This window comes from Streptococcus sp. AM28-20 (genome assembly GCF_003603595.1).
GTDB lineage: Bacteria > Bacillota > Bacilli > Lactobacillales > Streptococcaceae > Streptococcus > Streptococcus ilei.
Map to the genome: position 1 here is coordinate 56,891 of NZ_QTNK01000001.1, position 55,058 is coordinate 111,948.

A 55,058-nucleotide genomic window follows, 5' to 3' on the forward strand; every position below is an offset into this window, starting at 1 on the left:
CCTGCGGGGATCATGGAAATGTTCCGGGAATACGATATCGATGTTGAGGGGAAAAGTGCAGTCGTTATTGGTCGCTCCAATATCGTTGGAAAACCCATGGCCCAGCTTCTATTAGCTAAGAATGCGACGGTGACCTTGACCCATTCACGGACCCATCATTTAGCAAAAATTGCAAGAAAAGCGGATATCCTAGTGGTGGCTATCGGCCGTGCCAAATTTGTTACAGCTGACTTTGTCAAAGAGGGAGCAGTCGTCATTGATGTGGGGATGAACCGTGACGAAAATGGGAAGCTCTGTGGAGATGTGGACTATGAACAGGTAGCTCCTCTAGCGAGCTACATCACTCCAGTACCAGGTGGCGTTGGTCCTATGACTATTACCATGCTCATGTCTCAGACCTATGAGGCAGCTGTTCGGGCCTTGAAAAAATAAACCAGCTTGGATGAAGTCGGGACAGTGTTTGTAGCTGTAGAATGATTAGAAAAATTTTGAAGGTTGGAACTTGCTTTCCTGCCTTTTTTTAGTCTAAACGTGATAAAATAAAGAGAGAAAGAAGGAAAGCTTATGTTAAGAGTTGACCAAACATTGCTACAACAAGTTATTGTTAGTCGTCCGTCAGACTCCTACAAGGGAGACTATGGTCGTCTTCTCTTGATGGGAGGGACCTACCCTTACGGAGGAGCTATTATAATGTCTGCTTTGGCAGCTGTGGAGACTGGAGCGGGCCTCGTCACGGTTGCGACAGAACGGGAGAATATCCCTGCCCTTCATAGTCAGCTACCCGAAGCCATGGCATTTGCTGTGACTGACCAAGAGTTATTGACTGAGCAAATCGCAAAAGCAGGCGTTATTTTGTTGGGGCCGGGTCTCATGGACAATGAGCTAGGGGCACACCTTGTAGAGCTAGTTTTTGATAAGGTTCAGCCTCATCAAGTGCTCATTCTAGACGGTGGAGCCATTAGCCTCTATACGCGCTTAGCTTTGCCTCTTCCCCAAGCTCAGCTCGTCTTTACTCCTCATCAAAAAGAATGGGAGGCCATGTCAGGTCTAGCGATTGGAGACCAAGGAGAAGAAGCAACAAGGCTGGCTCTATCCCAACTTCCTCCAGCAAGTATTCTGGTCCAAAAGGGAGCCCAGACTAAGATTTGGCAACAAGGGCAAGCAGATTATTACCAACTAACAGTTGGTGGTCCTTACCAGGCAACTGGAGGAATGGGCGATACTTTGGCAGGGATGATTGCAGGCTTTGCGGGACAATTTCCACAGGTTGGACTCTATGAGCGCGTGGCAGTCGCGACCTACCTTCATTCAGCTATTGCTGAAGACTTGAGCAAGGAGGCTTATATAGTTTTACCGACAAGCATTAGCAAAGAAATCCCAAAATGGATGAAGAAGTGGAGTGACAATTTAAACGAAAATGTTGAAAATGAAACGTTTTCATGGTAGTATGGATGAAAGGAGGTGAAAAAATGAATGAGCAAAAAAAAGTCGATTACCATGAAGGATGTTGCAGCAGAAGCTGGAGTTAGTGTTGGGACAGTCTCTCGTGTCATCAATAATGAAAAAGGCATTAAAGAGGTGACCTTAAAAAAAGTTCAACAAGCAATTGAAAAACTTTCTTATGTCCCAGATGAATATGCGAGAGGATTAAAAACGAATCGTAGTAATATTATTGCTTTACTCATTCCAACTATATGGCATCCTTTCTTTTCTGAATTTGCTTATCATGTTGAAAAAGAACTATTAAAAAATCAATATAAATTATTAATTTGTAATGCTGATAAAGATTCTAAAAATGAGATAGAATACATAAAATTACTTGAGAAAAATAAAGTAGATGGAATTATAGGGATCACCTATTCAGATATTGATAAGTATGTTTCATCAAATTTACCTTTTGTCAGTATTGACCGTCATTTTTCTGAAAATGTCTATTACGTAACTTCTGAAAATTTTCATGGTGGTCAACTAGCTTGCCGCGAATTAGTCAAACGCGATTGTCAAAATCTAGCTTACATTAGTGGTGTGAACAAACATTTGAATGAAACAACGGAACGGGGGAGAGGTTTCAAAGCGGAGGCTAAACAGAAAAATACGAACCTTTATTGTCTTGAAATGCCGGAACCACTGAATCAAGCAGAAGAGCAAATAAGAACCTTTTTTGAAAAGCATCCTCAGATTGATGGGATTTTCACAGTAAATGATTTTATGGCCCTTCGTGTGATAAAAGTTTTAGGGGAGATGGGAAAAACTCCTGTAGAAGATTATCAGATTATTGGTTTTGATGGATTAAGACCAGCTTTTGATCAACCTTACTTACTTTCTACGATTGTTCAACAAATAGCTCAGATGGCTCAAGCAGCAGTTGAACTATTGCTTAAATTAATTCGTGAAGAAAAAATAGATCAGAATGTAATTAGTTTACCGGTACTTTTTTTTGAAGGAAACACAACAAAAAAATTATAAAAAGTGCTTGACAAATTATGAAAGCGCTGTTATAATTTAGCTATAAAATGAAACGTTTCAAAAAACTCAACTATTTTAGCTTGAGTTAAAAAAACAAATAAAAAATGAAACGTTTCAAAAAGGAGGACGCTATGCGTAAAGGTATTAAGTTATCTGTAGTTGCAGCACTATCATTAGGATTGCTTGCAGGATGTGGTGGGGGATCAAAATCCAAAACTGCAAGTTCTTCGGACGAAATAAAAGTCTGGGTTCAATTCTCAGATGAAACAGCTGAGGGAAAAGCTTGGCAACAAGTTGTTGATAATTTCAACAAGTCAAAGAAAACCAAATACAAGGTTGTGACAGAGTATATTCCACGTAGTGGTAGCGGTGGAGGATATGAAGATAAGGTAAACGCTGCTATTACGACAAATAGTTTACCAGATGTTATTACGCTAGATGGACCAAATACTGCTGCCTATGCAAAATCAAAAGTGATTGCTCCCTTGGATGATTATCTAAAGGACAATGACATGGATGATGTACTGGACAGTATTAAGCAACAGGGAACTTATGATGGTAAATTCTATGCGTTTGGTTTTTCTGAATCAAATGTAGGTGTTTACTATAACAAAAAGATGTTTAAGGAAGCAGGAATTGATGAAGCGAGTTTGCCAACCCTTGAAAAACCATGGACATGGTCTGAGTTTAATGCTATTGCTAAAAAATTAAAAGATCATTTTAATAAACCAGCAATAGATTTCCGTTTGAATTCAAATGATGAGATGTTACCATATGCTTATATGCCACTTATTTGGTCAAATGGTGGGTCTGTAGTAAATTCTAAAGGGACAAAAGCTGAAGGTTACTTCAACAGTAAGGAAAGTGTTGAAGCTGTTCAATTTATTCAAAATCTAGTAAAAGAGGATTACACTACAGTTAGTCCTGTTGAAAAAGGATTTGAAACAGGTGAGTATCCGATGGTTCTAAGCGGGTCTTGGACGATTGGGGATCTACAAACAAATTACAAAGATATTGATTTTGGTATTCTTCCTTATCCAGTTTCAGATAAAACGAAGAAATTGGTCTCACCTTCAGGTAGTTGGCAATTAGCTGTTACGACAAAATCTGATAAAAAAGAAGCTGCTGCTGAATTTGTTAAGTTTGCAACAAATACAGAATCTAGTGAAATTATAAGCTTGGGGAACAGTGTTCTTCCAATCAGAAAATCAACAATTAAAAATATTAAGGATAAAGTATCTGAACCATTGCGCTTCTTGATGGAACAAAATGCTGCATCAGCTCATCCTCGTCCAGTTGTAGTAGCTTATCCACAAGTTTCACGCGCTTTCCAACAAGCGATGCAAGATATCAGCTATTATAAAGATAATCCAGATGTACAAAAAGTATTAGATGCTCGTACGAAAGAAATGCAAACAGCAATCGACCAATCTTTAAATAAATAGTTGATATTCAAAAGGTGGAAGGAAAGTTATGAAATGTACCTTCCACCTTATTTTATTTAATGATTTCATCTTAGGAGACGAACAATGAGCGAAACAAAGAAAGTCGAAACAAAAAAGAAAGAACGTCTTAAAGAAAATATTATGGGCTATAGCTTTTTAGCTCCAGCCTTAGTATTACTTTTTATTTTTTTAGTGATACCTGTTGGTATGGTCATCTATTATGCCTTTACAGATTATTACCTATTGACCCCAGAGGACAGAAAATTTGTAGGGCTACAAAATTTTATGCGCTTAGCACAAGATCCAATCTTTATAAAAAGTTTCTTGAATACCTTGAAATTTGTAGTTTGGATTATTCCAGTGCAACTTGGAGCGGCTCTCGGTATGGCCTTAATTGTTAATAAGAAACGTAAAGGAAATATGTTCTTTAAGGTAGCATTTTTTGCTCCTGTTGTGATGTCTCTTGTCGTTATATCTATCCTCTGGTTATACTTGTTAAATCCAAATAATGGTTTGCTCAATGCTCTACTGAATAAAATTGGTATTTCTTCACAACCATTTTTGACAAGTCCAAAACAGGCCATGTATGCCATTGTATTTGTTTCTGCATGGCAAGGTGCAGGGTATCAAATGTTGTTATTCCTTGGAGGAATGCAAAATATTCCACAAGATATTTATGAGGCGGCAGAGTTGGATGGATTTTCAAAATGGGCTCAATTTAGATATATCACAATGCCTTTATTAAAACCAACGGCCTTGTTTGTCCTATTGACAACGTTGATTTCAGCCTTTAAATTGATTGTGCAGCCAATGGTCATGACTCAAGGTGGACCTCTGAACTCGACAATCACTATGGTATATTATATTTACCAACAAGGTTTCACAGACCGTCTCGTTGGTTATTCAAGTTCTATTGCCCTAGTATTTACAACATTGATTGGTATGATTAGTCTTGTACAACGGCGAGTTTTGAAGGAGGACGATTAGGATGAAACGTTTAAAACCGACTACTATTTTAGAATATATTTTATTAATTCTATTAGCAGGCCTCTTTCTATTTCCTATGATCTGGATGGTGGTTTCAGCTATGAAACCAGAAGCAGATGTGTACAAGAATTTAACAAGTTGGAAAGCATTCTTACCTAGTTTAAATCCAGCTGATTGGTTTAAACCATACCAAGAAGTTCTTTCGCGTTTTAGTATTCTAACATACCTGGGGAACAGTATTTTTTATGCAGGAACATTTGCACTTGGTTCTATTATTGTTAATGCCTTAGCGGGATTTGCATTTGCAAAAATTAATTTTACAGGTAAAAAAATTCTGTTTGGATTTTTATTAGCCTTGTTAATTATTCCGATTGAAACAGTTTTGATTCCTCAATTTACAATTATTAATTCACTTGGCTTAGTCAATAATCGTTTAGCGGTTATTATCCCTGGATTAGCTAGTGTCTTTAATATCTATCTTTTCCGAAACTTCTTTATTGCCATTCCAGAAGAAATTATCGAATCTGCAAAAATAGATGGTGCAAGTATCTTGCGGATCTTTTTCAAGATTATGTTGCCTATGTCGAAACCAGCAGTTGCCACAGTCGGTGTTCTTTCCTTTATTTCTAGTTGGAATGATTATATCTGGCCATTGATGGTGTTAACCGATTCTTCAAAATTTTCAATGCAGGTTGCGATTACAACCATTAATACAACTCAACCAGTTTATATTAATCAAGTGATGGCTGTTTTGACAATTTCTACAATTCCACTTATTCTAGTATATATCGTAGCACAAAAATATATTATTCAAGGTTTAGGTGGGTCTGGAACAGGTATTAAGTAGGTGATAAGTATGAGGGAAACTATTCGAAAAGCGAATCAGTATATCGATGAAAACAGGGAGAAGGTTGACCAGCAATATAGAGGATCCTTTCACTTACTACCTCCAATTGGCTGGATGAACGATCCTAATGGCTTTGTTTATTTCCGTGGGGAATACCATTTGTTTTACCAATTCTATCCCTATGATAGTGTTTGGGGACCTATGCATTGGGGGCATGCTAAGTCAAAAGATCTCCTCCATTGGGAAGAATTACCAGTAGCTTTAGCACCAAGTGAAAACTATGATAAGGATGGTTGTTTCTCAGGAAGTGCTATTGTGAAAGATGACAAGCTCTATTTGCTTTATACTGGTCATATAGATGATGAGGAGAAGCGAGAAGAGACCCAGTGTCTTGCAGTTTCAACGGATGGAGTTACTTTCGCAAAATTGCCAGCCAACCCAGTGATCCATGTGCAGCATATTGAGGGTATCGCAGATATTGCTGATTTTCGTGATCCCAAAGTCTTTGAATACCAAGGAATCTATTATACTGTAGTTGCTTCCAAAACAGTAGATGATCGAGGGCAAATTCTCTTGTTTGCGTCAAGTAATCTAGAGGACTGGAGCTTTAAATCAGTCTTACTGGAAGGTGAAAAAGGGCAAGGTATCATGTGGGAATGTCCGGATTTCTTTCCCTTAGATGGTAAATGGGTCTTGATTCTGTCTCCCATTGAAATGGAAAGACAGCAAGAAAAATACTGGAATTTAAATTCGACTGTTGCCTTTATCGGTGACATGAATTGGGAAACGGGTCAGTTTTTTGTCGATACATATGATGAAATTGATGGTGGCTTGGATTTCTATGCTCCTCAAACTTGTCAAGGACCAAATGGCGAACGATACATGGTTGCTTGGATGCAAATGTGGCAACGTTCCATCCCTAGTCATGACTTAGGTCATGGTTGGGCAGGAAGCATGACGATTCCTAGAAAATTAGGCTTGAAAGACGGAAGATTGGTTCAGGAGCTACCTGAGTCTGTGAAAAATCACTTTCTTGTAGAGAATGCACCAGAAACCATTGTTAAGGGCAATCAGATCATTATCCCGGCTAGAGGGAAACAAACCTTATTTGAGATAGATTCCAAATCAGGTCGCTCCTTTATCCTAAAATATGGGGATGAATCCGATGTTGATAGTGCCTTGCAATTGATTTACGATGCCTCCAATAAACGCTTTAGCTTGAGTCGAGACCAATTTGGACATCTCATTTCTGGAAAAGAAAGCCCAGAATTTCAATCAAGATGGATTCAGTTGAATGGTGAAAAGGATTATCATTTCTCGATTCTTCGAGATACCAACTCAATTGAAGTATTCGTGGATGGTAAAACTCTATCAATGACCTTTTATGAAACGACTGAGAACCCTGTTTATACCTTCAAAGCAGATGAAGGGGTCGATTTAGTTGTAAAAGCCTATCAAAAATAGGTATATAAAAATCTCCTAAAGAAGACAAGTCCTGAGACTTGTCTTTTTGTTGTATCCTAAATAGGTTTTGAGTTTCATCGAAGAAAATTTAGGAATTGGCCTCATGACCGTTCTGACTCTTTTTCCAGAATATCCAAATCTTGTCAAAATTCCCCTGGTTGAAGAGGAAAAAACAGTCTTCTATATTAGTTATGCCTATCCAAATGAAGGGGAGCCCCAAGCACTTCTTAGCTCCTTTATTGAACGATTAGAGAAGTGTGACAAATAGGGAAGCTGGTTTAAAATAGACTAGTAGAAAATGACTTGAATAAAATGAGGATTGTAGAGAAAGGAAATTCATGATTTCGTTTGTCTACCAGCCTTTTTTGGTGTTTTTTGGTATAATTAAACTTGATCATATTCTGCAGAAAGGAGTTCCTATGTCCAACTATTTATCGGTATCCAGTCTGACCAAATACCTCAAGTTGAAATTTGATAAGGACCCCTATCTGGAGCGGGTCTATTTGACGGGTCAGGTTTCGAATTTTCGGAAGCGTCCCAATCACCAGTATTTCTCTCTAAAGGATGAAAAGGCTGTGATTCAGGCGACTGTCTGGGCTGGAATTTATAAGAGTTTTGGTTTTGAGCTAGAAGAAGGCATGAAGATCAATGTTATTGGTCGGATCCAACTTTATGAGCCAAGTGGTAGTTATTCCATTGTCATCGAAAAGGCGGAGCCAGATGGTGTGGGCGCTTTAGCTATTCAGTTTGAGCAGTTGAAAAAGAAACTCCAGGAAGAAGGTCTTTTTCAAGAGAAGTTCAAACAGGCCATTCCCCAGTTCTCCAATAAAATTGGGGTTATTACCAGTCAGAGTGGAGCTGTTATTCGCGATATTATTACGACTGTCACTCGGCGTTTTCCTGGCGTGGAGATTCTCCTTTTTCCAACCAAGGTACAAGGAGAGGGGGCAGCTCAAGAAATTGTCGCCAATATCCAGAAGGCTAATGCTCGGACGGACCTAGATGTCTTGATCATCGGTCGTGGTGGTGGGTCCATCGAGGACCTATGGGCCTTTAATGAAGAGCCAGTTGTGCGTGCTATTTTTGAGTCTAGAATTCCCATTATTTCCAGTGTGGGACATGAGACAGACACCACTCTGGCAGACTTTGTAGCAGATCGGCGGGCAGCCACTCCTACAGCTGCGGCTGAGCTAGCGACGCCTGTGACCAAGTTGGACCTACTCAATCATTTGCAGAAGCAGGAAGGGCGGATGGCAACCGCTATGCGCAACCGCCTAGTATATAATCGGGAGCGACTGCAAAAACTAAGCCAATCGGTCATCTTCCGTCAACCAGAGCGGCTGTATGATTCTTATCTGCAAAAAATAGATCAGATTCAGTTGCGAATGAAACAGGCTGTGTCAGAGTCAGTTACCAGAAATAGCCACCAGTTACAAGAACTCTGCCATCGATTGGCTTCTCAAGCGCCCCAGCATCAACTTGAGCGCTATCGAGACCAGATTCTCCAAATGGAGCGATTGATGACCTTGAAAATCAAGGAGCTCTACCAGACAAAAGCAGCAGATGCCAAGCGCCTATCAGAAGCTCTCTTGATGTTGGATACCAGTCGTATCGTGGCTAGAGGCTACGCCTTGGTGCAGGCTGGAGATCATGTTCTGGATAGTGTAGATACAATCAAAGAAAAGGATGCCTTGACGCTAGTCATGCGGGATGGGCAAGTAGAAGTAGAGGTAAAGCATGTCGAAAGAAAAGAAATTTGAAGAAAATTTAGCTGATTTGGAAGCTATTGTCCAAAAATTGGAAAGTGGGCAAGTGCCCCTTGAAGAGGCCATCTCAGAGTTTCAGAAAGGAATGAAGCTATCAAAAAACTTGCAAGAAACGCTTGATCAGGCTGAAAAGACCTTGGTCAAGGTTATGCAAGCAGATGGCTCAGAAACGGAACTGGTATGATTTTAGAAGAAAAACTGCAAGGGGTTGAAAGAGCGATTGAAGGTTTCTACGAGACCAAACAAATCGCTCCCCGCTTGGTAGAATCCATCCTTTATTCAGTCCATGCAGGGGGCAAACGGATTCGGCCTTTGCTCTTATTGGAATTACTAGAGGCCTTTCATGCTCCAATCCTTGAGGCTCATTTTCAGGTAGCAGCCGCTCTTGAAATGATCCATACGGGAAGCTTGATCCATGATGATCTACCAGCGATGGATAATGATGATTATCGTCGTGGTCAATTGACCAACCACAAAAAATTTGGTGAAGACTTAGCCATCTTAGCAGGAGACTCGCTCTTCTTGGATGCCTTTGGCTGTGTGGCAGAGGCGGATCTTCCAGCTTCTATCCGGGTGCAACTGATCGCCTTATTATCGGATGCTTCAGGGACAGCTGGGATGGTGGCAGGCCAAGTCTTGGATATGGAAGGGGAAGGAGCGAGCCTGACCTTGGACCAGTTGCAAGTCATCCATGCCAATAAGACGGGACGACTGCTAGCATATCCTTTCCAAGCTGCGGGGATCCTTTTAGAGCTTGAGACAACTGTTGCGACTCTCTTAGAGGAAATTGGCCTCCATTTAGGGTTGGCCTTCCAGATTCGGGATGATATTTTGGATGTGACAGCCGATTTTGCCTCTTTAGGAAAAACCCCTCAGAAGGACCTGCAGGCTGAAAAATCAACCTATCCAGCACTACTTGGTCTAGATGGAGCGCAGGCTTATTTGGATCGGGAGTTGGATGCCTGTGAGGACTTGCTCGATCGCATTTCTAATCAAGTTTCCTTTGAAGGGACTGGAATCAAGAAGATAATAGAAAGACTGAGAATTCATGGTCAAGGAAAGAGTTGACGTACTGGCCTACAAGCAGGGACTATTTGAAACCCGGGAGCAGGCCAAACGCGGTGTGATGGCTGGTTTGGTCGTTGCGGTCCATAATGGCGAGCGCTTCGATAAACCAGGTGAAAAAATTGATGAAGCGACTGAATTAAAACTCAAGGGTGAAAAACTCAAATATGTCAGTCGCGGTGGTCTCAAGTTAGAAAAGGCCTTGGCCCGTTTTGAGATTAACTTGCAGGACAAGGTCACGCTAGATATTGGTGCCTCAACAGGGGGCTTTACGGATGTTATGCTCCAAAATGGAGCAGCCTTGGTCTATGCAGTGGATGTAGGGACCAATCAGTTGGCTTGGAAACTCCGTCAGGATCCTCGTGTCATCTCGATGGAGCAGTTCAACTTCCGCTATGCGACGTCTGAGGATTTTGAGCAAAGACCAAGTTTTGCTAGCATTGATGTTAGTTTTATTTCCCTCAACCTTATCTTGCCTGCTCTTCATGGGATTTTGCAAGAAGGAGGCCAGGTGGTCGCTCTAGTCAAACCCCAGTTTGAAGCTGGTCGGGAGCAGATTGGAAAAAATGGGATTATCAAGGATGCCAAGGTCCATCTGTCCGTCTTGGAACAGGTTCAAGGCTTCGCGATAGAACATGGCTTCTCCGTTTTGGGAGTGGATTATTCTCCGATTCAAGGGGGCCATGGCAATATTGAATTTTTACTTTATTTAGAAAAAAATACCGGGCAAAATCGTCTCGCTCAGCAAGAGTTTGTAGCTGTCGTCGACAAAGCCCACACTGATTTTAAACATGAATAGTAAACAAAACCGATTAGAAAAAATACGACGCTTTATCCGAGAAAATAAAGTCGGCACTCAGGATGCAATTGTCGAACATCTGAGGGAAGCGGGAATTTCTGCGACACAAGCGACTGTTTCCCGTGATATTAAAGAGTTGGGCATTATTAAAACGCCATTAAAAGGTTCAGCCTATGTCTATGAATTGCCACGTGTCCAACATAGTGGAAAATTAGCAGAAAATAATCTTCAATCTTTTGAACGCATGGGGAGTTTTCTAACCCTCAAGCTAGTCCCAGGGACAGCCTATTTAGTCAAGCGGCATCTGCAGGAAGATTTCGATGACATCATCTTTAGTATGATTTCAGATGACAATAGTATTTTTATTGTGGCCCGCTCGGAAGAAAAGGCTCAGTTTATCGAACAACGATTGATGGAATGGTAGGAGAGAGATGCTATTAGAAATTTCAATTAAGAACTTTGCCATCATTGAAGAAATCGCTCTGAATTTTGAAACGGGGATGACGGTTTTAACCGGTGAAACTGGTGCAGGAAAATCCATCATTATCGATGCCATGAATATGATGCTAGGCAGCCGGGCAACGACAGATGTGATCCGCCACGGGGCTCCTAAGGCTGAGATTGAAGGCCTCTTTGCGATTGACGAAAACCGTGCTCTTCAGCAGTTATTTGAGGAGCAGGGCTTAGAATGGGCAGATGAGTTGATTATTCGCAGAGAAATTTTCCAGAATGGTCGGAGTGTCAGTCGGATCAATGGGCAGATGGTCAACCTCTCTGTCCTCAAGGCCGTTGGTCAGCATTTGGTAGATATTCATGGTCAGCACGATCAGGAAGAACTGATGCGGGCTCCATTGCATATCGCTATGCTGGATAGCTTTGGGGAGGATGCTTTTTTTGCGACCAAGAAGGCCTACAGAGAGACCTTTGAGAATTATAAGTCCTTGCGCAAGCAGGTCTTGCAAATCCAAAAAAATAACCAGGAAAACCAAGCTCGCATCGAAATGCTGGAATACCAAATTTCGGAAATCGAGGCGGCCGCCTTGTCCCTGGATGAAGATGTCCAGTTAGAGCAAGAACGGCAACGCCTGCTCAATCATAAGATGATAGCAGATACCCTAAGCAATGCCTACGCTATGCTGGATGCAGAAGACTTCTCCAGTCTTAGCAATGTTCGATCGGCCATGAATGATCTGCAAAGTATCGAAGAGTATGATCCGGACTACAAGACCTTGTCTGATCAAATGGCTGAGACCTACTATACTCTGGAAGATCTGACCAAACGCTTGGAGGATCTGGTAGATGGCTTGGACTTTGACGGCAACCGTTTGATGCAGGTAGAAGCTCGATTAGACCTGATCCACTCAATTACGCGTAAGTACGGCGGTCAGGTAAAAGATGTCCTTGATTATTTGGAGCAAATCAGTAAGGAATATAGCCTGTTAACAGGAGGTGGAACCTCTTCTGAAGACTTAGAGAAAGAACTCAAGTCTATGGAAGGCCAGCTGGTTGCCCTGGCCAAGGAACTGAGTCAAGGGCGCCATGCCTTAGCTCAAGAGCTGGAAGCAGAAATTCAGCAGGAATTGGCGGATCTCTACATGGAAAAAGCCCGTTTCCAAGTGCGTTTTACTCCATCTAAGTTTAATCGGGAAGGAAACGAAACAGTTGAATTTTATATTTCGACCAACCCTGGAGAGGACTTTAAGCCTTTGGTAAAAGTAGCCTCAGGTGGTGAATTGTCCCGTCTTATGTTGGCCATCAAGTCCGCCTTTTCTCGAAAAGAAGGCAAGACCAGTATCGTCTTTGACGAGGTGGATACAGGGGTATCTGGTCGGGTCGCTCAAGCTATTGCTTCTAAGATCTATAAAATTGGACGTTTTGGTCAGGTGCTAGCCATCTCTCATTTGCCTCAGGTAATTGCAGTAGCCGATTACCAATTCTTTATCGAAAAGGTGAGTGATGAATTTTCAACGGTTTCGACCGTTCGCTTGCTCAGTCATGAAGAACGGGTAGAAGAAGTAGCCAAGATGCTTGCTGGTGAAGATGTGACAGAAGCAGCCCGCCTGCAGGCGGAGCAATTGCTAAAACGGCCAAGCTAAGAAGAAAGGAACCGATATGGGAAGCTATTTCGTAGTGGGAGATATTCATGGAAAAGCAGGCATGTTGGAGGAACTGATGACCCATTGGGATGGTCAGTCTCGGCTGGTTTTTCTCGGAGATTTGATAGACCGTGGGGAAGATAGTCGTAGAGTGATCGAACTGGTCAAAGATTTTGTCGACCATCAAGGGGCAATCTGCCTCTCTGGTAACCACGAATACATGTTTTTAGCCTGGATCGATAACCCGATCGAACGCTATGACCATTACCGACGAAATGGTGGTGATACCACGATCAACTCTCTGCTTGGTCGTCCCCTAACGGCTCCAGTAGATGGAGTAGAGGATGCTCGTCGCGTGCAAGAGACTTGTGGGGACCTCGTCGCTTTCATCCGTTCGCTTCCTTTTGTTTATGAAACAGAACACTATATTTTCGTGCATGCTGGGATTGACTTGACTCTAACGGACTGGCATGAAACGACGGATTACCAAAAAGTCTGGATTCGCCAGCCCTTCCATGAAGCAACCAATCAGACAGGAAAGACCATTGTTTTTGGCCATACCCCTGTCCACTATCTCTTGGATCAAAAGATTGGAACCAAAGAACTCTGGGTGACCGAAGATGGGAAGATTGGCATGGATGGTGGGGCTGTTTATGGTGGTGTCCTCCATGGTATTCTCTTTGATGAAAATGGAATGAGGGCCGATGTTGCTTTGGTTAATGATGGATTTGCAGCAATCGATGATTAAGCAAAAAGGACTTTGTCCCACAAAAGCCTAGAAAATTTGATATAATAGAATGGATATATCTAAGAAAAGATTGTAGGAATGTTATGTCACAAGTAAAAATTGTTACAGACTCATCCGTAACGATTGAGCCTGAAGTTGTTGAAAAATACGGAATTACCATTGTTCCCCTCTCTGTTATGGTGGACGGTGTTCTCTACTCAGATGCGGAATTAACTGAAGGAGAATTCCTTCAGTTGATGAAATCCAGTAAAAACCTTCCAAAGACTAGCCAACCTCCAGTAGGTGTGTTTGCGGAAATCTTCGAAGGATTGGCTGAAGAAGGGGCGCAAATTATTGCAATCCATATGTCTCATGCCTTATCTGGTACAGTGGAAGCTGCACGTCAAGGAGCTACCTTAGCCAATGCAGATGTAACAGTTATCGATAGTAGCTTTACGGACCAGGCCATGAAGTTCCAAGTGGTCGAAGCAGCGAAACTGGCTCAAGAAGGTGCTAGCGTGGAGGAAATTGTAGCTCGCATTGAAGAGGTCAAGCAAAATTCTAGACTCTATATTGGGGTTTCTACTTTGGAAAACCTGGTTAAAGGAGGCCGGATTGGACGCGTAACTGGTTTATTGAGTTCACTTTTGAATATTCGGGTCGTCATGGAAATGAAGAACGATGAACTGCAACCGATTGTCAAAGGACGCGGACAGAAAACCTTTAAAAAATGGTTGGACGAGTTGATGCAAGACTTATCAGGTAAAGAAATCGCTGAGATAGGAATTTCCTATGCCGGTGGACCTGACTTTGCTAACGAAATGAAGGCGCAATTACAGCCTTTGGTTGCAACCCCAATCTCTGTTTTGGAAACAGGTTCGATCATTCAAACCCACACTGGTGAAGATGCTTGGGCAGTTCTTGTCCGATTTGCATAGAAGCCCGTCAATAAAGGAATTTATTCCTACATAAAAGTTTATAAAAACAGGTTTAGTACTTGACCTAAAAGCATTTTTTAGATATGATAGAGATGTTAAGGGTAAAACCTAAAAAAATTTGGAGGATTTGTTAAATGGCTAACAAACAAGATTTGATCGCAAAAGTGGCAGAAGCTACAGAATTGACTAAAAAAGACTCAGCAGCAGCAGTTGACGCTGTATTTGCAGCTGTTTCAGAATACCTTTCAAAAGGTGAAAAAGTTCAATTGATCGGTTTCGGTAACTTCGAAGTTCGTGAACGTGCAGCTCGTAAAGGTCGCAACCCACAAACTGGTAAAGAAATCAAAATCGCTGCTTCTAAAGTTCCAGCATTCAAAGCTGGTAAAGCTCTTAAAGACGCAGTTAAATAATTGTGATTACGAAGGTTCCTTCTAGCTTGCTAGAAGGAACTTTTTGTATTGGAGTCCTTTCTAGACAGGGCCTATAAATAGGAGTATAATAGAAAAAAGTGAGAAATGGAGGGTGGGCCATGAGATGGATTTTTGGAATCTTTGTTCTACTCATGATTAAGCCAATTATTTATCTATTGAAAGGTCTCTGGTTTATTGCGGAACTCTTCTTTATGTTCCTTTTTGTCAAAGTTTTACTAGGAACCATGAGATGGATCCTTAATTGGGGAAGTTAAGAATAGAAAACAAAAGAGAGAGGGACAGAAATCGGTCATTCGTTAGAATTCGATTTCGTCGTCCCACCTCCGTACAGTTGAGTAGGACTGTAAAAGCTGATGAAATCAGCGTAGTAGAGCCCGCTCAACCACTGCGTCTTGCTTAACAATCCAAAGATAATTGAGAGGCTAGGACTTTTGTCCCAGCCTCTTTTCTTATTTACAAACATTCTAATTAGGCAAAATTTGGCATTCGTGATATAATAGTTTTAAAGAAGAGACAGAAAGGGGGAAGACCATGCTAGCTTGTTTAACACTTGATTCCGTTCAACAACAAAAAGTAGAAGATGTATTGCAACACTTGCGTGAAAAATCTGTACGGATTACAGAGACGCGTCGAGCGGTCCTTTCCTATCTTGTCAAAAGCCAGGAACATCCAAGTGCGGATGCCATCTACCAAGATTTAAAACCAGCCTTTCCCAATATGAGCCTGGCAACCGTTTATAACAATCTCAAGGTCCTCATTGATGAAGGCTTTGTTTCTGAGATAAAAGTACGCAATGATACCACGACCTACTTTGACTTTATGGGACACGATCATTTGAATCTGATTTGCGAGTCTTGTGGGAAGATTGACGATGTTGACATCGAAGTTCCAGACGTGAGAGCAGAAGCGAGAGAAAAAAGTGGCTACGTCATTACCAAGTGTCAAACCACCGTTTATGGAATCTGTCCTGAGTGTCAGAAAAAGCAATTATAAGCAAACCTCTTGTTAGAGGTTTTTTTGTTTGGTATGGTTTGCGGAAAAAGATAGAGAGGAAAGATTTAGAAGCTGATGAGTGAAAAATGTAAATGTCCATGAAAAAGAATTGATATAATTTCACTAAATCTCCGTTCAGACTTTTTTTGTGAGAAATTGCACTTTTCTATGGTCGCCACTAGATTTTTTACTGAAAATCTAGTAGAATAAAATAGATAAACGGGGGAAACCTCGGAGAATAAAAAGGAGATCCATCTAATGGTAAAATTGGTTTTTGCTCGCCACGGTGAGTCTGAATGGAACAAAGCTAACCTTTTCACTGGTTGGGCTGATGTTGATTTGTCTGAAAAAGGTACACAACAAGCGATCGACGCTGGTAAATTGATCAAAGAAGCTGGTATCGAATTTGACCAAGCTTATACTTCAGTATTGAAACGTGCGATCAAAACAACTAACTTGGCTCTTGAAGCTTCTGACCAATTGTGGGTTCCAGTTGAAAAATCATGGCGCTTGAACGAACGTCACTACGGTGGATTGACTGGTAAAAACAAAGCTGAAGCTGCTGAACAATTTGGTGATGAACAAGTTCACATCTGGCGTCGTTCATACGATGTATTGCCTCCTGCAATGGATCGTGATGATGAGCACTCAGCTCACACTGACCGTCGTTATGCTTCACTTGACGATTCAGTAATTCCAGACGCTGAAAACTTGAAAGTGACTTTGGAACGCGCGCTTCCATTCTGGGAAGATAAAATCGCTCCAGCTCTTAAAGATGGTAAAAACGTATTCGTAGGAGCACACGGTAACTCAATCCGTGCCCTTGTAAAACACATCAAACAATTGTCAGACGATGAAATCATGGACGTGGAAATCCCTAACTTCCCACCATTGGTATTCGAATTTGACGAAAAATTGAACGTAGTTTCTGAATACTATCTTGGTAAATAAAAAGGTCCGGGGGACCTTTTTATCCCGAGCCTAGAAATGCCAAAGCGAGGTAGGTCCGGGGGACCTTTTTATCCCGAGCCTAGAAATGCCAAAGCGAGGTAGGTCCAGTGGACCTTTTTATCCCGAGCCTAGAAATGCCAAAGCGAGGCAAGTCTAGCAGGATTCGTTATCAACAATAGAAAGCTGACTTCGGTCAGCTTTTTTGTTTATCTTGTCTAGTCCCCTAGCGCTTTTTTGGTTTTCAGGGCCTCCTAAAAATGATATAATGAAGTGTTAGTACATAAGGTTTCATTAGCCTTGAAAGGAAAAGAAAATGACAAAATCATTCTACATCACAACCCCTATCTATTACCCATCTGGTAAATTGCATATTGGTTCAGCTTATACAACCATTGCCTGTGACGTCTTGGCGCGTTACAAACGCATGATGAACTACGATGTTTTCTACCTGACTGGTCTCGATGAGCACGGGCAAAAGATCCAGCAAAAAGCAGAGGAAGCTGGGATTACGCCACAAGCTTATGTAGATGGGATGGCGGTTGGAGTGAAAGAACTCTGGCAATTACTCGATATCTCATATGATAAATTCATCCGTACGACTGACGATTACCATGAAAAAGTGGTGGCCCAAGTCTTCGAACGCTTACTGGCTCAAGATGACATCTACCTGGGTGAATACTCTGGTTGGTATTCAGTCTCTGATGAAGAGTTCTTTACAGAAAGCCAATTGGCTGAGGTCTACCGTGATGAGAATGGAAAGGTCATCGGTGGGGTAGCCCCATCAGGCCACGAAGTAGAATGGGTTTCTGAAGAATCTTATTTCCTTCGTCTCAGCAAATACCAAGACCGCTTGGTTGAGTTTTTCAAATCCCAACCAGACTTCATCACGCCAGATGGCCGTCTCAATGAAATGTTGAAAAATTTCATCGAGCCAGGTTTGGAAGACTTGGCGGTATCTCGGACTACCTTTACCTGGGGAGTACAAGTTCCATCCAATCCTAGACACGTTGTCTACGTTTGGTTTGATGCTCTGCTTAACTATGTGACAGCTCTTGGTTATGGCCAAGAAGATCATGAAAACTTTGACAAATTCTGGAACGGAACCGTCTTCCACATGGTCGGAAAAGACATCCTTCGTTTCCACTCCATCTACTGGCCAATCCTTCTTATGATGCTCGATATCAAATTGCCAGAACGTTTGATTGGCCATGGTTGGTTTGTCATGAAAGACGGTAAGATGTCTAAGTCTAAAGGGAATGTCATCTACCCAGAAATGTTGGTGGAACGCTTCGGCTTGGATCCGCTTCGTTACTACCTCATGCGCAGTTTGCCAGTTGGTTCGGATGGTACCTTTACACCAGAAGACTACGTGGCTCGTATCAACTATGAATTGGCCAATGACCTTGGAAACCTCCTCAACCGGACAGTAGCCATGATCAATAAATACTTTGGTGGTCAAGTTCCGGCTTATGTCGAAAATGTCACAGCATTTGATGTAGATTTGGCTAAGGTAGTTGAAGAAAACATCGCTGAATACCACAAGCAAATGAACGCGGTTGATTACCCACGCGCTTTAGAAGCGGTATGGAATATTATCTCTCGGACTAACAAGTACATCGATGAGACTGCTCCATGGGTCCTCGCTAAAGAAGATGGTGACAAGGAACAATTGGCAGCAGTGATGGCTCACTTGGCAGCTAGCCTTCGTGTTGTGGCTCACTTGATCCAACCATTCATGATGAACACCTCAAATGCTATCATGGAACAACTTGGCTTGGGCTTGGACTTCGATCTTGAAAACTTGACCCTAGCAGGCTTCCCTGAAAATGTCACAGTGGTTGCCAAAGGAACTCCAATCTTCCCACGTCTGGATATGGATGAAGAAATTGCCTACATCCAATCTCAAATGACTGCTGGTAAACCACAAGAAAAAGAATGGATTCCAGAAGAAGTGGAACTTAAGTCTGAAAAAGACGAGATTAAATTTGAAGACTTTGACAAGGTCGAAATCCGTGTAGCAGAGGTCAAAGAAGTTGAACGCGTCGAAGGATCTGACAAATTGCTTCGCTTCCGCCTAGATGCAGGAGATGGCGAAGACCGTCAAATCCTCTCTGGTATCGCAAAATTCTATCCAAATGAACAAGAATTGGTCGGCAAGAAAGTCCAAATCGTGGCCAACCTCAAACCACGTAAGATGATGAAGAAATATGTCAGCCAAGGCATGATTCTTTCTGCAGAACACGGGGATCAATTAACGGTCTTGACCGTTGATTCATCTGTTCCAAATGGAAGCATCATTGGCTAAACGATAGATTGAATATGAAAAGCACTCTCGCTGGAGTGCTTTTGTTGTATCGCTATAGTTTTCATCATTGAGTATTACAAGGATGTTAGATGCGTCCTATTAGTCATGAATGTTATTGGAGACTTCCGCAGTGAGAAAAGAGTCTGAAACAGTTTCGTTTCAGACTCTCGGAAGATTTGAGACAGTAGGCTCAAATCTTAGGTATGGAATCCCAGAGGGATTCGCTACCGTCCGTCCTCACCTGAGGAAAGTCTCCAATTACTTTTCTTAAGATATTTCCTATTCATCTGGCCTGTATTCCAGAATATCTCCTGGTTGGCAGTCCAGTTCTTTGCAGATGGCCTCAAGGGTAGTGAAGCGGATGGCTTTGGCCTTTCCTGTCTTGAGGATGGAGAGGTTGGCGGTAGTGATGCCTATTTTGTCAGCTAGCTCATTGGATTTCATCTTTCGCTTGGCCAGCATGACATCTAGATTGACGATAATCATGGTCCCCTCCTTAAATGGTCAGCTCATTTTCTTCGGCGATCGCAATTCCTCTCTCTAAAATCTTGCCAAGGACCCAGACAATTGGGACAGCGAGGAGGAGTCCCGTATTAAAGGTCAATTGGAAGGTAAAGGGAAGGAGATAAACGTCGCCACTGGTTTCAAGTGTACCAGACATAAAGGACAAGACCAATAAGATCTTCCAAGCTCGGTTGCAAAGATCAATGTTGGAGTGAGAAAAGATCTTTTCTTGGTAGAGATTTTGGAGGAAGCTACGAATGGTGATGAGAAGAAGAATATAAATAGCACTTGAGGCTAGTGGGAAGAGCAACTGCCATAGGGGTTGCAGATGTTTTGGGAAAAGCTGGATGCCATTCACCTCAAAGGACAAGCGCCCAGATTGAACGAGATCCTTAAACACACCCATCCGTGAAAGCAGGTGGATGACCAGTGCTGCCACGGTCATAAAGCCACAGAAGTAAATGAAAGCCGTTAAGACTTCAATAACATTTTTTAAGGTTTTTGAGTTTTTCATCGCAAGCCTCCTTAAAGTTTATTTATTATTTACTTATAGTATACTCCTTATAAAAAATAAGTCAATAAAAAAGTATCGAAAAACGATAAAAAATTTATGAGATTCGGCCAAAGTTTGCTTTAAATAGAATTTGAGGTATACTAATAGGTAACTACCATTCCAAGGAGGTATTGAAATGATCAAAAAGTTAGATAAGAAATATCTTTGGATGATCATCGCTTTTGTGAGTGCAGTGGTTCTAATTGGTGGAGTCTATCTCTACTCTAGCTCCAATATCCAACCGGATCATCAAAAAGAGTTCAATCAGACCTCGAAGACCTCGGCTTCCTCTAAGGAAAAAGCCATCGATCTGTCTGGTGAATATGTCTCTAGCGCGCGTGATAAGGCCAAGATTCAAAAAGATGGAAAGTCTTGGAAGATTGATTATGAGACAGAAGATGGTCCTGTATCAGCAACTTTCTCAACGAATTTCAAAGTAGAAGGAGCCAATAAAGTTTCTACCAGTCAGATGAAAAAATCAGATGGAAATACTGATTTTACCGTCACTGTGCGTATCTTTAAATACCAATCCGATAAAGATCCTCTCATTACGGTCACCATGTCAGATAAAGATCCCAATCACGAAATGGTCTTTGCCAATCGGAAGGATTTCTTCAAGTCGACAAATCCAGATGATGCGGTACTAGATGGCGATTTGACAACCTTTGCGGGAAGTTATTCCAATGAATTTATTGAAAAGCAGATTGCAGATTCTGGCTTTAAATTGTATGGCTATAGTCCAGAAGATTATTACAATCACCGTACTACTGTCTTTCCGTCTATCTACTCTGATAAGGACAATGGATGGAGCTTCTGGAGTGGTGCCACCAATGTTCAATTTGTCCTCAATAAAGATAAGAAACCTAAGAAAGCAGGCGCGACCTACCAGGTTTACTTTGTCCAAGCAGGAACAACGGGAGCAAGTCCTGGTCAAGAATTGGTTGTCACCTTGATTCCTGAAAATGTTCAAGGTCCTGATGGCATCGTTTCACCGTTGAGACGTATCTTCTACCATCAAGCCTCCTTCCAAGCCTATCAGGACAAGTGGTGGGAAGCTTACCCAGAGCCGAAGAAGGAAGCAGACCTCGATATTGCGGCCATCAATAATGGAGATTTCTCAAGTCTGGCAGGGACATGGCGCAATGCCAAAGGACAAGAGATGGTCATCCAAGAAGATGGAACTGTGAAAGGCCAAGGAAGATTAAAAGCAGTCCCGAACTCTGATAAGACAAGTAAAGTCCCTTATGTGGATCTACGTGTGGGAGAAACAGGAGTAGCTGTTGGCCTCTTTAAGATTGGTTTTGAAAATCCTGATGGAGACCAGTCAGATAAGAGCAAACCTCGCTTAGTAGTAACGCAATCAGCTGGAAACTATCCAGCGGATCAATACTTCTATCGTCAATAAGAAGCGAAAAACCCAAGAAATACAATTTCTTGGGTTTAAGATTGAAGAAATAGTTTTCTTTAAAACTTTCCTTAGGTGAGTACGGACGTCAGCGAACTTCTACGAAGTTCCAAGACTAATTATTGAGCCTAAGGTCTCAATAATTCCTAGTGCCTGAAACAACTGTGTTTCAGGCACTTTTCTCACTGTGGAAAGTTTTAATTCTACTTAAATAAATTTAAAAATAGAAGTCATCCTTTTGAAGAATCATTTAGCTATTTTATGTAAAAAAGTAGTTTGTCTACATTCAAAACCCAGGAACTATGATTTCCTGGGTTTTGTTTTACTTCAATTCATTCTCTTTCTATAAAAAATCGTTTACACCTTTTGATCTAAACGATATTGTTCCATTTCATAAAATAGAGTTGAAATGGTCACTCTTTGTGCTCAAGAAGCAGAGGTGAGGAAGACTCGACGGCTTTTTTTCGTTTGAAAAATGTAGTCATTTGAACTAGGATACGGGGAACGGTCTGCCATTTTTTCCAAGCTTGAACACGGGTGTCGAGGAGTTGCTTTGCTAGACGTTCTAGCATTTCCCTTTTTGTAGGATCTAGGTCTTGAGCATTTTGAAAGATCTCTTTGATCTTGGAGAAATTTTTCAAGTTCCTCAAATCATTGATTGAAGTGATGCCTGCGTCCAGAAAAATGCCAAAAAAGGTATCAAAGAACTTCTTGCGCTCATCCGCCGATGTTTCGCGAACCCATTGCTTCAGAGTCTGGTCGGTTTGTTGGCTATCGTGACTGGTTTGATCCAGGGTCACAAATCCATCCTTTTCAACCATCCACGTAAAGGCGTCATGCTGGGAAAAGCCACCAAAGGCTCGACTTTTAACAATTGTAGCAGGCTCAGGAACTTCCAGCATCATGCCAACGATGGATCCTTGTGGGACAAAGCGGTGAATTTTAGGTGATGTACGCTGGTAGCCTTCTGTTTCAATAATGGCCTTGTTGAGACCAGGAGCATCGTAGCTGTAAATAGCGTCGACTCGTTCAAATAGGTAATCTGGAAGATAAGAGCAGGCGTAGGCTGCGAGATTGCCCCCTTTGGAGTGACCTGCCACCAGGAAGCGCCCTTTGGGAAATTCCTTCATGACATGTTGTAGGTAGCTGGCTGCACGCCTCTGAGATGGGACATGGTCCATATAGGTCATGTGGAAGTCTTCCTTCCAGCCGATCAAGGTATCATCCGTCCCCCTGAAGACAACTAAATAAACATCCATGGTAAGACGATAGGTCATCGCCGCAAACTGCTTCTGAACATCGGGGTCATATTCGTCGACATAGTTGAGCAGTTTGAGATTCTTAAAGCGTTTGGAAGTGGCTAGGACATCGACTAATTGCAGGTGTTGATCTGTCACGATGAAATCTGTGGTTCGATCGACTAGCGCTGCTGCATCAGATAAGCGGACTTCAATATTGGTCGTATCTCCTTGGGGAACGATTCGATTAAAAGGGAGATAGGTCAACTCCGTTAGTGCCAAGACATCCAATTCCTTAAAGGGGCGATCGTAGATGGAATCATAGGCGACATAGTCTAGATAATCAAAAATCGTGGACATGAGATTCTCCTTTGTATCTGTATGTTCAGTATAGCATAAAATACCTGAAAAGCCCCTCTGTAAAAATAGGTAATTGACGAAAGGGAGTAGCCTGTCAGTCGATATACCGAAAAAAATGTATGCTTCTTGGATAATTTGATATAATGAAAGGGTAATACTCTAGTAAGAAAGAGCAGGAAAGAGCATGCATAAAATTCTTCTTGTCGAAGATGATGAAACCATTCGCCAACAGGTAAAGAAAATCATGGAACAGTGGGGCTTTGAGGTCATTGCAGTTGATGATTTTATGGATGTATTGGGCACCTTCGTCCAAACTAATCCTCATCTGATACTGATGGATATCGGCCTTCCTCTTTATAATGGTTATCATTGGTGCCAGGAAATTCGTAAGGTGTCTAAAGTCCCGATCATGTTTTTATCCTCACGCGATCAAGCTATGGACATCGTCATGGCCATCAATATGGGAGGAGATGACTATGTAACCAAGCCATTTGATCCCAATGTCCTCCTGGCAAAAATCCAGGGGCTTCTTCGTCGTTCTTATGAGTTTGGAACTGATCAAGATTTGTTAGAACACCGGGGGGCCATCCTCAATCTCAAATCCATGGATCTGGTCTACGAGGGAGAAGTAGTTAATCTGACCAAAAATGAATTTCAAATCCTTCGCATCCTTTTTGAAAAAGCTGGAAGTGTAGTGGCTCGGGATGATCTGATGAAGGAACTATGGAACAGTGACTTCTTTATTGATGACAACACCCTCTCGGTCAATGTAGCTAGACTTCGCAAGAAACTCGAAGAAGCAGGACTGGAGAATTTTATCGAAACGAAAAAAGGGATAGGATATGGATTGAGCAATGGGTAATCGATTCTTATTTGTCAAACACTATCTGATTTCTCATCGCCGCTATCTCTATTTGATCGGTTTACTCCTTTCTTCTCTTGTTTTGTTTGCCTATATATTCGAAGGCTACCGCAATTTTCTTCTCTACCTGACTGGCATTTTGGCTTTTTTGAGCCTTCTTCTCATTATGTGGGATGTAGCCGCTGGCTATCAGGCCTATCGGAAGGAAGTGCTCTATGGGGAGGGAGTAGCTGAGACCCCTCTAGAAAAGGTTTTGAGTCAGAAGCTAGCAAGCAGTCAGCAAGCCCAGCGTGAGCAAACCACGGTGAGTCTAGAGGCCTATAATGACCTGATGGATTACTATACTCTTTGGGTCCACCAGATTAAGACACCGATTGCGGCCAGCCAACTCCTGGTTCAAAATATAGAAGACAGCGACCTGAGAAAACAAATGGAGCAGGAGCTCTTTAAGATTGACTCCTATGCTAATCTGGTCCTCCAATATCTGAGACTCGAAAGCTTTCACGATGATTTGGTGCTTAAGCGTGTTCCACTCGAAGAGCTAGTAAAAGAAGTGGTGCGAAAGTATGCCATCTTCTTTATCCAGAAGGGATTGACGGTGGATCTGCATGACTTAGATGTCGCTGTCATTACCGATCGCAAGTGGCTCTTGGTCATCATCGAGCAATTGCTGTCTAATAGCCTCAAGTATACCAGTGCTGGCGGGATTGAGATCTATTTCGATGACCAGACCCTATATATCAAAGATAGTGGGATTGGAATTAAGGATAGCGATATACTCCGTGTCTTTGAGAGGGGATTTTCTGGCTACAATGGGCATTTGACTCAGCAATCTTCAGGACTAGGCCTCTACCTAACTAAAAAGATTGCCGATCAGCTAGGACACCAGATTCATATGACGTCTCAGGTTGGTCAAGGGACGACTGTTGCCATTCACTTTGAAGAGAAGAAGTTGGTTATAGATTAGGGGAAATCGTCGATACATGATGTTTTTCTCCCTAAAATTCTCTTTTATTTGAAAATGACAAAAATGTAAGATTTAATTTTAAAAATGAAAGGTTAGGTTATGGTGACCACCTTTTATTTTTTATACAATAGTCTCATCAAATGAAGGAGGTCAAGAAAATGAAACTCTTGAAATGGATGAAAGAACCCAAAAAGATTAAGAAACCAAATAAGAAAACCGATTTGGAAAAGGCGGAATTTGGTCGCCAAGTCCTACAACAAACTCAAGAATTTTTCTTGATCTACTAGTAAAAGGAGAAAAGTATGTCATTGCTAGACGTTCAACATATCAAAAAAATTTACAAAACCCGCTTTCAAGGAACGCAGGTCGAAGCCCTAAAGGACATTCACTTCACTGTTGAAAAAGGGGAGTATGTCGCCATCATGGGGGAGTCAGGATCTGGGAAATCGACCCTCCTCAATATCCTAGCCATGCTGGACCAGCCGACGGAAGGACGGGTCTACCTCAATGGCACTGATACCTCGACCATCAAGAACAAGGACGCGTCGAGCTTCCGTCGCAAAAAGTTAGGCTTTGTCTTTCAAGACTTTAACCTGCTCGACACCTTATCCGTCAAGGATAATATCCTCCTTCCTCTAGTCCTCTCTCGCAGACCCGTCAAGGAAATGATGAGCAAGGTAGATAGCGTGAGTCGAGAGTTGGGGATCCATCAGCTCTTAGAAAAATACCCTTACGAAATATCTGGTGGGCAAAAACAACGGGTGGCTGTAGCACGGGCTATTATCACCTCACCTGAAATCCTCCTTGCTGATGAGCCAACAGGGGCGCTGGATTCCAAGTCTTCGGCTGCTCTGCTCGACGTCTTTGAAGATATCAATACCATGGGCCAAACCATCCTCATGGTGACCCATTCAACCGCAGCAGCAGCTCGGGCCAAGCGCGTGCTCTTTATCAAGGACGGGATCCTTTACAACCAGATCTTCCGTGGGGAAAAGACAGAGCGTCAGATGTTCCAAGAAATCTCAGATACTCTAACTGTCATGGCAAGTGAGGTGGAGTAGATGTTTCGGTTAACTACTAAATTAGCTTGCTCCAATCTCATCAAGAACCGCAAGCTCTATTATCCATTTGCGATTGCGGTCATTCTCGCAGTGACCATCGCCTACCTCTTTGACTCCCTGACCTTTAATCCCCACATTAAGGAGCTTCGAGGGGGATCTTCCATACTCTTCACCTTAGGTTTGGGACTGTTTGTGGTCAATGCTGCTGGAGCCATCATCGTACTCTATGCCAACAGCTTTGTCATGAAAAACCGCTCCAAGGAGCTGGGAATTTACAGCATGCTAGGCCTTGAAAAACGGCATCTCATCAGCATGATCTTCAAGGAGCTCTTGATTTTTGGCTTTGTAACTGTCTCAGTTGGTGTTTTGATTGGAGCCCTCTTTGACAAGCTGATCTTTGCCTTTCTCTTGAAACTCATGAAGATGAAGGTCCAGCTGGTATCTACCTTCCAACCTGGGATTGTCATCTTGGTCTTTGTCACCTTTGGTCTCATCTTTGGCCTCCTAGTTTTTCTCAATGCTTGGCGAATTCTTCGTTTGAATGCCCTGCAATTGACTCGTGAGAAAGCGAGTGGTGAAAAGAAAGCTCGCTTTTTGTGGCCACAAACCATCCTGGGCTTAGCCTCTCTCGGTTTTGGCTACTACCTAGCTTTGTCTGTCAAAGACCCCATGTCTGCGATTTTGATCTTCTTTCTAGCGGTTGTCTTAGTTATGATCGGGACCTACCTACTCTTTAATGCTGGGATCACCGTCTTCTTGCATCTGCTTAAGAAAAAGAAGAGTTATTATTACCAACCCAACAACATGATCTCGGTCTCTAACCTCATCTATCGCATGAAGAAAAATGCAGTGGGCCTTGCGACCATTGCCATCCTCTCAACCATGGTATTGGTGACTATATCTGCTGCCACCAACATCTATATCGGTGGTGAAATGATCAAGAAAATCATGAATCCACATGATTTCTCCATTCAAGGAAAAGGCGTGGATTTGGAGTTAATCAATCAGAAATTTGATGAGTTTGCTTCTGAGCACCAACTTGAGATCAAAAATCGTGACCTGATGAACTATGCCACCTTTGGGGTCGAATCCCAAAAGGGCACAGACTTCACAGTCTATCCTGATGATGAACACGATGTCAGACCGAGAACAGTCTTTCTGGTCTTTGATGCAGCTAGCTATGAGCAGATGACAGGAGAAGACGTCGATCTGACTGGCAACCAAGTCATCCTCTTTGCCCACAACAAGGCTCTGAAAGGGCAAAAGCAGTTTACTATTAATGGGCAAGACTTTCAAGTCAAGGAAGAAGTGACCAAGGATTTTATCACCGATCATGTCCCAAACATCTTCAATATGCTGACAGAGGATTTCAATTACCTGATCGTACCTGACCTTTCAGCCTTTGTTGCCAAGTTTCCGAACCTTGCTGTCGTTACCCAAATCTATGGTGGTTTCAATGTCAATATCGATGAAGAACACCAACTTAAGTTAGCTGACAGCTATGACAAGCTAATTGATGATTTTAGTAGCCAGCTGACAGATATGCAATTTGTATATGGAGGCAATCGAGCATATAATGTAAGAGAAATGAATAGCCTCTTTGGTGGCATCTTCTTTATCGGTATTTTCTTGTCATTGATCTTTATGATCGGAACAGTCATCGTCATCTACTACAAGCAAATCTCAGAAGGCTATGAAGACCGTGATCGCTTCGTCATCCTCCAACAGGTAGGGCTTGATGAAGATGAGGTTAAACGGACCATCAACCGTCAAGTGCGGACCGTCTTCTTCCTTCCCCTTATCTTTGCCTTTATCCACCTGGCCTTTGCCTACCATATGATCCGCCTGATACTCAAAGCCCTTGGCGTCATTAATAGTGGCCAAGTCCTCATCGTGACCCTCAGTGTCTGTGCTGTCTTTCTCATCACCTACCTGGTTGTCTTTTGGATCACCTCTCGGAGTTATCGCAAGATTGTGCAGATTTAAGGAAAAAGAAGAGAGTGGGACAGAAATCGGTAATTCGTTAGAATTCGATTTCGTCGTCCCACCTCCGCACAGTTGAGTAGGGCTGTAAAAGCTGATGAAATCAGCGTAGTAGAGCCCACTCAACCACTGCGTCTTGCTCGACAATCCAAAAATAATTGAGAGGCTAGGACTTTTGTCCCAGCCTCTTTTTGTGCGAAAACCGACAGCGATTGTTTTTGCTTTTCAAAGGGATATACAAAAAAACCGAACCACTAGAGTTCGGTTTTTTATCGATTTCTTTTAGAGTGATGTTAGGAAAGTCAATCCTCCTAGGATGACACCTGCTGAATTCGGAATAATCAAAATCCAGTCTTTTTTAGGTTCCTTTGTCCAACCATAAATGACCCAGATCAAGCAAGAAATAGCAGCTGACAAGGGTTGGAAAGGTTGGGCCTTATGTCCCTGTAAATTGGCAATAATTTGTGGGATGTAGGCAATGAAAACGATAATCCCAATAAAGGCACCGATCGAGCCAACGATTTGGTTGATTTTTTGTTTGTTCATAAAATTTTACCTCTGTATATCAAAATAGCATAAGTAGGAAGATAATGCAATTAATTTGCATGCTACGCAAAATGAAAACGATCACATTTGCAAAAGAATTAGACAAAGTGTCAAAAAATGGCAACTAGAGAGAAAATCCACTCGAAAAGAAATCCATCTTCCTGCAAAATCACAAGATTGTGACATTTTACAGTTCGGTAACATTTGAAAAAAGCACTTGAATTTTAAGAGGGCAAGCGTTAGAATAGTGCGTACTTAAAAAATGAAAGGTATTTTGAAAATGAATGAAAAACAAATGAAAATTCTTGGTTGGGTTGCGACCTTTATGTCTGTGATGATGTATGTCTCTTATTTCCCACAAATTATGGATAATCTCGCTGGTCACAAAGGAAACTTTATTCAACCTTTAGTGGCAGCCATCAACTGTAGTCTTTGGGTCTACTACGGACTCTTCAAAAAAGAACGCGATATCCCACTTGCTGCAGCCAATGCTCCAGGGATTATCTTTGGGTTGATTACAGCCATCACAGCCTTATAAGAAGGAACTAGCTCCCGCATGGAAGCTAGTTTTTTAATACCTTACAGAAATGTAAGAAATCAGGGTAAAAATGAAAGGTTAGCTTATTGTAGATCTCTCTTCAAATCGTTACAATAGAGGTGTAAAAAGTTCTATTAGTATCAATCATATAACTAGATGGAAATGGAGAATGGAAATGGCCTTATTAGATGTACAACATGTGAAAAAAATTTACAAAACCCGCTTTCAAGGGACGCAAGTCGAAGCCCTAAAGGACATTCACTTCACTGTGGAAAAGGGTGAATATGTCGCCATCATGGGGGAGTCAGGATCTGGGAAATCGACCCTCCTCAATATCCTAGCTATGCTGGACCAGCCGACGGAAGGGCGGGTCTACCTAAATAGCATAGACACCTCGACCATCAAGAACAAGGATGCTTCGAGCTTCCGTCGCGAAAAGTTAGGCTTTGTCTTTCAAGACTTTAACCTGCTCGACACCTTATCCGTCAAGGATAATATCCTCCTTCCTCTAGTCCTCTCACGCAGACCGGTCAAGGAAATGATGAGTAAGGTCGATAGCGTCAGTCGGGAGTTGGGCATTCACCAACTGCTTGAAAAATATCCCTACGAGATTTCTGGTGGGCAAAAGCAACGGGTGGCTGTAGCACGGGCTATTATCACCTCGCCAGAAATCCTCCTTGCTGATGAGCCAACAGGGGCGCTGGATTCCAAGTCTTCGGCTGCTTTGCTCGACGTCTTTGAAGATATCAATAGCATGGGCCAAACCATCCTCATGGTGACCCACTCAACTGCCGCCGCAGCTCGGGCCAAGCGCGTGCTCTTTATCAAGGACGGGATCCTTTACAACCAGATCTTCCGTGGGGAAAAGACGGAGTGTCAGATGTTCCAAGAAATCTCAGATACCCTGACGGTCATGGCGGGAAAGGAGGATAGTGATGTTTAAATTAACAAGTAAATTAGCACTTTCCAACCTCAAACAAAATCGCAAGCTCTATTATCCCTTTGCCCTGGCTGTCATTTTAACGACCATGATCCTTTATAGTTTTATCGCCTTGTCATCGACCCCTCATTTAGAGGATTCTTACGGAGGTGAGGCGGCGAGAACTGTTCTTGGTTTTGGTAGTTTCGTCGTCCAGCTGGTCGTCATCATTTTAGTGGCTTATGCCAATGGCTATGTCATGAAAAATCGTTCCAAAGAACTGGGACTGTACAGTGTTCTGGGGATGGAGAAGAAGCATCTCCTCATCATGACCTTATGGGAATTGCTCTTCTTCTATGTTCTCACAGTTGGAGCAGGACTGGGCTTGGGGCTCTTGTTTGATCGCCTGATTTTTGCCTTGCTCCTAAAATGTATGGGGCTACCAGTCGTCATTCAATCAACCTTCCAGATAGGGGCTGTTCTTAACACTTTACTTGGGTTAGCCTTAGCTTTTGCCCTCATTCTCTTGCTGAATTCTTTCCGCCTCTTGCGCTACAGTTCCCTCCACCTCATGCAACAGAAAAAGGCAGGAGAGAAGAAGGGACGCTTCTTGCTGGTTCAAACTCTTTTAGGACTAGGGCTCTTAGGAATTGCGTTTTATATAGCGCTAACCGTTGAGCGTCCAGTTGCAGCGGTTCAAGGATTCTTTATTGCTGTCATTTTGGTCATTCTGGCGACTTATCTCTTATTCAACGCAGGCTCCATTACCTTCTTAAGATTTCTCAAAGGTCGGAAATCCTACTATTACAAGCCAGAGAATTTTATATCCGTCTCTAACTTAATAGCTCGGATGCGAAAAAATGCAGCGGGCCTTGCGACCATTAGTATTCTATCCACCATGGTCTTGGTAACCTTAACCGGGTCGCTCAATATCTTTATTGGAGGGCAGAACTACCTAGATACTGTTTACCCTTCTGATTACATGATTAGTGTGGGGCATATGCCTTCAGATGCTGAGACAGAACCAGTTATCAAGGATGTTCAAGCTCAAATTAAGAAAACAGCCGATGCGACAAATCTATCAGATTATCAGGTGGCACAGACAACATACTGGTCGGCTGAAATTCGGAAGATTGATGGAAAGGTGTTAGAGGTGTATGACCAGTCCACTCCATCAACTGGTCAGGAGTTGAAGACAGAAGGAACCGTCTACTTTTTTGATCAGGCAACCTACGAGCAATTGACGGGTAAAAAAGTTGAGCTTGGGGAAAATGAAATCTTAGCCTATGGGTATCAGTATCCAGGAAAATTAGACGCGCAATTAGAAATCAATGGTAAGACCTTCACGATTAAAGAAAAACTAAACTCCAATTTTATCCAAGGAAAACTCCCTCAACACGATCTCTTTATGCACCAAATGGGCTTGTACCTTGTTCTTCCAGACTTGAACCAACTGGGACTAAAAGTTGATAAAAATTTGGAATTCGCTATTACTGCAAAAAATAAGGAGAACAAAGATTTCATCGCTGGCGTGGCTAAAGAGCTTTATTCGACAGACAAAATGAGTCAATACAATGCGACGTACTTCGGTGGCTATGAACGATACAGCATGGAGAAAGAGTGGCGTGAATTAGCGGGGACTCTCCTCTTTATTGGAGGTTTCCTATCTGTGATCTTTCTCTTGGCTACGGTTCTCGTCATTTACTACAAACAGATTTCAGAGGGCTATGAGGACCGGGAAAATTTTGTGATCTTGCAACAAGTAGGATTGGACGAAAAGCAAACTACCACCACGATACGCAAACAGATTGTCACCGTCTTTTTCCTTCCATTATTCTTCTCCTTCCTCTACCTAGGAGTAGCCTACAAGATGATTGCAAAAATCGTTGCTCTCTTAGGAGCGACCAATGCTGAATTGGTCCTTCAAACAACCTTAGCAATCTGCGCTGTCTTTTTCATCTCCTATGTCCTTGTCTTTCTTTTGACTTCTAGAAGTTACCGGAAGATTGTCGTGAGATAGCGTTTGAATCTATATAAGATTAGAAATGAAAAAGACGATAAGTAGACAAACTGTTTTTTACATAGGACAAGCCAAGTGTTGCGGGAAGAATTATAACAATGTATGTTATTAAGCTTATTTAATAGATACCGAAACTTTCCGCCGTGAGAAAAGTGCTAGAAATAATAGTATTTCTAGCACTCGGGAGTTTTGGAACCTTAGGTCCAAAACTAAGTTATGGAACTTCGGAGAAGTTCGCTAACGTCCGTACTCACCTAAGGAAAGTTTCAAGGATAGGTTTTTCCTTAATCAAAAACACCGAGGATTTGATCCTCGGTGTTTTGACGTCAACCATTATTTCACGTGTTTTTCAAGTTCTTTTTGCGCTTTTTTATTGGATTTTTCTTTTTCTTTCAGCCAATTCTTATACGCTTTTTCGTAGTCGGCAGTTGTGACAACATCACTTTGTAATTCCATGTACTTGTAGTAGCTAGAACCATCTTTGATACCGATCAAGGAGAAGGCTCTTGTAAATGGTTTAATCTTCGTGATAGAAGGAACAGCACCTTTAGAGTAGACAGGAAGTGCAAAGGCATTGTCTGTCAACCAGGCTTGAGCAACAGCATATTTTTCGTAACGAGTATTGGTATCTAATTGTTCTGCATTGGCATCATCCAATAGTTGTTTATACTCGTTCAAACCAAGTTTTTCGATAAGGGCTTGGTCAGTTGCTGGATTGATCCCCATACCTGCTAAGGCTGAACCATCTACTGGATTGAAGATATCCAAGTAAGTTGATGGATCTTGGAAGTCAGGTCCCCAACCACCGATATCCATATCAAAGTCTTTTTGATCTGGTGTTTGGGCGAAGTAGGTTGCATTGTCCGCATCTTCCGTAGACAATTTCTGAACATCCACGACAACATTTTCTTTTCCTAATGTTTTTTCGATGGAGTCTTTCATCGAGTCTGCCTGCTGTACAAGGCTAGCAGAAGATTGGTCAACCACATAGTCGATGTGGATTGGGAATTGAACACCTTGCGCTTGGAGCTCTTCTTTGGCTTTGGCAAATTGTGCTTTGGCCTTGTCCGTATTGAACATGCTATCTTGCGCATCAGCTAGGCTGACATCCTTCCAATCATCTCCTGTTGCAGCAAGTTTTTCTTCGACAACGCTACCGAAGTCTTTGTTGTTTACTTGCACAAATGTTGGAGGCACAAGAAGCGTACGAAGGGTTTTGTTAGCTCCATCTTTTCCGTTTGATTGGGCACTTAGAGAAGTACGATCAAGGGCAAAGTTGATGGCTTGACGGAAGTTTTTGTTTTGAAGAGCTGTTTTTGTTTGGTTCTTCTGGTCGTCTGTTGTTTTCTCAGTATGACCGTAGTTTTGACGGTTTACGTTGAAGTAGACATAGTAGACAGTCGCATCTTGCGGTGAATAAACGATATTGTCTTTGAATTTTTTCTCAATCGTACTGAAGGTTGAGCTTGTTGGGAAGAGACGCGCTGTGGTCAAGTTTCCATCAGAGAAGTTACGAGCTAGGTAGTCTTGGTCAGAACCATCGAAGTAGGTCAACTTGATATTTTCAATCTTCACATTGTCTTTGTCGTAGTAGTTCTCGTTCTTGGTGAACTCCATCAAAGATTTTGAAGTGAAGGATTTCAAGTAGTAAGGACCGTTGTAGAGGATTCCAGAAGGTTTGACGCTACCGAAGTCTTTTCCTGCAGACTCAAGGAATTTTTCATTGACGGGCATCATGGTTGAAGTTGTCAATTTAGAATTCCAGAAGGACTCCGGTTGAGCCAAGGTGTATTGGAGGGTATGGTCATCAATGGCTTTGACACCAACTTTAGAGAAGTCTGTATTTTTACCAGTGACATAGTCATCCAGGCCGGCTACTGAGTTTTGAACCAAGTAGAGGGCATCTGACTTGTTGTCTGCTACATATTTCAGAGAAGTGACGAAGTCTTGTGCAGTGACATCTGCATATTCGTTTCCTTCTGAGTCATACCATTTTGCATCTTTACGGAGTTTATAAGTGTAGGTTAATCCGTCTTTAGAAACAGACCAATCTTCCGCTAGTGCAGGGACGAGATTACCATATTGGTCATTTTCAAACAATCCATCAACCAAGTTAGTTGTAACGTCACTTGTTGTAGAACGGTTTGAAAGGAGGTAGTTCAAAGAATCTGGATCAGTGCTAAACACGTATGAGTAGGTGTTTGTCTGAGAAGATTTTGAAGATGATCCACATGAAGCAAGGAACAGGGCTGAAGCAACCGTGACACCTGCAAGGAAAGCTAGTTTAGATTTTTTCATCACTTATCTCCTTTAATAAATATTTTGTATCATTATACACCTTTTTTTATAAAAAGCAACTAATTTTATAAAAATTTTGTATATTTAGTCATATTGTTCGGATTTATTGAGTTTTATTCAAGATTATCACTATTATGCTTTACAAACTAGTTTGGATGAAGTATACTAATAGTGAAAGGACTAGTATGTAAAACAAACTAGTTAAAAAGAAGGGTGTATAGAAAGGGGGGAGAAGGATGAAAGAGTCCCAATTGCTCAAGGGTGTCCTGGAAGGTTGTGTTCTAGAAATTATTTCAAAGAAATCTATTTATGGCTATGAATTGATCCAAAGCCTTAAGGAAACCGGCTTTGATAAGATTGTTGCGGGGACCGTTTATCCCTTGCTTCAGAAGTTAGAGAAGCAGGGAGTCATAGTAGGAGAGATGAGGCCCTCTCCGGATGGACCTGATCGCAAATATTTCTCTCTAACCAAAGAAGGAAGAGAGCGACTAGAGGAATTTTGGAACCAGTGGCAGGATCTGGTCATTAAAGTAGAACGCGTAAAAAAGGAGGGGAAAGAATGATCGAAGATTATACAGAAAAAATGTCTGATGAACTGAATCATCTAAACAAGGACAATCAAGCCTATATGAAAAAAATGATAGCTTATATCGGAGTGAAGTCCTATTTTTATGATGATGAGCTACTGGGTGAACAGCTCTACAATATGGTTTGCGATTTAAAGGTTGCTGAGAGAGACGGGATTGGTGCGATGGACTACTACGGAAAGGATCCAAGGGCCATGATGGACCAAGTTCTCTCGGAGTTACCTAGGCGCAGGCTAGGTTCTTTTGTGGGGTTATTCTTGATTCTTGGAACGATTTTCGTTGGCATGCGGTTTGTAATGGATTTTGCCTGGATAATGCCACTGAAAATACAACCCTTAACATATGTTGTCATTCTACTCAATTTCTTGGTATTCAGTCAGTTCATCATGTGGCTTTGGTCCAAGCAAAGCTATGGGGAAATCAAGTGGCCTTGGGCTATTTTTATAAGTGTGATTAGCCTGATAGTTTTTCTGAACATCGTACGACTATTTTCGATCTATTTTGGCCACATTGGGAGTCTCTTCTTATCAGATGGTTGGGCGATTTCTCTTGCTGTCCTAGTTCTACTTGGGTTTGCGGTTATGGCTTATAGAAGTAGAGATCGCGTGATGACGAGTCTACTAGTAATGGGGCTGACTTTCCTAGTAACTGGATGTTGGATTCGCTTTGTGAATCCAGAAACTGCTAATGTATTACGCTGGCTACTCCCTCTTATAGGACTAGTCCTGTTCCTCATTGTATTTCGTCTCCAAAGAAAGGGGAAAGCAATATGACATCAGCTATTTATTATAAAGAAACACAGGATTTGGTTCAAACCTTTAGCCAGGAAGACCAAGCTTATTTCCAAGATCTCTGGGATTATTTCAATTTCGCCGGTTTCTTATATGAGGAGAAGGCTTTAAAAGAGCAGGTCTATAATCTAGCGCTGGATTTTTCGCAAGCAAGTGGAGATGGATGGACGGCCAAGGACTATTTTGGACAGGATCCTAAGGGAATGGCAGACCAAATCTTAGAGAACATGCCTAAAGAATCCACGCGATCTGTTCTAAAATATGGTGCAATCGTCTCAGGAATTGTGATTTTTTATCGCCTCTTAAGTGATTTTGCTTCGCAAGCAGTCCTGGTTCTCAAGCCACTCGTTTATCTAACGGATAGTATTTTAGGACTTTTAGCCGTTGGGTTACTATTCTATCTCCTTCGTCGACTTATTTTTGCAGAAGAGAAGTCAAAAAAAGCAATCTATGTAGCAGTTGTTCTCGTTCTGGGGATCTATTTTATCAGTGAAATAGTTGGGGTCCGTTTCTTGCCAGCTTTTGCCTGGTTGACGGTACCGAATCCATGGGATACTTTCCTGATGACAGGGGCTTCTGCAGGTCTTATCCTGTGGCAATGGAAAGAAGAGTTTGTTCGTGCCTTCATCTTTCCTATTCTGTCCTTCTTAGTAGTGGGATTCTTGCATCGCTGGACTTTGGCACAAGGGATTCAGAATTCTACCATGACTATGATCCTACCTACGGTAATCATTGTTATAGGATTGATGATTTACTATTGGTTCATGATTCGCGCCTTGAAAAAGAACAAGACAGAAAATGGTGAATAGAGTGAAAAGGGGGGTGGGACAAAAGTACTAGCCTCTCAATTGTCTTTGGATTGTCGAGCAAGACGCAGTGGTTGAGTGGGCTCTACTACGCTGATTTCATCAGCTTTTACAGCCCTACTCAACTGTGCGGAGGTGGGACGACGAAATCGAATTATAACGAATTACCGATTTCTGTCCCACTCTCTTTTTCTGTTGAAAAACAACGAGAAGCATGATTTTTGTTATAATGAAAGGGAGTATGAATCGAAGGAGAAGATGATGACATTTGAAGAAATCTTGCCTGGACTAAAGGCAAAAAAGAAATATGTGCGTACGGGTTGGGGTGGTGCTGAGAACTATGTCCAACTCTTTGATACAATCGAGCAAAATGGAGTGGCTCTGGAAGTGACGCCTTATTTTCTCATTAACGTATCTGGTGAAGGCGAAGGCTTCTCTATGTGGAGTCCAACCCCTTGTGATGTCTTAGCGACAGATTGGGTGGAAGTTCATGACTAAACGGGTCTTGATCACAGGCGTTAGCTCCGGGATTGGTCTGGCTCAAGCCCGTCTCTTTCTAGAAAAGGGCTACCAGGTCTATGGGGTGGACCAGGGAGCTGATCCCCAGTTGCCAGGTGAGTTTCACTTCTTGCAGCGGGACTTGATCTTGGATTTAACGCCGATTTTTGACTGGTGTCCTGAGGTCGACGTCTTGTGCAATACGGCTGGAGTCTTGGATGCTTACAAGCCACTTCTTGAGCAAAGCGCTCAAGAGATTCAGGAGATCTTTGAGATCAACTATGTGACTCCGGTAGAGCTGACACGGCATTATCTGACGCAAATGTTGGAGAAGAAGCAAGGGATCATCATCAATATGTGCTCCATTGCTTCTAGCCTAGCAGGAGGTGGCGGTCACGCTTATACTTCCTCCAAGCATGCTCTAGCAGGCTTTACCAAACAGCTGGCCCTGGATTATGCAGAAGCTGGGATTCAGATTTTTGGTATCGCACCAGGTGCTGTCAAAACGGCTATGACCGCTGCGGACTTTGAACCAGGAGGCCTAGCAGACTGGGTGGCTAGCGAGACCCCCATTAAACGCTGGATAGAGCCAGAAGAAGTGGCAGAAGTCAGTCTCTTTTTGGCCAGTGGGAAGGCCTCTGCCATGCAAGGGCAAATCCTGACCATTGATGGTGGCTGGAGTTTGAAATAGAAAAATGAAAAAGCAGGAGGTTAAAGCATGCACGAATATGATTTTGGTTTTTCCTTACCGAAAGGATATCAGGTATTTCTTGATGACTTAGGGGATCAGCCAGGTTATGACATTGGTGAGACGGGTATTTGTCTCTATGCTAAAGAAGATCTTACCGAACGCAATCAAACCTACCAGATTGATGAGGATGAACCAGATTTCTTTATGATCGGTCAAGATGGGGATCTAGCCTATTTCCTCAAAAAGAATGGGGACGATAGCATTTATGAAAATGATCTAGGTGCGCTAGGTTCTCTCGAAATGCAAAAGGTAGCTGAATCAATTACAGACTTTATTAATCAGATCTTGCAGGAGGAGTAAGATAGAAATAGAAAGGGGACTGAGAAAGATAGCTGCAAAAAGCTCGTCGATTTACTCAGTCTTTTTTAAAAAATTTTTTAAAAAATCTTTTCTCATTCATTTTGGATTCATCTTTCTTAGATAAAATAGAATCATCAAGAAGAACTTGATAAGAAAAAAAGAAAGTTGGTAACTAACATGAAAAAATCAATTAAACAAAAAGCCGTTGCAAGTCTCGCAATCTTCTCTCTATCAACTGCCGCTCTAGGCTCTGTAGTAGCCTTTGCCGATACTGGAACAAGTAAAAAGACTACTTCTTCAACAGTGACTGCATCTGTCACCCTTGCACAAGCTCAAGAAAAAGCTCTGAAAGAAGCTAAGGGTGGAAAAGTGATTGGCTACGAGCAAGAAGAAAAACATGGAAAAGCAGTGTATGAAGTGACCATCTTGGATGGAAAAAATGAAAAAGAATATAAGATCGATGGCCAGTCTGGTGCTATCTTGAAGTCAAAAACTAAGGATCTGAGTCAGGATCGTGAAGATCAGCAATTAATCGGAGCAAGTGTTCAGTTGGACTTGGCTAAGGTAGAGAGCCAGCTGAAATCAAAATACTCGAATGCTAGTATCGAAAAAGTAGAGTTAGATGTAGAAGATGGTAAACTTGTCTATAGCGTTAGCTTGCGAGAAGGCAATCAAAAAATTGAGTTAGAGTTAGATGCCAATACAGGTACCGTATTGGAAGAAGATGTGGAGCTGGATCACGATTAACTAGAGTAAGATCTCGACTAGGCTTTTCCTAGCCGAGATTTTTTATGGAAGCATGGTATAATAAGGGAAGAAATTTGGAGTAAGTGGCTATGAAAGTATTAGTGATTGAAGACGAAGTAGATTTGAATCGTAGCATCGTTAAATTACTGAAAACCCAGCAGTATAGTGTTGATGCGGCCTATGATGGTCAGGAGGCCTTGGACTACATTCGTGTGTCCCAGTATGACGTGATTATTTCAGATATTATGATGCCGCAGCTAGATGGTTTGGGGGTATTGAGCTACTTGAGAAATCATCAGATTAAGACCCCAGTTCTGATGCTAACGGCTAAAGATAGCCTAGAAGACAAGGTAACAGGACTGGATGCTGGTGCAGACGACTACTTGGTCAAACCCTTTGAATTTGATGAATTACTGGCTCGGATTCGCGTCATGCTGAGACGAAATAATCGAGAAAACTTGACCAACCTGGTCCAATTTGGTGACTATTCCTTAGACCTGGCAAAAAAGACCATCCAACACAAGGGTGTTTTGGTTGACCTGACTTCCAAGGAGTATGAGTTACTAGAGTGTCTGGTGCGCCATCCCAATGTGGTTTTAAGTCGGGAACAGATTCGTGAGCATATTTGGGATTTTGATTATGTTGGAGAGTCTAATATCATTGATGTTTTAGTCAAGAATATCCGCAAAAAATTAGGTAATCCATCGATTATTCAGACAAAAAGGGGGATGGGCTATGTTTTCAAAAATGAAGAAGGACTCTAGGTCTCCCTCCATCGTTTCTAAGGTGACATTGTGGTATACCCTCTTTGTTTCTTTTCTCTTTGTTCTTATGTTTTGTGCTTCTTTTATCATTTCCGGAGCCTGGTCCAGCTATAGCTCACGTGGGGAACTGGAGCAGAAGACCATGGAAGTAGCTTCAGACCTTGAGGAATTTGAGCCCTTTGATGACGGCAATTATTTTGCACTCTACAATCAAAACATGAAGTTGGAGCAGGGTGCTCTGCCAAGTGGCTTTGATATCAATGCTGGCTTTGAGTCTGGGAAATTGTCGACGTATACCTCTTCCCAAGCAACCTATTATTATTTTGATGTCTATAATGAAAATGAGGGCAAATGGATACGGGGCGTGCGCCTTGCTTCTGGTCTAGGAAGAGAATTAAGTATCTTTCTTCTTTCCTTGGCCATTCTAGCTCCTCTGTCCATCCTTGGGATGGCCTGGGGTGGACGTCGGATCCTTCGTAAGGCCTTTCTGCCGATCAGAGAGGTGACCCAAATGGCAGAGGAAATTGCAGAGAGCGGAGACTACAGTAAGCGCGTGTCGACCGAGCATCAGAAGGATTATGTAGAAACGTCTCGTCTTACCAAGGTCTTTAATAATTTGATTTCTTCTGTTCAGTCGACTTTTGAGAAAGAAAAGCAATTCAACCAAAATGTATCCCATGAGTTGCGGACCCCTCTGTCAGTCATCGTTTCGGAGAGTGAGTTTGGCTCCAAATATGCAGATAACCTAGAGGAGACCAAGGAATCTTTGACGGTCATTCATCGGCAGGCTAAATTAATGAAATCGATGACCGAGCAGATCTTGGAAATATCCAAGACCCAACACCTGCAGTGGTCGGATTTAAAACCCGTTTGTCTATCAACCCTGGTGTCAGATTATTGTCAGGGACAGGAAAGAAAGTGGGGCGAAAGCCCCATAGCCTTTGAAGTGAGCATTCAGCCGGACCTCTGGATTCAGGGGGATGCTGTTTTGGTCACTCGGATGCTGGATAATCTATTGAGCAATGCAGTGAAATTTACCAAGACCAAGGTTGCCATCCACTTGGTGGCTAGTCCAGCTGGTGCTGTTCTCAAGGTAGCGGATGATGGGATTGGGATAGCGCCAGACCATTTGAGCAAGATTTGGGATCGCTTCTATCAGGTGGAGGATTCTCGGAACAAGGGCCTCAATAGTGGTATCGGACTTGGGTTGTCCTTTATTAAGGACATTGCAGACCTCCATCGAGCAGAGGTGAAAATCATCTCTGAAGAAGGAAAAGGAAGTCTCTTTCGTGTGACTTTCCCACAGATCCAGGACAAGACTTCTGTCTAAGACGGTTGATTGAGCTATCAGTATGGGTTGAAAAGGTAAAATAACAAAGTAAAATAATAAGGATAAAATGAGTCTAGTAAAACCGCTAGGCTCATTTTCTATTTTAGCTTTATGGAAAGGGAATCTTATGGTATGATAGCCTAAAAGGGACCTGTAATATGGAGGTCAAACTATGGAAAGAGAGACTCAAAAAGGAGAAGGGATGCTCGTATTGACAGACACAGATCCAGCTATTTCAAGAGGAGATCTTTTACAATTTGAGGAGTTTCTTAGAAAGAAATTGCCGGAAGCTATGAAGAATTTTTATCTCCAGTACAACGGTGGCCAGCCCCAAGTAAGGGGTGTCCACGATGAACATCATCTCTTTCCTTTTAATTCCTTTGACTCACTTGAGGAGATAAGGAAGTCTCTTACCTGGTTTGACGATGAGGCTGTGCCTGCTGGATTTAAGGCTACAGACCTTCTCCATTTTGCCTATGATCCTGGAACGGGTAACTATGCTCTTTCTCTAAGGGAAGAGGATTATGGCAAGGTGTATTTCTATGTTCTAGAAGAAACAGCTGAGTTGTATGGTCAATGGCCATCTTTTGAGGAATTTTTGAATTCCTTTGTTGAAGAGTGAGACTAAAAAGGAGAAGAGATGCGGAAACACCAAGAACTTTCACTAGAGCAGATCATCGAGCAGGTGCGCGTGGACAAGTTGGTATCAGATGATTTTTGCCTCTATGGCAAGGAGGATGGAGAACTAGCACTAGCTAGGTCCTATTGGGTATCAAATTATCCGGATGTCGTGGAAGACCGTGATATTTACCCTGCTGATGTAGTGGAGCAAGATCTCCAGTTAGTCTACTATGGAGAGCAGTTGATTGATGTTCTTTCGGTTGCACTTGAAGAAAAACCAGATGTAAGTTGCCAAGACTTGGTCGAGGCTTTGAATTATTATCAGCAGCATGATAGCTTTATGAAATTTGAAGATTAGCTAGGCCGATTAGAGAAATGGCATCCGATTGGAGGAAAGATAGTGATGAGAGAATATAAATTTGATATCCATAACGAGATGTATGTAGCAATTCCAGAGGAAAAGGAAAAGGTCTGCCTTGCTTTAAGTGATTCTTTAGAGGTTATCAATGAGGAGTTGACTCCGTCTTATAAAGCAAAACTCGATAATCTACTGGATCAATCATCAGTATGGTATCCAAAAGCTTTGGCAAAAATTCAGGAGGAATTTCCAGAACTAGCGCACGCCAGACTCCTATCCATTTTTATCTTGTCTGAACAGACGGACATAGACCTGATTTTTGGTTTGGAATTTGGACTGAAAGAGGACTCGGAGCATGGTAGAGGACTTAAATTCTCCCTCGATAGTTTTGAAATTTTAGAATATGGTATAGGCGAAGTAGCATACTACTAGGTGTAGTCGATGATAAGAGAAGTATGAGAAGATGGAGCAGGATATGGTTGAGAAAGAATGGCGTTTTTATTCATCAGAGGATGATAGGGAGTGGGTGATTTTATCCGATCGTGATAGAGCTGAAACAAAAGAGGATATCCACTCTGTTAATCAGAAAGACTCCGTCATGCGAATGTATCGAAGACCGGGGGACTTTATCTCAGTGTCTTTGCTGTCCGCTTCTTATGAAATAGACGATGTAACAGGGAAACTTGGACAAGAGCGAGATTTCTATTTAAAAATTGAATGCCTGCAAGATGGATGGGCCAGTATCAGTTCTCAAGTCTATAAAAAAGAGGAAGCAGTAACCTTAGCAAGCCTATTTATGGGACTCAGAAAAGATGCGGCTATCAAACTTTGGAAGTTAAAAAAATTGGGTGAAAATAACCTAGGAGATCGGATAGAGAAATGACAGTCAATATCAATGAATTAGTGAAGGAGCTTGGTTTTTGTGTGGTGCCTACAAAGGAGAAACCATTTCGTCTTGATGAGGTCCGTTTCAACCTTTTGGCATATTTAGAGGATTATTCTAAAATGGGATTTTCTTTTGTTAAAGCAGGTGACGAACTAGTCGAACTAAGGAAAAATCAGGAGAGCTATAGGCTTGTTGGCCAGTGTTTTTTAGGTGCTTTTGTAATTGGAGAAGAGGAGCAAATCTTTTTACTTTGCAATCAAGAAGGAAGGGAAGTTTTTAAAGAAGCGAGGATTTATGTCAACTCTTCCTTGCAAGCTTTTGTTTCCTCTTATTCACTTTTTCTATCAGGCATCTTTCTTTTGAAAGCAAAGTTTTATGAGATTGAGCAAGATGAAGTCGAAGAGATTGCAGCAAATTTGAAGAACCAAGTACTTGCCTTGGAGAAGCCCCTTGAACAAGAATTGCCTTTCTGGGAGCACATGGCCTATTTGATAGAAGACGATGGAATCGTTCTAAGAGATGATCTCTTTCATATCTTAAATAAAGAGCAGTAGGAATAGAATTAAATTAATTATGGAGAAAAAATTGCCCCAGATAAAGATTCGAGAGTGGAATGAAAAGCCACGAACAAAACTTCGATTTATTAAAATTGGTGATATTTTTTGCTATCAATTTTCGGAGGAACTGTTTGTATTTGGTCAAATCCTTGGAAAAGTGAACGTTGGTCATGTCATCCAATTTTTCGATTTCTTTCAAGCAAGGCCTACTATAACAGTTGAGGAGCTAATTCGTGCTCAATTTATGGGTAAGCCCATCATTGTAGATTCCTACACCTTGTTTGATCGAAGTCCAGTATGGTCTTGGCAGATAATTGGTCATCAAGCGGATTTTGATCCAAGCCCTTTTAAAGATTTAGCCTTTAAGTGGGGAGATCCAAATGGTCTTCACTTTGGGAAGGTCTGGCTAGATGGTAGGACAGAACCTAAGATTTTTTCTAGGGAAGAAGTTGAAGACCTAGACTGGGAAGCCTGTGTCGGAAGTATAGTTTATAACAGAATATTGGAAGAAGAACAGGACAAGCAAATGAAATAAAGGAGTTTGAGATGGACTATGTAGATGAGTTAACTTCAGGACGTACGCCCTTGGTAAAAAAAGTTGCGAAAAAAATTTTAAAGGGTAAACTAAAAGGATATGGACCATTTTTGCATCAAGCCTTGGAAGGCGAGATGGAAAAACCTAGATCGTGGGAATCACAAATGTATTTGCTCTACGCCATGGCTGCAACGGATTGCACAGAAGAAATTCCCTATCTCAAGTCATTACTGCCGAGAGACATCCCAACCCCTGTAACCTATCGCTCTCTAGCAGTAGCGATTGCTTATCTAGAAAATTTAGAAACAGAGAACTTGTCTTTTGTCTATGAGTCTTTGGAATCGAATAACCCATCTCAAGCTGCAGGTGCTTGTGCAGCGATATATCAGAGAAAGATTGTGCTGAAAGATGACGATTTTAACAAAATTATGTCTTATGTGACTCATCCTAAATATCTTGAGCATATTGGTCAAGTCATAAATCCATTTTTATTTATTTTAGCAGCATCTTATCTATATCCAGAACAGAATCGTCAGAAAATTGTAGACTTTTCCCGTCAGTTCGATATATCTATCGTCAAGGATATAATCAATGACGTTACAAAAGGAAAGGACGGCAGGAGGGTCAGTCTATTCTAAAATCTCCTTAAAGAGCGAAACAATAACTCTTAAAAACAAGACTTTTATTCATTTTAAAAAAAGGAGTTCATATTGTGAAATGGTTTGAAAAAGCAGTGGGCAGGGAAAAGATTATTCATCTGTTTGATGATGATTTGGAATTGAAGAATGTATTTCTTGATACTGTATTATGTTACGATTACAAATTAGATCTTGTCCTTTATGTATTTGATTTGCCAACTAATTTCCCTGAAAAGTGGCAGAAAAGTGCATTTAATGCTATAAAAATTAATTTAGAGTTTTTTAATTTAGATGCAATCCATTTTTATTCTAAGGGGATTCATAAGGTGAATGGTCAACTGGAACTGCTTTTTTTAGAGAATAAGGTTGAATTCAATTTTAAAAACCAAAATAATGTGATGTTATCAGGATCTTCTGACCTTATTAGAATTGCTGAGATTGGGCCAGTGAAGATTGATACTTAAAGATGAATTCCTAGCTTACTTGCGGAGATTCTGGATGATCAAACAATCCTCCATTGCTAGGAGGGACACCACGACTATGGGAAAATGGTCAAGAAAGGGAAATCTCTTTTGAGGAGAGTAAACAGTATGTATCCTAAAGGAGTTGGAATGCCTAACAGGTAGAAAAGCGAATCATTACATATTTAAAAAACTACAAACAACAGACTTTGACCTAAGGCTAAACCTTTCTACAAGAAAAAAACTACGAGACCACGAATATGAAGTTACAGTATTTTGAATTAGATAAGCCCTATATGGAAAATCAACAGAGGATTGAGGAGCTGATGGACTCAGCTGTGCTAACTTACGAGGAAGCTAGAATTAAGGACTATCGACAGAATTGGAAAGACCTGCGAAGAGCGTTCATATATGAATCCAAATGTATGACCTCTATGGTAGAGCGCCTCTTCAAACCAGTTGTGACCAAGGATTGTTGGAAAATCATCGTAGAATGTGTAGATACGATTAGCAATCCAGCTATCATGAACCTACTTGGTGTCTATACTATTCAGGTCTTATTTGATTTTTCTAGCTATAAAACCTTGAGTCCATTGGAACAGAAAAAGCTGCTCTTAGAGGCCTTGGTAAAAGGGGTAAAGTGCGTGTTTCAGGAGCTCTCCATTCCTTGCTCCTTGATAGAGGATGTAGTCAATGAAATAGAGAAAAACGATTATGAAAATAGCTGGGAGTGGAAAAGGAAAAAGATCCAATCCACGATCTTTTCCATCCAAGTGGAGCATCAGCTGGATAAAGTGGATTTGTTTTGGAAGATAGAGCATAAGGATAAGAGCATCCGTCAGTTGATTCAATCCTGCCCTGCTCACGAGATGGACTATGGGGCTAAGCTTGGTAAACTGGAAACAAAAGGGAACTTCCTTTATCTGTTGGATAAACAGAATGAGGTTGTGAGCAAGCTAGAGTTTGAAAACATAGCTGAACGAACCCAAAAAAACTAGCCATTGTCCATAAAATACTTGTCAATAGCAAGTAAGCAAGTATAGTAAGAAATGGCAATATAACAAAATAGAATACAAAAAATTAAGGGTCAAAAACTATGGTGAATAAATTAGCAAATGTTGCCGGTGGAGAAATTTTTGCAATTCCTTTGTTTTTATCTGATAGATCCGAATTAGCGCGATTTAAAAAGTCTGATTTTTTAGGAGAAGATAAAAAATTCGCTTATTGTAGAGTTATTAAGGATCTTGGCGGTGGAGGAATACTCATAGAGGTTTTTACTTTAATCAATGAATTGTCTCCTGAAATAGAAGACATCATCCAATCAGGAAGGTTATTTCCGCCAATTGCCATAAATGGTCTGGGAATATATAAAAAACGTTGGCCGAAAGTCGGACAAGAAGAGAAGTATGACTGCGAAATAGATTCTCATTTTTCTCAAATACAGTTACTTCTTCCTGCCTTACCGCATGAAAAGCCTAGATTATGGCAGAATGGTCAAGAATAGTTTATTTCTTTTGAGGAGAGCAAGGATTATGAAGAATGGACAGTTTGGCTTTCTTCTCATTTAGAAAAAAGAATTATTGAAAGTTTAAAAGCAAGAGGAATCAACATTTAGTTATGAAATCAGATATTTTTTTTAAATGACAGAATTGAGGTAGACTGGATGAATTGGGATGATGAGATTGAACGTCTTATAAAAAGTGATTTCTTTTTTAAAATGGGAGAAACTGAACAAATAGATCATGTTATCTTTATAAAAAACGTCAATGAAGCTTTTATAAATCCTACGGAAGAAGCTTTTGAGAATCTATATAAAAAAATGAATTGGCTTCCGTCGTCGCTGAGTGATAAAGATCCATTTTATGGGGATCTTAAGGTTCCAGAGGAACTTGTAGATTATAGGAAAAGAGTTAGTCAAATTATATTCCAAAAGGCAAGAGAGATGGATAAAAGCCTGTTTGTATCCAGAGCGCATGATTTTTCAAATGTTGCTAAAATGGGAATGGCCTTTGCTTTTAGACAATATTTAGTAGAAAAGTCCTTGTCGTTAGGGTCTTATTGGGAAAATATTGTTAACTTGTATTATATGGGACATTGGCCGATAGGGTATTTTGAAGGGATCCTGTTTGCTATTTAAGATAACATGATTGAAAGTAAATATAAAAGTATGAGGCTTTGCTAGAGATTTATTCTGACCTATCAATGTTTTTCATGAAGCAAGCACCCTTTAGCTAACGAGAGAGTGAGAACAATGAGTGACTTAAAAAAGAGATTATCCTTATTAAAAGTAGAAAAACGAATCAAGGGTTTGAAGGGAATAAAGGATGTTCATTTTCTGACCGATAAACCTAAAGAAATTGATTGGTATGCTGGGGAGTTGAATCCTATCGATTCTCCGATTCCTTGCCTTTATGAGTTTTCTGCCAATCTTACTACTAAAGATCTAAGTAGATCAATTCAAAGTCTTGTTGGCAATAGCAGTCGGTTTATCCTAGTTTTGTGGGAGTTTTCACCAGTTTACGTCTTGTTTCAAATGGAGTCTTTGGATGATTTTTTGCCCTCTTATTCTACTGAATTTTCTACCAGAGACTTGATGCTATTCTTTCAAGACCAGGAAAAAGTACTGGATCTCCATTTAGCGGAGGATAAAGTAGAAGTGAGAGTCTTGGAGAATAAATCTAAGAACCCGTAGATTCTATAATGTGAAAGCTTAACATTGAATTAGTCGATGAAAGAGGCAAAGAGGAAAGAATGCCATTCTTGGAGAGACAAATGGTAAAGGAAGATTCTAATGTGTGAAAAAGAATATTATTATTATGGCAATAGTGAGTTTATGTCAGGCCTAGGAGTTATTTATACAGAGTTTACTGGTCAGCGTGCAAGTCGACAAATTAACGTTTTGAATGGGCATTCTTATGCTTCTTCTTGCCTACAGGATTATGTTCCAGAAGTAGGTTTTCTACTCTATGATGGTCGAAAAGATGAGTTGGATCTATCAGACTCCATCAAGATTAGTCAAGAGGAATTTGAACGAATCTGGGCTCAGGCTGTCGCTAGCAGTCAGAATGATACGTAATCGTCAGTTGAAAATAGCCAATTATAATCCAAAAAGTGTGAGAGGAGTCCAATAATGATGCTTAATTTGTTGAAGGAATTTGTAGAAATCTATCACCTCAACAAGGGTTTGGGAGAGTTAGAATTTACCAGTGAAAGTCTCCATGTCGAAAAGTCAGATTTGTCTGGTCAATTGAAAGAGTTCTACCAACATTTGAACTTTAATGAAGAAGCTTATTTTAGAGGGGCTCCCTATGATCTTGCTCTGTTTCCTCTCTCCTCTTGTGAAGCTGCAGCAGAAGGATGGCAGGATCAAAGCTGGAAGGAAACTTATATAGTTTTTGCCCACTTGATGGGAGATGAAGTTATCTTTTGTGACCTCGAGAATAATCTCAGTCCAGTCTATGGGAGAATCCCAGGAGATTCTAAGCTCTATCATCTCAGTCCTTCTCTCTCTACTTTCTTAACTACTTATATGCTGATGAAAAAGCTAGAAATCACCAAGTTTGAGAACAATATCTATATTGATGAGGATTTATTAGACTATAAAGAGGGCTTCTTGGAGGAGATTATGGCTATCATTAACGAGCATATTCCTGAAGATTACCGAGAAGATTTTATAGCATTTATGCTTGGTTAGTGATAGAGGATAAAGGATGAAAATAAAAAATTATCTCAGAACATGCGAGGATTTAATTGTACAAGAAAGTGGGGCCTCAGCTCTTGAACTAGAAAAACTCAAAGCCAGACAGTTTCCGCAAGCACACTTGGATTTGCTCTCCATAACCAATGGCTTGGAATTTTATGGTGGCTATTATCGCTTGTTTGGGACGGATTCTACTCAAGCCATCACGCTGGACTCTTGGAATTCGGATAGGCTATGGAAAGATGTCTGGAGAGATTATGCATCAACCTACTATTTTTTTGGTATGTCTGCTATTGGAGATCAATTCGCTTATAGATTGAAGGATGGGAACATTCAAAGTCATCAAGTTTATTATTTAGATGGGATTACTATGGATGTCATCGATATCTACGATAGTTTTGAAGCATTTTTTGAGAGGGAATTTGTTCTGAAGGCTCAAGGTGGGATGGAATCTATTTTTGTTTCTGCTAGGGAGCGATTTGGAAATCTAGACCTCTCTACAAGCTGTATTTATTCTCCTTCCTTAATGATTGTGAATGATCCAAGCGTTGAGAATCTCATGCTTTTACCGACAAAGGATGTCATGACCATCAATGGCGATTTGCTTGTTCAATTATCTGATTCGGAGGAGTCGATTACGAAACTAGAGCAATATCTAGACGCTTCGGGTAGAGCCAGAGTCAAGGTTATCTTTGATCGAGATTGAGCAAGCAGGATAAAGTTTATATAGAAAAGAATACTCTTGAGATTCATGATTTTAGTTTTTGAGACAAGCGGTGCTGTAGTCTTCTTGTAAAAGTGTCATTGTAAAAATAGATAGGTTGAACAAAGAAACAGAAGCATGATATTCATGAAAAGAGGTGAACGATGACCAGTTTAGATAAATATTTAGAAATCATAAAAGAAGGATTTTCCGAAAGAGAGAATCTAATGGCAATGGAGCCTCTGCATTCTATAAAAGAGATTGCACCATTATTGGACAAAAAATTGACTTATAAAGAATTCATCGATATCAATCGCTTATTAAGACAAAAGTACATTGTTGAAACCCCAGAGGATATGCTGAAGGATGTGGATTTTAATCAGCTTTCGTTACCTAGCAATACGAAGGTGATTTACTTGATGGGAAGTAAATCTGATGTGCTAGACTTCTCAACATACGAACAAGTAGAAAAAATTTTATTAGTTGGTGCTAGAAGAGTAAGAAAGATTATCTTGCCCCAGAAAGATTGTGTAAAAGCTTTAGGGATTTCTTCTATGACAAATTTGGAAATGATAGAGAACATCTCTTTTCATACAGGTATGCGTTATCTGCACTTTGATTATGGTGTAAAGTTGCCGGACTTTGATTTTATAAGGGATTTAGATCAGTTGCTCTATCTTTCATTTACAGCAAATAAAAATTTACCAGAATTGGATTTTATCCAGCCATCTAGTGAGCTTCGTTTTTTAGATTTTGTCGATACGAATATTTTTAACTACGCATCAACAGTTAGCTACTTGAAGAGTCTGAAACATCTCCGATTTTTAACAACGGGAAGAACGAATCAAAAGCAAAGGGAACTTCTTAGAAGTGAGTTACCACATGTTTGCATGCGAGAGGGGTAAAAACATGTCTTCAATACAGGTTTTTTATAACCTATGTCTTCATTATAAACGAACCATTAGTCCCGTTGTCTAAGTAGGAGGAAACATGACTCATACGAATCTAGCAAAAGAAACCTTACTCCAGTTTATGCAGGCTATGTATTCTTGGGAAAGAAAAGCCACTAGGAACCTAAGAAACCAAGCCTATAAAGAGATGTTGAAGGATGAATTAGCTACTATTTTTAATCAGTTTTGTACATCAAAAAAACCACTCAGAGCAAGGGAAGTATCTTTATCTGTCCGGTTTCCGTTTGACTATAAATTAGAAACACATCCCATCGTTGATGAAGAGCATGACGGGAATCAAGCTTATATTTATATCAAGGAGAATCATTCTGGTATAGAAACTCTCTATCGTTTTCAAATGGTGTTTCAAAAGGGGAAATGGTGGATTGATAAGAAAGAATGGCTCGATGATGGGAAGTGGATCAATTCTTCCTTGTGACATACATGGATAATGTAGGAAAACAGAAAGAGATGAACCTCAAAAACACCGGTAGTTGAGTGTAAGAAATGAAATTTTAGAGGTCAATATGAATAAAACACTTTCAAATCAAAAAAGAAAACTAACAACTATCAAAAATAAAATACTGAAGGCCAGAGATTTTCACTTAGAGGCAGAAAACCTATCTAATACTGAGTCCATTTTAACAGCTCTAAAATCTGATAAGAAAAGCGTTCAAGTTAACTACGAAGAAAATGGTGAGATAAGATCATACCTGTATGATTATGTAGATATGATTGATTCTATAAGTCCGTATCCTCTAGTCTCTAACTTTATAGAAAGTAAAACATCAGAAACCTATCAATCTTTACTAAACGGCTGTTTTTGTTCTGTAATGGGTGATATGGCTTCTGCTAAATATTTAGCTAAAGGTGGCTCAAACTTTGATACAGATATTTGTTTGAATATCTTATTTGCCCTTGCCTATTTAGATGATGCTTATGTAGAGTTTTTAATTGATAAATTAGTCTATTTTAAAGAAGCTCAAGTTGAAAAAGGGAAGCAACCTATTTTCTTTTCATCCAGTAGTTTATTGCCTTTAGTCGTTTTTCTTTATGGAAATGGAGAGCATAATCGACTTGCTAGCCTACTGGAGAATGCTTATGATCCTAAATATAAACCATTGGACTCGAACCCTTATCATAATGTGAATGATGCCTATAAACAGGTTATGGAAACTATTTTTTCAGAGGATGTTGATGTTTTTAGAGAAACAATTTTATCCATGTGTGATTATCATTTAGCGAACACCAAAGATAGTCATTTAGTAGACTTCAATACCTTACTATGGCAGTATTTCCCAATTGAAATCTTAGTTTTACTAAAAGAACGTCAGAAAAGAGGCCTCCCAATCGACGGTCTTAGCCATCCCTTGCTTGATGACTTTTTACCCTATTTCATGGATGACTTTCAGATATCCGAGCAAAATAAGATGATACTTGGAACAATCTTAGAGTAGCAATGTAGAATACATGGAGAAGTCAATAGGAACAAAAGAATTTCAAATAAAAAAAGTAAACGAACAGCAATCAGCAAATACTAAAAGCCAGAGATTTTGCTCTTGATAATGAACAGCTTTCTGTAACAGAGGCTGCTTTAGATGCATTAAAAGCTGGTAAAAAGTATAGAAGTTACTGATAGGGGCAATGGTAAAACCAAAATCTAGAATTATTAATTGTAAAGGTAGATTAAGCTAGGAGAAAACGATGAATTATTATTTTATAATGGATGATAAATCCAATAAGACTTTTAATTTTGATGTTGAATATGGGCGAGTTGATTTTGAAATACAAAAAAAACCTTACGAAGAAGAATGGACTAAACCAATAGATTATATTTACAATCCAAATTGTCCTGATGTGATCTATTATAATTTTGTGAATAAAAAACAATACATAAATAAAATAAATTTTGATTATGATTATTATTGGTATTCCCATGGTTTTATCCTTTCTAAAAAGTTAGCAACCATTTTTAAACAATTCAAGATTCAAGGTCATGTTTGGAAAAAGCTTAAATTTACAGTGAATGGCGATGTCATGGAATCTCCTGACTTTTATCTATTAAAATTTAATACCTATACCAAAGATAATCCTGCTCCTGATTTTATTGATTATGAGAAAACAGAATCATTACCTTCTAAAACGATGTATACAGTTTCAAGAAAACTGGTCTTAAAAGAGGATGTTGACTATGATATTTTTAAGCCTGGAAGGGTTGAATTACTTGCAGCGGCTGGCTTTGTCGTTACGGAGGAAGTAAAAGAAGCCATCGAAACGAATCACTGTGGTCGAGGCATTCGTTTTTTACCGATTGAAACAGCTCAAGAAGAATATTGTAAGAATAGTTTTAAGGATTTTACTAGTTTATTAAAAAGAGCAAAGCCTAAATTACCCTAACATTAAGTATTCCTTTAAAAAATAAGACTCTAGTCTACATCATTCGAGATTTCAGGCAGAAAATATCAGAAGAAAATGCTTCTAAAAGGAGAGATAAGATATGAAGAAAACATACTTTGTTTATCAAGATAGTGGAGCGATAGAAAGGCAAAGTGACGGAGTTGAGTTCTGTAAAATACCGGAGTTTTGTGATGATCAGATCTATTTTTATTGCGATGAATATATGCTTTTTTGGACCTCCATTGAGGATGTAGGTAACATGAATAAAGCTAGGGATTTTAAATTAAAAGATAACATAGTACCAGCAACGCTAGAAGAGATTAGTGATGAAGGATTGATTGGCTACATAGATACAGTGAAACAATACAATATTGAGAATGGAAAAGTTGTAGGAATGATCTATATCCATTTAGACTCCTAGTAAACTGTAACGAACAACTCTTAACATCCTATGAAAGAGCAGGTAATGAAATGAAAGAGGCCAAAGAACTCTTCGTAAAAAATGGCTTTTCGCGACTAAAGCGAACCAATAACTATTATAAAATCAATCATGATTTTTACACGGTGATCTATTTTCAACGAAAATCAGATGGGACTGCCTATTTCGTTAATATTGGCATTCATCCCCTCTTTCTGGACTCGGGACTGTTAGAAGAAGTGGATTGTGCTCTAAGGACTCGATTAGGTTCTATCGATAATAGAAATGGCATGGATCAAGCTGAATTGGAAAATGCTGTCCAAGAGGCCATCGATTTTACTACTCAGTATTCATCGTATCCTACCGTATTTTCAAGCATAAATCCCGAGAAGGATCTTGAGAAGGATGGGTTGCTAAAAGAATTCTCTATCACCAAAGTGAACTTATGCAGATTGTATGTTGAGTATTATGATACCATCGATTCTGAGAAGGTAGCTTTAGATTTTGCAAACTATGGCTTATCCATTACACCTAAGATTGCCTCTGTACCTAAAAACTTCTTTAAAACCTATATTCGTTCGGGAGAAGTTTTAAAATAATATTACCAGTAATTTGAGATTAGGAAGGGATGATGGTCAAAGGGGAGAGTTTCTCAATAAAGTAAGTAATAGTCAAGAATGCTAGTCTAAACCTGTTCAGTAAAGGATGTGTCGCAAAAATTGGGGGAAAAGTTGAAAAGTAGAGATAATTTTCATAGACACTATTTAGTATTGTGGAACCTAATGATGTCCATAGAAAGTAATGTTGTAACCAGTGAAGAGGCTGAGTTTCTATATCCTTTTGATATGAGTAAAAAGGAAGATGTCCTTAAAGTATTTGATGCATTTGTGAAAGAGGATTTCTTGAGCCTAGAAGAAGAGAAGCAGAAGCAAGTGCTTGAGACCATTGAGGATGTTATACGGGCTGGAGATAAAGTGGTTGAGCATTTTTTTGAATATGAATTTGGTTTTGCTTCAAAAGAGCCAAGAAATAAAGTTGCCTTTCTAGAATTGGTTAAGGATATATTAGTCTCTTATTTGTCCATCTCAGACTAGTCATCTATTTTCCTTTGAATTTTAAGAATGAAATTTATGGACTTCGAGGTCGCGTATTTTAAGAGTAGTTGACAGCCTCAACCCAAGACTTAGCTGAGTGAGGATGATCTATTTAAGGTTTATAATCCTCACATGGGAAGAGTACTTACGCAAAATAGCGGATAGGCAAGAAAGAATGGTTTGATGATTCTAAAAGGAGAAATAAGAGATGAAAAACTATTTACTGGATGAAAGGATATTTCAGTATCCTGAATCGTTTAAAAAATTGATCGAACTCAATTTAGTTGATTTTGATATTTGGTATCTGTTAGATTCAGAATGGGCCCTGTCTTTGTATGAGGGATTGCAGGAAAGGTACCCAACCCGAAAGTTGATTCCATTTGCTAAAAGAGGAGATTGTGATGATACAGCTTGTTTTGAAATAGGAAAGGGCAATAAGGTCCAACTCATTCATGATTTTGCTACCGAAGGATGGGAGCAACGAAAAGAGTTTAACGATTTTTGGGAATGGGTGGAATATGCGGTAAAATGCATGATAGAGTATAACAAAGAGGATGGGATTGAATAATCGTAATCTCTTTTCTAGGGACGAAGGAACTCGTCTCTAATGATTTACAAGGCAAGGAGAACAA

66 protein-coding genes (1 of these 66 cut by a window edge) are annotated in these 55,058 nt (G+C 40.7%); 61 read left to right on the forward strand and 5 right to left on the reverse strand.

All coding sequences use genetic code 11. From position 1 onward, the window contains the following. The 20 genes from DW738_RS00325 to metG all read left to right on the forward strand — a co-directional run. A protein-coding gene (locus DW738_RS00325) for a bifunctional methylenetetrahydrofolate dehydrogenase/methenyltetrahydrofolate cyclohydrolase (protein WP_165852115.1) crosses the window boundary here: on the forward strand, nucleotides 1-432 show its 3' portion. The gene continues 423 nt to the left of window position 1, outside the view; the window shows 432 of its 855 coding nt (coding positions 424-855); the start codon falls outside the window, past its left edge; the stop codon is at nucleotides 430-432. A 132-nt stretch (nucleotides 433-564) separates the two neighbouring features. After that, complete coding sequence (locus tag DW738_RS00330) at nucleotides 565-1,446, forward strand: NAD(P)H-hydrate dehydratase (protein WP_123160017.1); 882 nt, start codon at nucleotides 565-567, stop codon at nucleotides 1,444-1,446. 27 nt (nucleotides 1,447-1,473) lie between these two features. Beyond that, a complete protein-coding gene (locus DW738_RS00335; protein WP_023026458.1) occupies nucleotides 1,474-2,466 on the forward strand; it encodes a LacI family DNA-binding transcriptional regulator in 993 nt (330 codons plus the stop codon). Nucleotides 2,467-2,597: 131 nt separating this feature from the next. Then, complete coding sequence (locus DW738_RS00340; RefSeq protein ID WP_042360999.1) at nucleotides 2,598-3,911, forward strand: sugar ABC transporter substrate-binding protein; 1,314 nt, start codon at nucleotides 2,598-2,600, stop codon at nucleotides 3,909-3,911. Between the two features lie 84 nt (nucleotides 3,912-3,995). Further along, on the forward strand, nucleotides 3,996-4,898 hold the full coding sequence (locus tag DW738_RS00345) for a sugar ABC transporter permease (RefSeq protein ID WP_009732413.1): 903 nt from the start codon (nucleotides 3,996-3,998) through the stop codon (nucleotides 4,896-4,898). A gap of 1 nt (nucleotide 4,899) precedes the next feature. After that, the gene (locus DW738_RS00350) at nucleotides 4,900-5,745 is read left to right on the forward strand and encodes a carbohydrate ABC transporter permease (protein ID WP_023026462.1); all 846 of its coding nucleotides are present in this window, start codon (nucleotides 4,900-4,902) and stop codon (nucleotides 5,743-5,745) included. Nucleotides 5,746-5,754: 9 nt separating this feature from the next. Then, a complete protein-coding gene (locus tag DW738_RS00355) occupies nucleotides 5,755-7,209 on the forward strand; it encodes a glycoside hydrolase family 32 protein (protein ID WP_023026464.1) in 1,455 nt (484 codons plus the stop codon). Nucleotides 7,210-7,628: 419 nt separating this feature from the next. Then, the gene (gene xseA, locus DW738_RS00365) at nucleotides 7,629-8,969 is read left to right on the forward strand and encodes an exodeoxyribonuclease VII large subunit (RefSeq protein WP_023026468.1); all 1,341 of its coding nucleotides are present in this window, start codon (nucleotides 7,629-7,631) and stop codon (nucleotides 8,967-8,969) included. Beyond that, nucleotides 8,947-9,159 (forward strand): exodeoxyribonuclease VII small subunit, encoded by a 213-nt coding sequence (locus tag DW738_RS00370; RefSeq protein WP_023026470.1) that lies wholly within the window; start codon nucleotides 8,947-8,949, stop codon nucleotides 9,157-9,159. The genes xseA and DW738_RS00370 overlap by 23 nt, the downstream gene beginning before the upstream one ends. Further along, nucleotides 9,156-10,043 carry a polyprenyl synthetase family protein gene (locus DW738_RS00375; protein ID WP_123160018.1) on the forward strand — a complete coding sequence of 296 codons (888 nt, stop codon included), beginning with the start codon at nucleotides 9,156-9,158 and terminating at the stop codon, nucleotides 10,041-10,043. Before DW738_RS00370 ends, DW738_RS00375 begins: the two co-directional genes overlap by 4 nt. Continuing rightward, the gene (locus tag DW738_RS00380; RefSeq protein WP_120701154.1) at nucleotides 10,024-10,839 is read left to right on the forward strand and encodes a TlyA family RNA methyltransferase; all 816 of its coding nucleotides are present in this window, start codon (nucleotides 10,024-10,026) and stop codon (nucleotides 10,837-10,839) included. The genes DW738_RS00375 and DW738_RS00380 overlap by 20 nt, the downstream gene beginning before the upstream one ends. Continuing rightward, nucleotides 10,832-11,263, forward strand: coding sequence for an arginine repressor (locus DW738_RS00385; RefSeq protein ID WP_023022501.1), 432 nt, complete (start codon nucleotides 10,832-10,834; stop codon nucleotides 11,261-11,263). The genes DW738_RS00380 and DW738_RS00385 overlap by 8 nt, the downstream gene beginning before the upstream one ends. A gap of 7 nt (nucleotides 11,264-11,270) precedes the next feature. Then, nucleotides 11,271-12,935, forward strand: a complete 1,665-nt coding sequence (gene recN / locus DW738_RS00390; RefSeq protein WP_123160019.1) for a DNA repair protein RecN — start codon at nucleotides 11,271-11,273, stop codon at nucleotides 12,933-12,935. Nucleotides 12,936-12,951: 16 nt separating this feature from the next. Further along, nucleotides 12,952-13,683: a metallophosphoesterase gene (locus DW738_RS00395; protein WP_023022505.1), complete on the forward strand. Its 732-nt coding sequence runs from the start codon at nucleotides 12,952-12,954 to the stop codon at nucleotides 13,681-13,683. An 83-nt stretch (nucleotides 13,684-13,766) separates the two neighbouring features. Next, complete coding sequence (locus DW738_RS00400) at nucleotides 13,767-14,600, forward strand: DegV family protein (protein WP_117745061.1); 834 nt, start codon at nucleotides 13,767-13,769, stop codon at nucleotides 14,598-14,600. A 134-nt stretch (nucleotides 14,601-14,734) separates the two neighbouring features. Next, nucleotides 14,735-15,010 (forward strand): HU family DNA-binding protein, encoded by a 276-nt coding sequence (locus tag DW738_RS00405; RefSeq protein ID WP_006596762.1) that lies wholly within the window; start codon nucleotides 14,735-14,737, stop codon nucleotides 15,008-15,010. Between the two features lie 119 nt (nucleotides 15,011-15,129). After that, nucleotides 15,130-15,285, forward strand: a complete 156-nt coding sequence (locus DW738_RS10295) for a hypothetical protein (RefSeq protein WP_165852116.1) — start codon at nucleotides 15,130-15,132, stop codon at nucleotides 15,283-15,285. A gap of 277 nt (nucleotides 15,286-15,562) precedes the next feature. After that, nucleotides 15,563-16,024 carry a Fur family transcriptional regulator gene (locus tag DW738_RS00410; RefSeq protein WP_123159414.1) on the forward strand — a complete coding sequence of 154 codons (462 nt, stop codon included), beginning with the start codon at nucleotides 15,563-15,565 and terminating at the stop codon, nucleotides 16,022-16,024. A 258-nt stretch (nucleotides 16,025-16,282) separates the two neighbouring features. Further along, complete coding sequence (locus DW738_RS00415) at nucleotides 16,283-16,975, forward strand: phosphoglycerate mutase (RefSeq protein WP_000240128.1); 693 nt, start codon at nucleotides 16,283-16,285, stop codon at nucleotides 16,973-16,975. A gap of 313 nt (nucleotides 16,976-17,288) precedes the next feature. Next, entirely contained in the window at nucleotides 17,289-19,280 is a 1,992-nt protein-coding gene (metG, locus tag DW738_RS00420) for a methionine--tRNA ligase (protein WP_123160020.1), read from the forward strand. A 279-nt stretch (nucleotides 19,281-19,559) separates the two neighbouring features. Here metG and DW738_RS00425 read toward each other — a convergent pair whose 3' ends face one another. Then, complete coding sequence (locus DW738_RS00425) at nucleotides 19,560-19,766, reverse strand: helix-turn-helix transcriptional regulator (RefSeq protein ID WP_003006064.1); 207 nt, start codon at nucleotides 19,764-19,766, stop codon at nucleotides 19,560-19,562. Between the two features lie 10 nt (nucleotides 19,767-19,776). Further along, nucleotides 19,777-20,298 (reverse strand): DUF2975 domain-containing protein, encoded by a 522-nt coding sequence (locus tag DW738_RS00430; protein WP_023022517.1) that lies wholly within the window; start codon nucleotides 20,296-20,298, stop codon nucleotides 19,777-19,779. 175 nt (nucleotides 20,299-20,473) lie between these two features. Here DW738_RS00430 and DW738_RS00435 point away from each other — a divergent pair, with 175 nt between their 5' ends. After that, nucleotides 20,474-21,742, forward strand: coding sequence for a DUF6287 domain-containing protein (locus DW738_RS00435; protein WP_123159410.1), 1,269 nt, complete (start codon nucleotides 20,474-20,476; stop codon nucleotides 21,740-21,742). Between the two features lie 413 nt (nucleotides 21,743-22,155). Here DW738_RS00435 and DW738_RS00440 read toward each other — a convergent pair whose 3' ends face one another. Beyond that, the gene (locus tag DW738_RS00440) at nucleotides 22,156-23,340 is read right to left on the reverse strand and encodes a DUF2974 domain-containing protein (protein ID WP_123159409.1); all 1,185 of its coding nucleotides are present in this window, start codon (nucleotides 23,338-23,340) and stop codon (nucleotides 22,156-22,158) included. A gap of 184 nt (nucleotides 23,341-23,524) precedes the next feature. Here DW738_RS00440 and DW738_RS00445 point away from each other — a divergent pair, with 184 nt between their 5' ends. The 5 genes from DW738_RS00445 (at nucleotide 23,525) to DW738_RS00460 (ending at nucleotide 28,216) form a co-directional block, all read left to right on the forward strand. Further along, nucleotides 23,525-24,202: a response regulator transcription factor gene (locus tag DW738_RS00445; RefSeq protein WP_023026486.1), complete on the forward strand. Its 678-nt coding sequence runs from the start codon at nucleotides 23,525-23,527 to the stop codon at nucleotides 24,200-24,202. Next, nucleotides 24,195-25,169, forward strand: a complete 975-nt coding sequence (locus tag DW738_RS00450) for a sensor histidine kinase (RefSeq protein WP_123159408.1) — start codon at nucleotides 24,195-24,197, stop codon at nucleotides 25,167-25,169. The genes DW738_RS00445 and DW738_RS00450 overlap by 8 nt, the downstream gene beginning before the upstream one ends. Before the next feature lie 158 nt (nucleotides 25,170-25,327). Then, nucleotides 25,328-25,456, forward strand: coding sequence for a hypothetical protein (locus tag DW738_RS10440; RefSeq protein ID WP_023022528.1), 129 nt, complete (start codon nucleotides 25,328-25,330; stop codon nucleotides 25,454-25,456). A gap of 15 nt (nucleotides 25,457-25,471) precedes the next feature. After that, nucleotides 25,472-26,230, forward strand: coding sequence for an ABC transporter ATP-binding protein (locus DW738_RS00455; protein WP_123159407.1), 759 nt, complete (start codon nucleotides 25,472-25,474; stop codon nucleotides 26,228-26,230). After that, the gene (locus DW738_RS00460) at nucleotides 26,231-28,216 is read left to right on the forward strand and encodes an ABC transporter permease (RefSeq protein ID WP_123160021.1); all 1,986 of its coding nucleotides are present in this window, start codon (nucleotides 26,231-26,233) and stop codon (nucleotides 28,214-28,216) included. Between the two features lie 279 nt (nucleotides 28,217-28,495). On the opposite strand, the gene DW738_RS00470 is transcribed toward DW738_RS00460, so the two are convergent. After that, nucleotides 28,496-28,759 (reverse strand): SemiSWEET family transporter, encoded by a 264-nt coding sequence (locus DW738_RS00470; protein WP_003006096.1) that lies wholly within the window; start codon nucleotides 28,757-28,759, stop codon nucleotides 28,496-28,498. A gap of 280 nt (nucleotides 28,760-29,039) precedes the next feature. Between DW738_RS00470 and DW738_RS00475 the strand changes: the two genes are divergently transcribed. From DW738_RS00475 to DW738_RS00485, 3 genes are all read left to right on the forward strand, one after another. After that, a complete protein-coding gene (locus DW738_RS00475; RefSeq protein WP_003011864.1) occupies nucleotides 29,040-29,297 on the forward strand; it encodes a SemiSWEET family transporter in 258 nt (85 codons plus the stop codon). A 175-nt stretch (nucleotides 29,298-29,472) separates the two neighbouring features. Continuing rightward, on the forward strand, nucleotides 29,473-30,240 hold the full coding sequence (locus DW738_RS00480) for an ABC transporter ATP-binding protein (protein ID WP_123160502.1): 768 nt from the start codon (nucleotides 29,473-29,475) through the stop codon (nucleotides 30,238-30,240). Further along, on the forward strand, nucleotides 30,233-32,236 hold the full coding sequence (locus DW738_RS00485; protein WP_123160022.1) for an FtsX-like permease family protein: 2,004 nt from the start codon (nucleotides 30,233-30,235) through the stop codon (nucleotides 32,234-32,236). Before DW738_RS00480 ends, DW738_RS00485 begins: the two co-directional genes overlap by 8 nt. 333 nt (nucleotides 32,237-32,569) lie before the next feature. Here DW738_RS00485 and DW738_RS00490 read toward each other — a convergent pair whose 3' ends face one another. Next, nucleotides 32,570-34,534: a peptide ABC transporter substrate-binding protein gene (locus DW738_RS00490; RefSeq protein WP_123160023.1), complete on the reverse strand. Its 1,965-nt coding sequence runs from the start codon at nucleotides 34,532-34,534 to the stop codon at nucleotides 32,570-32,572. Between the two features lie 236 nt (nucleotides 34,535-34,770). Here DW738_RS00490 and DW738_RS00495 point away from each other — a divergent pair, with 236 nt between their 5' ends. From DW738_RS00495 to DW738_RS00650, 32 genes are all read left to right on the forward strand, one after another. Next, nucleotides 34,771-35,097 (forward strand): PadR family transcriptional regulator, encoded by a 327-nt coding sequence (locus DW738_RS00495; RefSeq protein ID WP_006596741.1) that lies wholly within the window; start codon nucleotides 34,771-34,773, stop codon nucleotides 35,095-35,097. Continuing rightward, entirely contained in the window at nucleotides 35,094-35,894 is an 801-nt protein-coding gene (locus tag DW738_RS00500; RefSeq protein WP_123160024.1) for a hypothetical protein, read from the forward strand. The genes DW738_RS00495 and DW738_RS00500 overlap by 4 nt, the downstream gene beginning before the upstream one ends. Beyond that, nucleotides 35,891-36,721, forward strand: coding sequence for a hypothetical protein (locus DW738_RS00505; protein WP_123160025.1), 831 nt, complete (start codon nucleotides 35,891-35,893; stop codon nucleotides 36,719-36,721). Before DW738_RS00500 ends, DW738_RS00505 begins: the two co-directional genes overlap by 4 nt. 258 nt (nucleotides 36,722-36,979) lie before the next feature. Beyond that, nucleotides 36,980-37,216 (forward strand): DUF2829 domain-containing protein, encoded by a 237-nt coding sequence (locus tag DW738_RS00510; protein WP_000141913.1) that lies wholly within the window; start codon nucleotides 36,980-36,982, stop codon nucleotides 37,214-37,216. Next, nucleotides 37,209-37,907: a 3-oxoacyl-ACP reductase gene (locus DW738_RS00515; RefSeq protein ID WP_123160026.1), complete on the forward strand. Its 699-nt coding sequence runs from the start codon at nucleotides 37,209-37,211 to the stop codon at nucleotides 37,905-37,907. The genes DW738_RS00510 and DW738_RS00515 overlap by 8 nt, the downstream gene beginning before the upstream one ends. Nucleotides 37,908-37,934: 27 nt before the next feature. Beyond that, the gene (locus tag DW738_RS00520) at nucleotides 37,935-38,267 is read left to right on the forward strand and encodes a hypothetical protein (RefSeq protein WP_123160027.1); all 333 of its coding nucleotides are present in this window, start codon (nucleotides 37,935-37,937) and stop codon (nucleotides 38,265-38,267) included. Nucleotides 38,268-38,444: 177 nt separating this feature from the next. Further along, complete coding sequence (locus DW738_RS00525) at nucleotides 38,445-39,014, forward strand: PepSY domain-containing protein (protein WP_006596735.1); 570 nt, start codon at nucleotides 38,445-38,447, stop codon at nucleotides 39,012-39,014. Nucleotides 39,015-39,103: 89 nt separating this feature from the next. Then, a complete protein-coding gene (locus DW738_RS00530) occupies nucleotides 39,104-39,778 on the forward strand; it encodes a response regulator transcription factor (RefSeq protein WP_003006182.1) in 675 nt (224 codons plus the stop codon). Next, the gene (locus tag DW738_RS00535; RefSeq protein WP_123160028.1) at nucleotides 39,750-41,108 is read left to right on the forward strand and encodes a HAMP domain-containing sensor histidine kinase; all 1,359 of its coding nucleotides are present in this window, start codon (nucleotides 39,750-39,752) and stop codon (nucleotides 41,106-41,108) included. Before DW738_RS00530 ends, DW738_RS00535 begins: the two co-directional genes overlap by 29 nt. Nucleotides 41,109-41,280: 172 nt before the next feature. Then, a complete protein-coding gene (locus DW738_RS00540; protein WP_123160029.1) occupies nucleotides 41,281-41,730 on the forward strand; it encodes an SMI1/KNR4 family protein in 450 nt (149 codons plus the stop codon). A gap of 18 nt (nucleotides 41,731-41,748) precedes the next feature. Next, the gene (locus DW738_RS00545) at nucleotides 41,749-42,087 is read left to right on the forward strand and encodes a hypothetical protein (RefSeq protein WP_123160030.1); all 339 of its coding nucleotides are present in this window, start codon (nucleotides 41,749-41,751) and stop codon (nucleotides 42,085-42,087) included. 45 nt (nucleotides 42,088-42,132) lie between these two features. Next, nucleotides 42,133-42,519 (forward strand): hypothetical protein, encoded by a 387-nt coding sequence (locus DW738_RS00550; RefSeq protein ID WP_123160031.1) that lies wholly within the window; start codon nucleotides 42,133-42,135, stop codon nucleotides 42,517-42,519. Nucleotides 42,520-42,562: 43 nt separating this feature from the next. Next, entirely contained in the window at nucleotides 42,563-42,970 is a 408-nt protein-coding gene (locus DW738_RS00555) for a hypothetical protein (protein ID WP_123160032.1), read from the forward strand. Then, nucleotides 42,967-43,527 (forward strand): immunity protein, encoded by a 561-nt coding sequence (locus DW738_RS00560; protein WP_123160033.1) that lies wholly within the window; start codon nucleotides 42,967-42,969, stop codon nucleotides 43,525-43,527. Before DW738_RS00555 ends, DW738_RS00560 begins: the two co-directional genes overlap by 4 nt. Nucleotides 43,528-43,558: 31 nt before the next feature. Further along, nucleotides 43,559-44,065, forward strand: coding sequence for an Imm26 family immunity protein (locus tag DW738_RS00565; RefSeq protein WP_243634239.1), 507 nt, complete (start codon nucleotides 43,559-43,561; stop codon nucleotides 44,063-44,065). Nucleotides 44,066-44,076: 11 nt separating this feature from the next. Continuing rightward, nucleotides 44,077-44,703, forward strand: coding sequence for a hypothetical protein (locus DW738_RS00570; protein WP_123160035.1), 627 nt, complete (start codon nucleotides 44,077-44,079; stop codon nucleotides 44,701-44,703). Between the two features lie 74 nt (nucleotides 44,704-44,777). After that, a complete protein-coding gene (locus tag DW738_RS00575) occupies nucleotides 44,778-45,167 on the forward strand; it encodes an Imm50 family immunity protein (RefSeq protein WP_123160036.1) in 390 nt (129 codons plus the stop codon). A 422-nt stretch (nucleotides 45,168-45,589) separates the two neighbouring features. After that, nucleotides 45,590-46,162 carry a hypothetical protein gene (locus tag DW738_RS00580; protein ID WP_243634240.1) on the forward strand — a complete coding sequence of 191 codons (573 nt, stop codon included), beginning with the start codon at nucleotides 45,590-45,592 and terminating at the stop codon, nucleotides 46,160-46,162. A 98-nt stretch (nucleotides 46,163-46,260) separates the two neighbouring features. After that, the gene (locus DW738_RS00585; RefSeq protein ID WP_123160038.1) at nucleotides 46,261-46,668 is read left to right on the forward strand and encodes an Imm26 family immunity protein; all 408 of its coding nucleotides are present in this window, start codon (nucleotides 46,261-46,263) and stop codon (nucleotides 46,666-46,668) included. Nucleotides 46,669-46,827: 159 nt separating this feature from the next. Then, complete coding sequence (locus DW738_RS00590; protein ID WP_123160039.1) at nucleotides 46,828-47,301, forward strand: hypothetical protein; 474 nt, start codon at nucleotides 46,828-46,830, stop codon at nucleotides 47,299-47,301. Between the two features lie 114 nt (nucleotides 47,302-47,415). Beyond that, the gene (locus DW738_RS00595; RefSeq protein ID WP_123160040.1) at nucleotides 47,416-47,856 is read left to right on the forward strand and encodes a hypothetical protein; all 441 of its coding nucleotides are present in this window, start codon (nucleotides 47,416-47,418) and stop codon (nucleotides 47,854-47,856) included. 99 nt (nucleotides 47,857-47,955) lie between these two features. After that, entirely contained in the window at nucleotides 47,956-48,240 is a 285-nt protein-coding gene (locus DW738_RS00600) for a hypothetical protein (protein WP_123160041.1), read from the forward strand. A gap of 54 nt (nucleotides 48,241-48,294) precedes the next feature. Continuing rightward, nucleotides 48,295-48,858 carry a hypothetical protein gene (locus DW738_RS00605; protein WP_123160042.1) on the forward strand — a complete coding sequence of 188 codons (564 nt, stop codon included), beginning with the start codon at nucleotides 48,295-48,297 and terminating at the stop codon, nucleotides 48,856-48,858. A gap of 16 nt (nucleotides 48,859-48,874) precedes the next feature. After that, nucleotides 48,875-49,570, forward strand: coding sequence for an SMI1/KNR4 family protein (locus DW738_RS00610; protein WP_123160043.1), 696 nt, complete (start codon nucleotides 48,875-48,877; stop codon nucleotides 49,568-49,570). A gap of 161 nt (nucleotides 49,571-49,731) precedes the next feature. Beyond that, nucleotides 49,732-50,472, forward strand: coding sequence for a hypothetical protein (locus DW738_RS00615; RefSeq protein WP_123160044.1), 741 nt, complete (start codon nucleotides 49,732-49,734; stop codon nucleotides 50,470-50,472). 85 nt (nucleotides 50,473-50,557) lie between these two features. Beyond that, the gene (locus DW738_RS00620; RefSeq protein WP_123160045.1) at nucleotides 50,558-50,956 is read left to right on the forward strand and encodes an NTF2 fold immunity protein; all 399 of its coding nucleotides are present in this window, start codon (nucleotides 50,558-50,560) and stop codon (nucleotides 50,954-50,956) included. 88 nt (nucleotides 50,957-51,044) lie between these two features. After that, the gene (locus tag DW738_RS00625) at nucleotides 51,045-51,974 is read left to right on the forward strand and encodes a hypothetical protein (RefSeq protein ID WP_123160046.1); all 930 of its coding nucleotides are present in this window, start codon (nucleotides 51,045-51,047) and stop codon (nucleotides 51,972-51,974) included. A 247-nt stretch (nucleotides 51,975-52,221) separates the two neighbouring features. Beyond that, a complete protein-coding gene (locus DW738_RS00630) occupies nucleotides 52,222-52,914 on the forward strand; it encodes an Imm43 family immunity protein (protein ID WP_023022576.1) in 693 nt (230 codons plus the stop codon). Between the two features lie 100 nt (nucleotides 52,915-53,014). Beyond that, entirely contained in the window at nucleotides 53,015-53,335 is a 321-nt protein-coding gene (locus tag DW738_RS00635) for a hypothetical protein (RefSeq protein WP_023022578.1), read from the forward strand. 50 nt (nucleotides 53,336-53,385) lie between these two features. Then, nucleotides 53,386-53,931, forward strand: coding sequence for a DUF4304 domain-containing protein (locus DW738_RS00640; protein ID WP_023022580.1), 546 nt, complete (start codon nucleotides 53,386-53,388; stop codon nucleotides 53,929-53,931). 132 nt (nucleotides 53,932-54,063) lie between these two features. After that, entirely contained in the window at nucleotides 54,064-54,426 is a 363-nt protein-coding gene (locus DW738_RS00645; protein WP_224781601.1) for a hypothetical protein, read from the forward strand. A 208-nt stretch (nucleotides 54,427-54,634) separates the two neighbouring features. Next, nucleotides 54,635-54,994, forward strand: a complete 360-nt coding sequence (locus DW738_RS00650) for a hypothetical protein (protein ID WP_023022583.1) — start codon at nucleotides 54,635-54,637, stop codon at nucleotides 54,992-54,994. The last annotated feature ends 64 nt before the right edge of the window (nucleotides 54,995-55,058 follow it).

What these genes read in the sequence shown, in the direction of transcription:
- DW738_RS00620 (WP_123160045.1), top strand. Translation starts at nt 50,558, where the DNA reads ATGACTCATACGAATCTAGCAAAAGAAACCTTACTCCAGTTTATGCAG.
- DW738_RS00525 (WP_006596735.1), top strand. Translation starts at nt 38,445, where the DNA reads ATGAAAAAATCAATTAAACAAAAAGCCGTTGCAAGTCTCGCAATCTTC.
- DW738_RS00435 (WP_123159410.1), top strand. Translation starts at nt 20,474, where the DNA reads ATGATCAAAAAGTTAGATAAGAAATATCTTTGGATGATCATCGCTTTT.
- DW738_RS00510 (WP_000141913.1), top strand. Translation starts at nt 36,980, where the DNA reads ATGACATTTGAAGAAATCTTGCCTGGACTAAAGGCAAAAAAGAAATAT.
- DW738_RS00475 (WP_003011864.1), top strand. Translation starts at nt 29,040, where the DNA reads ATGAATGAAAAACAAATGAAAATTCTTGGTTGGGTTGCGACCTTTATG.
- DW738_RS00415 (WP_000240128.1), top strand. Translation starts at nt 16,283, where the DNA reads ATGGTAAAATTGGTTTTTGCTCGCCACGGTGAGTCTGAATGGAACAAA.
- DW738_RS00600 (WP_123160041.1), top strand. Translation starts at nt 47,956, where the DNA reads ATGTGTGAAAAAGAATATTATTATTATGGCAATAGTGAGTTTATGTCA.
- DW738_RS00425 (WP_003006064.1), bottom strand. Translation starts at nt 19,766, where the DNA reads ATGATTATCGTCAATCTAGATGTCATGCTGGCCAAGCGAAAGATGAAA.
- DW738_RS00650 (WP_023022583.1), top strand. Translation starts at nt 54,635, where the DNA reads ATGAAAAACTATTTACTGGATGAAAGGATATTTCAGTATCCTGAATCG.
- DW738_RS00595 (WP_123160040.1), top strand. Translation starts at nt 47,416, where the DNA reads ATGAGTGACTTAAAAAAGAGATTATCCTTATTAAAAGTAGAAAAACGA.
- DW738_RS00410 (WP_123159414.1), top strand. Translation starts at nt 15,563, where the DNA reads ATGCTAGCTTGTTTAACACTTGATTCCGTTCAACAACAAAAAGTAGAA.
- DW738_RS00480 (WP_123160502.1), top strand. Translation starts at nt 29,473, where the DNA reads ATGGCCTTATTAGATGTACAACATGTGAAAAAAATTTACAAAACCCGC.
- DW738_RS00625 (WP_123160046.1), top strand. Translation starts at nt 51,045, where the DNA reads ATGAATAAAACACTTTCAAATCAAAAAAGAAAACTAACAACTATCAAA.
- DW738_RS00405 (WP_006596762.1), top strand. Translation starts at nt 14,735, where the DNA reads ATGGCTAACAAACAAGATTTGATCGCAAAAGTGGCAGAAGCTACAGAA.
- xseA (WP_023026468.1), top strand. Translation starts at nt 7,629, where the DNA reads ATGTCCAACTATTTATCGGTATCCAGTCTGACCAAATACCTCAAGTTG.
- DW738_RS00615 (WP_123160044.1), top strand. Translation starts at nt 49,732, where the DNA reads ATGACCAGTTTAGATAAATATTTAGAAATCATAAAAGAAGGATTTTCC.
- recN (WP_123160019.1), top strand. Translation starts at nt 11,271, where the DNA reads ATGCTATTAGAAATTTCAATTAAGAACTTTGCCATCATTGAAGAAATC.
- DW738_RS10440 (WP_023022528.1), top strand. Translation starts at nt 25,328, where the DNA reads ATGAAACTCTTGAAATGGATGAAAGAACCCAAAAAGATTAAGAAACCA.
- DW738_RS00385 (WP_023022501.1), top strand. Translation starts at nt 10,832, where the DNA reads ATGAATAGTAAACAAAACCGATTAGAAAAAATACGACGCTTTATCCGA.
- DW738_RS00330 (WP_123160017.1), top strand. Translation starts at nt 565, where the DNA reads ATGTTAAGAGTTGACCAAACATTGCTACAACAAGTTATTGTTAGTCGT.
- DW738_RS00470 (WP_003006096.1), bottom strand. Translation starts at nt 28,759, where the DNA reads ATGAACAAACAAAAAATCAACCAAATCGTTGGCTCGATCGGTGCCTTT.
- DW738_RS00630 (WP_023022576.1), top strand. Translation starts at nt 52,222, where the DNA reads ATGAATTATTATTTTATAATGGATGATAAATCCAATAAGACTTTTAAT.
- DW738_RS00495 (WP_006596741.1), top strand. Translation starts at nt 34,771, where the DNA reads ATGAAAGAGTCCCAATTGCTCAAGGGTGTCCTGGAAGGTTGTGTTCTA.
- DW738_RS00430 (WP_023022517.1), bottom strand. Translation starts at nt 20,298, where the DNA reads ATGAAAAACTCAAAAACCTTAAAAAATGTTATTGAAGTCTTAACGGCT.
- DW738_RS00560 (WP_123160033.1), top strand. Translation starts at nt 42,967, where the DNA reads ATGACAGTCAATATCAATGAATTAGTGAAGGAGCTTGGTTTTTGTGTG.
- DW738_RS00335 (WP_023026458.1), top strand. Translation starts at nt 1,474, where the DNA reads ATGAGCAAAAAAAAGTCGATTACCATGAAGGATGTTGCAGCAGAAGCT.
- DW738_RS00455 (WP_123159407.1), top strand. Translation starts at nt 25,472, where the DNA reads ATGTCATTGCTAGACGTTCAACATATCAAAAAAATTTACAAAACCCGC.
- DW738_RS00380 (WP_120701154.1), top strand. Translation starts at nt 10,024, where the DNA reads ATGGTCAAGGAAAGAGTTGACGTACTGGCCTACAAGCAGGGACTATTT.
- DW738_RS00370 (WP_023026470.1), top strand. Translation starts at nt 8,947, where the DNA reads ATGTCGAAAGAAAAGAAATTTGAAGAAAATTTAGCTGATTTGGAAGCT.
- DW738_RS00585 (WP_123160038.1), top strand. Translation starts at nt 46,261, where the DNA reads ATGGTGAATAAATTAGCAAATGTTGCCGGTGGAGAAATTTTTGCAATT.
- DW738_RS00445 (WP_023026486.1), top strand. Translation starts at nt 23,525, where the DNA reads ATGCATAAAATTCTTCTTGTCGAAGATGATGAAACCATTCGCCAACAG.
- DW738_RS00555 (WP_123160032.1), top strand. Translation starts at nt 42,563, where the DNA reads ATGGTTGAGAAAGAATGGCGTTTTTATTCATCAGAGGATGATAGGGAG.
- DW738_RS00635 (WP_023022578.1), top strand. Translation starts at nt 53,015, where the DNA reads ATGAAGAAAACATACTTTGTTTATCAAGATAGTGGAGCGATAGAAAGG.
- DW738_RS00590 (WP_123160039.1), top strand. Translation starts at nt 46,828, where the DNA reads ATGAATTGGGATGATGAGATTGAACGTCTTATAAAAAGTGATTTCTTT.
- DW738_RS00450 (WP_123159408.1), top strand. Translation starts at nt 24,195, where the DNA reads ATGGGTAATCGATTCTTATTTGTCAAACACTATCTGATTTCTCATCGC.
- DW738_RS00545 (WP_123160030.1), top strand. Translation starts at nt 41,749, where the DNA reads ATGCGGAAACACCAAGAACTTTCACTAGAGCAGATCATCGAGCAGGTG.
- DW738_RS00580 (WP_243634240.1), top strand. Translation starts at nt 45,590, where the DNA reads ATGACCTCTATGGTAGAGCGCCTCTTCAAACCAGTTGTGACCAAGGAT.
- DW738_RS00505 (WP_123160025.1), top strand. Translation starts at nt 35,891, where the DNA reads ATGACATCAGCTATTTATTATAAAGAAACACAGGATTTGGTTCAAACC.
- DW738_RS00550 (WP_123160031.1), top strand. Translation starts at nt 42,133, where the DNA reads ATGAGAGAATATAAATTTGATATCCATAACGAGATGTATGTAGCAATT.
- DW738_RS00605 (WP_123160042.1), top strand. Translation starts at nt 48,295, where the DNA reads ATGATGCTTAATTTGTTGAAGGAATTTGTAGAAATCTATCACCTCAAC.
- DW738_RS00485 (WP_123160022.1), top strand. Translation starts at nt 30,233, where the DNA reads ATGTTTAAATTAACAAGTAAATTAGCACTTTCCAACCTCAAACAAAAT.
- DW738_RS00530 (WP_003006182.1), top strand. Translation starts at nt 39,104, where the DNA reads ATGAAAGTATTAGTGATTGAAGACGAAGTAGATTTGAATCGTAGCATC.
- DW738_RS00340 (WP_042360999.1), top strand. Translation starts at nt 2,598, where the DNA reads ATGCGTAAAGGTATTAAGTTATCTGTAGTTGCAGCACTATCATTAGGA.
- DW738_RS00375 (WP_123160018.1), top strand. Translation starts at nt 9,156, where the DNA reads ATGATTTTAGAAGAAAAACTGCAAGGGGTTGAAAGAGCGATTGAAGGT.
- DW738_RS00355 (WP_023026464.1), top strand. Translation starts at nt 5,755, where the DNA reads ATGAGGGAAACTATTCGAAAAGCGAATCAGTATATCGATGAAAACAGG.
- DW738_RS00535 (WP_123160028.1), top strand. Translation starts at nt 39,750, where the DNA reads ATGTTTTCAAAAATGAAGAAGGACTCTAGGTCTCCCTCCATCGTTTCT.
- DW738_RS00515 (WP_123160026.1), top strand. Translation starts at nt 37,209, where the DNA reads ATGACTAAACGGGTCTTGATCACAGGCGTTAGCTCCGGGATTGGTCTG.
- DW738_RS00570 (WP_123160035.1), top strand. Translation starts at nt 44,077, where the DNA reads ATGGACTATGTAGATGAGTTAACTTCAGGACGTACGCCCTTGGTAAAA.
- DW738_RS00490 (WP_123160023.1), bottom strand. Translation starts at nt 34,534, where the DNA reads ATGAAAAAATCTAAACTAGCTTTCCTTGCAGGTGTCACGGTTGCTTCA.
- metG (WP_123160020.1), top strand. Translation starts at nt 17,289, where the DNA reads ATGACAAAATCATTCTACATCACAACCCCTATCTATTACCCATCTGGT.
- DW738_RS00350 (WP_023026462.1), top strand. Translation starts at nt 4,900, where the DNA reads ATGAAACGTTTAAAACCGACTACTATTTTAGAATATATTTTATTAATT.
- DW738_RS00395 (WP_023022505.1), top strand. Translation starts at nt 12,952, where the DNA reads ATGGGAAGCTATTTCGTAGTGGGAGATATTCATGGAAAAGCAGGCATG.
- DW738_RS00500 (WP_123160024.1), top strand. Translation starts at nt 35,094, where the DNA reads ATGATCGAAGATTATACAGAAAAAATGTCTGATGAACTGAATCATCTA.
- DW738_RS00460 (WP_123160021.1), top strand. Translation starts at nt 26,231, where the DNA reads ATGTTTCGGTTAACTACTAAATTAGCTTGCTCCAATCTCATCAAGAAC.
- DW738_RS00540 (WP_123160029.1), top strand. Translation starts at nt 41,281, where the DNA reads ATGGAAAGAGAGACTCAAAAAGGAGAAGGGATGCTCGTATTGACAGAC.
- DW738_RS00520 (WP_123160027.1), top strand. Translation starts at nt 37,935, where the DNA reads ATGCACGAATATGATTTTGGTTTTTCCTTACCGAAAGGATATCAGGTA.
- DW738_RS10295 (WP_165852116.1), top strand. Translation starts at nt 15,130, where the DNA reads ATGAGATGGATTTTTGGAATCTTTGTTCTACTCATGATTAAGCCAATT.
- DW738_RS00345 (WP_009732413.1), top strand. Translation starts at nt 3,996, where the DNA reads ATGAGCGAAACAAAGAAAGTCGAAACAAAAAAGAAAGAACGTCTTAAA.
- DW738_RS00640 (WP_023022580.1), top strand. Translation starts at nt 53,386, where the DNA reads ATGAAAGAGGCCAAAGAACTCTTCGTAAAAAATGGCTTTTCGCGACTA.
- DW738_RS00440 (WP_123159409.1), bottom strand. Translation starts at nt 23,340, where the DNA reads ATGTCCACGATTTTTGATTATCTAGACTATGTCGCCTATGATTCCATC.
- DW738_RS00610 (WP_123160043.1), top strand. Translation starts at nt 48,875, where the DNA reads ATGAAAATAAAAAATTATCTCAGAACATGCGAGGATTTAATTGTACAA.
- DW738_RS00400 (WP_117745061.1), top strand. Translation starts at nt 13,767, where the DNA reads ATGTCACAAGTAAAAATTGTTACAGACTCATCCGTAACGATTGAGCCT.